The sequence below is a fragment of the Pedobacter nototheniae genome (assembly GCF_004335085.1).
Taxonomy (GTDB): domain Bacteria; phylum Bacteroidota; class Bacteroidia; order Sphingobacteriales; family Sphingobacteriaceae; genus Pedobacter; species Pedobacter nototheniae.
On the sequence record NZ_RQRS01000029.1, the window covers coordinates 1 to 57,671 of the forward strand.

Annotated in this window: 49 protein-coding genes and 1 tRNA gene (1 of these 50 running past the window's edge); 26 read left to right on the forward strand and 24 right to left on the reverse strand. The window is 35.7% G+C overall.

Annotated elements, in window-relative coordinates; translation table 11 throughout:
• Positions 1-111: 111 nt before the first annotated feature.
• The 7 genes from EHC72_RS20060 to metG all read right to left on the reverse strand — a co-directional run bounded on the left by EHC72_RS20060 (position 112) and on the right by metG (position 9,033).
• On the reverse strand, positions 112-1,578 hold the full coding sequence (locus EHC72_RS20060) for an ATP-dependent nuclease (protein WP_131539507.1): 1,467 nt from the start codon (positions 1,576-1,578) through the stop codon (positions 112-114).
• 120 nt (positions 1,579-1,698) lie between these two features.
• Positions 1,699-2,463, reverse strand: coding sequence for a metallophosphoesterase (locus EHC72_RS20065; protein WP_246029470.1), 765 nt, complete (start codon positions 2,461-2,463; stop codon positions 1,699-1,701).
• Between the two features lie 335 nt (positions 2,464-2,798).
• Positions 2,799-3,800 (reverse strand): nucleotidyl transferase AbiEii/AbiGii toxin family protein, encoded by a 1,002-nt coding sequence (locus EHC72_RS20070; protein WP_131539508.1) that lies wholly within the window; start codon positions 3,798-3,800, stop codon positions 2,799-2,801.
• Positions 3,784-4,407, reverse strand: a complete 624-nt coding sequence (locus EHC72_RS20075) for a DUF6088 family protein (protein WP_131539509.1) — start codon at positions 4,405-4,407, stop codon at positions 3,784-3,786. Before EHC72_RS20075 ends, EHC72_RS20070 begins: the two co-directional genes overlap by 17 nt.
• A gap of 811 nt (positions 4,408-5,218) precedes the next feature.
• Positions 5,219-6,490 carry a site-specific integrase gene (locus EHC72_RS20080; RefSeq protein WP_131539510.1) on the reverse strand — a complete coding sequence of 424 codons (1,272 nt, stop codon included), beginning with the start codon at positions 6,488-6,490 and terminating at the stop codon, positions 5,219-5,221.
• Positions 6,491-6,802: 312 nt separating this feature from the next.
• Positions 6,803-6,874 (reverse strand) — tRNA-Arg (locus EHC72_RS20085).
• Between the two features lie 8 nt (positions 6,875-6,882).
• Positions 6,883-9,033, reverse strand: coding sequence for a methionine--tRNA ligase (gene metG, locus EHC72_RS20090; protein ID WP_131539511.1), 2,151 nt, complete (start codon positions 9,031-9,033; stop codon positions 6,883-6,885).
• Between metG and EHC72_RS20095 the strand changes: the two genes are divergently transcribed.
• Together EHC72_RS20095 and EHC72_RS20100 are read left to right on the forward strand one after the other, a co-directional pair.
• A complete protein-coding gene (locus tag EHC72_RS20095; protein WP_131539512.1) occupies positions 9,032-9,931 on the forward strand; it encodes a S66 peptidase family protein in 900 nt (299 codons plus the stop codon). The two genes, metG and EHC72_RS20095, sit on opposite strands and share 2 nt — an antisense overlap.
• Positions 9,932-9,933: 2 nt before the next feature.
• A complete protein-coding gene (locus EHC72_RS20100) occupies positions 9,934-10,341 on the forward strand; it encodes a DoxX family protein (protein WP_131539513.1) in 408 nt (135 codons plus the stop codon).
• 102 nt (positions 10,342-10,443) lie between these two features.
• Here EHC72_RS20100 and EHC72_RS20105 read toward each other — a convergent pair whose 3' ends face one another.
• The 5 genes from EHC72_RS20105 to EHC72_RS20125 all read right to left on the reverse strand — a co-directional run bounded on the left by EHC72_RS20105 (position 10,444) and on the right by EHC72_RS20125 (position 19,917).
• On the reverse strand, positions 10,444-11,130 hold the full coding sequence (locus EHC72_RS20105; RefSeq protein ID WP_131539514.1) for a hypothetical protein: 687 nt from the start codon (positions 11,128-11,130) through the stop codon (positions 10,444-10,446).
• Positions 11,131-11,308: 178 nt separating this feature from the next.
• A complete protein-coding gene (locus tag EHC72_RS20110; protein WP_131539515.1) occupies positions 11,309-12,256 on the reverse strand; it encodes a DUF1735 domain-containing protein in 948 nt (315 codons plus the stop codon).
• Between the two features lie 26 nt (positions 12,257-12,282).
• The gene (locus EHC72_RS20115) at positions 12,283-13,977 is read right to left on the reverse strand and encodes a SusD/RagB family nutrient-binding outer membrane lipoprotein (protein ID WP_131539516.1); all 1,695 of its coding nucleotides are present in this window, start codon (positions 13,975-13,977) and stop codon (positions 12,283-12,285) included.
• An 11-nt stretch (positions 13,978-13,988) separates the two neighbouring features.
• Positions 13,989-17,099, reverse strand: coding sequence for a SusC/RagA family TonB-linked outer membrane protein (locus EHC72_RS20120; RefSeq protein ID WP_165585892.1), 3,111 nt, complete (start codon positions 17,097-17,099; stop codon positions 13,989-13,991).
• 325 nt (positions 17,100-17,424) lie between these two features.
• A complete protein-coding gene (locus EHC72_RS20125; RefSeq protein ID WP_131539517.1) occupies positions 17,425-19,917 on the reverse strand; it encodes a M14 family metallopeptidase in 2,493 nt (830 codons plus the stop codon).
• Between the two features lie 142 nt (positions 19,918-20,059).
• Between EHC72_RS20125 and EHC72_RS20130 the strand changes: the two genes are divergently transcribed.
• A complete protein-coding gene (locus EHC72_RS20130; protein ID WP_131539518.1) occupies positions 20,060-21,361 on the forward strand; it encodes a UDP-N-acetylmuramoyl-tripeptide--D-alanyl-D-alanine ligase in 1,302 nt (433 codons plus the stop codon).
• Position 21,362: 1 nt separating this feature from the next.
• On the opposite strand, the gene EHC72_RS20135 is transcribed toward EHC72_RS20130, so the two are convergent.
• From EHC72_RS20135 to EHC72_RS20150, 4 genes are read right to left on the reverse strand one after another with little or no spacing between them, the layout of a single operon-like run.
• The gene (locus tag EHC72_RS20135; protein WP_131539519.1) at positions 21,363-21,836 is read right to left on the reverse strand and encodes a hypothetical protein; all 474 of its coding nucleotides are present in this window, start codon (positions 21,834-21,836) and stop codon (positions 21,363-21,365) included.
• Positions 21,837-21,843: 7 nt separating this feature from the next.
• Complete coding sequence (locus EHC72_RS20140; protein WP_131539520.1) at positions 21,844-22,344, reverse strand: gliding motility lipoprotein GldH; 501 nt, start codon at positions 22,342-22,344, stop codon at positions 21,844-21,846.
• A complete protein-coding gene (locus EHC72_RS20145) occupies positions 22,313-23,836 on the reverse strand; it encodes a PSP1 domain-containing protein (RefSeq protein ID WP_131539521.1) in 1,524 nt (507 codons plus the stop codon). Before EHC72_RS20145 ends, EHC72_RS20140 begins: the two co-directional genes overlap by 32 nt.
• A 1-nt stretch (position 23,837) precedes the next feature.
• Complete coding sequence (locus EHC72_RS20150; protein WP_131539522.1) at positions 23,838-24,986, reverse strand: DNA polymerase III subunit; 1,149 nt, start codon at positions 24,984-24,986, stop codon at positions 23,838-23,840.
• A 206-nt stretch (positions 24,987-25,192) separates the two neighbouring features.
• On the opposite strand from EHC72_RS20150, the gene ruvX reads away from it, so the two are divergent.
• The 7 genes from ruvX to EHC72_RS20185 all read left to right on the forward strand — a co-directional run bounded on the left by ruvX (position 25,193) and on the right by EHC72_RS20185 (position 30,105).
• On the forward strand, positions 25,193-25,609 hold the full coding sequence (gene ruvX, locus EHC72_RS20155) for a Holliday junction resolvase RuvX (RefSeq protein WP_131539523.1): 417 nt from the start codon (positions 25,193-25,195) through the stop codon (positions 25,607-25,609).
• Positions 25,610-25,616: 7 nt separating this feature from the next.
• The gene (locus EHC72_RS20160; protein ID WP_131539524.1) at positions 25,617-26,255 is read left to right on the forward strand and encodes an O-methyltransferase; all 639 of its coding nucleotides are present in this window, start codon (positions 25,617-25,619) and stop codon (positions 26,253-26,255) included.
• Positions 26,256-26,317: 62 nt separating this feature from the next.
• Positions 26,318-27,001, forward strand: coding sequence for a glucosaminidase domain and LysM peptidoglycan-binding domain-containing protein (locus EHC72_RS20165; protein WP_165585893.1), 684 nt, complete (start codon positions 26,318-26,320; stop codon positions 26,999-27,001).
• A 69-nt stretch (positions 27,002-27,070) separates the two neighbouring features.
• Positions 27,071-27,907 (forward strand): glucosaminidase domain-containing protein, encoded by an 837-nt coding sequence (locus tag EHC72_RS20170; protein WP_131539525.1) that lies wholly within the window; start codon positions 27,071-27,073, stop codon positions 27,905-27,907.
• Positions 27,908-27,955: 48 nt separating this feature from the next.
• Positions 27,956-28,708, forward strand: a complete 753-nt coding sequence (locus EHC72_RS20175; protein ID WP_131539526.1) for a peptidase associated/transthyretin-like domain-containing protein — start codon at positions 27,956-27,958, stop codon at positions 28,706-28,708.
• Positions 28,705-29,034 carry a hypothetical protein gene (locus tag EHC72_RS20180; RefSeq protein ID WP_131539527.1) on the forward strand — a complete coding sequence of 110 codons (330 nt, stop codon included), beginning with the start codon at positions 28,705-28,707 and terminating at the stop codon, positions 29,032-29,034. The genes EHC72_RS20175 and EHC72_RS20180 overlap by 4 nt, the downstream gene beginning before the upstream one ends.
• A 72-nt stretch (positions 29,035-29,106) precedes the next feature.
• A complete protein-coding gene (locus EHC72_RS20185) occupies positions 29,107-30,105 on the forward strand; it encodes a DUF3078 domain-containing protein (RefSeq protein WP_131539528.1) in 999 nt (332 codons plus the stop codon).
• Between the two features lie 2 nt (positions 30,106-30,107).
• Here the strand turns inward: EHC72_RS20185 and EHC72_RS20190 are convergent, their stop codons facing one another.
• Positions 30,108-30,836 (reverse strand): siderophore-interacting protein, encoded by a 729-nt coding sequence (locus EHC72_RS20190; RefSeq protein WP_131539529.1) that lies wholly within the window; start codon positions 30,834-30,836, stop codon positions 30,108-30,110.
• A 96-nt stretch (positions 30,837-30,932) separates the two neighbouring features.
• Here EHC72_RS20190 and EHC72_RS20195 point away from each other — a divergent pair, with 96 nt between their 5' ends.
• Complete coding sequence (locus tag EHC72_RS20195; RefSeq protein WP_131539530.1) at positions 30,933-31,925, forward strand: helix-turn-helix transcriptional regulator; 993 nt, start codon at positions 30,933-30,935, stop codon at positions 31,923-31,925.
• A gap of 32 nt (positions 31,926-31,957) precedes the next feature.
• Here EHC72_RS20195 and EHC72_RS20200 read toward each other — a convergent pair whose 3' ends face one another.
• The 3 genes from EHC72_RS20200 to EHC72_RS20210 form a co-directional block, all read right to left on the reverse strand.
• Complete coding sequence (locus EHC72_RS20200; protein ID WP_131539531.1) at positions 31,958-34,384, reverse strand: DUF5916 domain-containing protein; 2,427 nt, start codon at positions 34,382-34,384, stop codon at positions 31,958-31,960.
• A 298-nt stretch (positions 34,385-34,682) separates the two neighbouring features.
• Entirely contained in the window at positions 34,683-36,758 is a 2,076-nt protein-coding gene (locus EHC72_RS20205; RefSeq protein WP_131539532.1) for a M56 family metallopeptidase, read from the reverse strand.
• Entirely contained in the window at positions 36,755-37,117 is a 363-nt protein-coding gene (locus EHC72_RS20210; protein ID WP_131539533.1) for a BlaI/MecI/CopY family transcriptional regulator, read from the reverse strand. Before EHC72_RS20210 ends, EHC72_RS20205 begins: the two co-directional genes overlap by 4 nt.
• Positions 37,118-37,325: 208 nt before the next feature.
• Here EHC72_RS20210 and ffh point away from each other — a divergent pair, with 208 nt between their 5' ends.
• From ffh to EHC72_RS20230, 4 genes are all read left to right on the forward strand, one after another.
• Complete coding sequence (ffh, locus tag EHC72_RS20215) at positions 37,326-38,666, forward strand: signal recognition particle protein (protein WP_131539534.1); 1,341 nt, start codon at positions 37,326-37,328, stop codon at positions 38,664-38,666.
• Positions 38,667-38,858: 192 nt separating this feature from the next.
• On the forward strand, positions 38,859-40,397 hold the full coding sequence (locus EHC72_RS20220) for a YifB family Mg chelatase-like AAA ATPase (RefSeq protein ID WP_131539535.1): 1,539 nt from the start codon (positions 38,859-38,861) through the stop codon (positions 40,395-40,397).
• A gap of 123 nt (positions 40,398-40,520) precedes the next feature.
• On the forward strand, positions 40,521-41,510 hold the full coding sequence (locus tag EHC72_RS20225) for a hypothetical protein (RefSeq protein ID WP_131539536.1): 990 nt from the start codon (positions 40,521-40,523) through the stop codon (positions 41,508-41,510).
• A gap of 7 nt (positions 41,511-41,517) precedes the next feature.
• Positions 41,518-42,156, forward strand: coding sequence for an XAC2610-related protein (locus tag EHC72_RS20230; protein WP_131539537.1), 639 nt, complete (start codon positions 41,518-41,520; stop codon positions 42,154-42,156).
• Positions 42,157-42,180: 24 nt separating this feature from the next.
• On the opposite strand, the gene EHC72_RS20235 is transcribed toward EHC72_RS20230, so the two are convergent.
• Positions 42,181-42,684, reverse strand: coding sequence for a hypothetical protein (locus EHC72_RS20235; protein ID WP_131539538.1), 504 nt, complete (start codon positions 42,682-42,684; stop codon positions 42,181-42,183).
• A 96-nt stretch (positions 42,685-42,780) separates the two neighbouring features.
• Between EHC72_RS20235 and EHC72_RS20240 the strand changes: the two genes are divergently transcribed.
• Genes EHC72_RS20240 through EHC72_RS20260 form a run of 5 tightly spaced genes read left to right on the forward strand, consistent with a single transcriptional unit; the run spans position 42,781 to position 46,676 of the window.
• Positions 42,781-43,722, forward strand: coding sequence for a phytanoyl-CoA dioxygenase family protein (locus tag EHC72_RS20240; RefSeq protein ID WP_131539539.1), 942 nt, complete (start codon positions 42,781-42,783; stop codon positions 43,720-43,722).
• Between the two features lie 54 nt (positions 43,723-43,776).
• On the forward strand, positions 43,777-44,589 hold the full coding sequence (locus EHC72_RS20245; protein ID WP_131539540.1) for an XAC2610-related protein: 813 nt from the start codon (positions 43,777-43,779) through the stop codon (positions 44,587-44,589).
• A 4-nt stretch (positions 44,590-44,593) separates the two neighbouring features.
• Positions 44,594-45,271: a hypothetical protein gene (locus tag EHC72_RS20250; protein ID WP_131539541.1), complete on the forward strand. Its 678-nt coding sequence runs from the start codon at positions 44,594-44,596 to the stop codon at positions 45,269-45,271.
• A gap of 18 nt (positions 45,272-45,289) precedes the next feature.
• Positions 45,290-45,949 (forward strand): SanA/YdcF family protein, encoded by a 660-nt coding sequence (locus EHC72_RS20255; RefSeq protein WP_211660338.1) that lies wholly within the window; start codon positions 45,290-45,292, stop codon positions 45,947-45,949.
• Entirely contained in the window at positions 45,942-46,676 is a 735-nt protein-coding gene (locus EHC72_RS20260) for a hypothetical protein (RefSeq protein ID WP_131539542.1), read from the forward strand. Before EHC72_RS20255 ends, EHC72_RS20260 begins: the two co-directional genes overlap by 8 nt.
• A 10-nt stretch (positions 46,677-46,686) precedes the next feature.
• Here EHC72_RS20260 and EHC72_RS20265 read toward each other — a convergent pair whose 3' ends face one another.
• Positions 46,687-46,932, reverse strand: coding sequence for a hypothetical protein (locus EHC72_RS20265; protein ID WP_131539543.1), 246 nt, complete (start codon positions 46,930-46,932; stop codon positions 46,687-46,689).
• Between the two features lie 136 nt (positions 46,933-47,068).
• Here EHC72_RS20265 and EHC72_RS20270 point away from each other — a divergent pair, with 136 nt between their 5' ends.
• Positions 47,069-48,451 carry an MBL fold metallo-hydrolase RNA specificity domain-containing protein gene (locus tag EHC72_RS20270; protein WP_131539544.1) on the forward strand — a complete coding sequence of 461 codons (1,383 nt, stop codon included), beginning with the start codon at positions 47,069-47,071 and terminating at the stop codon, positions 48,449-48,451.
• A gap of 89 nt (positions 48,452-48,540) precedes the next feature.
• Here EHC72_RS20270 and EHC72_RS20275 read toward each other — a convergent pair whose 3' ends face one another.
• Both EHC72_RS20275 and proB read right to left on the reverse strand, forming a co-directional pair.
• The gene (locus EHC72_RS20275) at positions 48,541-49,788 is read right to left on the reverse strand and encodes a glutamate-5-semialdehyde dehydrogenase (protein WP_131539545.1); all 1,248 of its coding nucleotides are present in this window, start codon (positions 49,786-49,788) and stop codon (positions 48,541-48,543) included.
• Between the two features lie 17 nt (positions 49,789-49,805).
• The gene (gene proB / locus EHC72_RS20280; RefSeq protein ID WP_131539546.1) at positions 49,806-50,885 is read right to left on the reverse strand and encodes a glutamate 5-kinase; all 1,080 of its coding nucleotides are present in this window, start codon (positions 50,883-50,885) and stop codon (positions 49,806-49,808) included.
• Between the two features lie 118 nt (positions 50,886-51,003).
• On the opposite strand from proB, the gene EHC72_RS20285 reads away from it, so the two are divergent.
• The 5 genes from EHC72_RS20285 to EHC72_RS20305 form a co-directional block, all read left to right on the forward strand.
• On the forward strand, positions 51,004-53,151 hold the full coding sequence (locus EHC72_RS20285; protein ID WP_131539547.1) for a S9 family peptidase: 2,148 nt from the start codon (positions 51,004-51,006) through the stop codon (positions 53,149-53,151).
• Positions 53,152-53,246: 95 nt separating this feature from the next.
• Positions 53,247-54,479 (forward strand): M16 family metallopeptidase, encoded by a 1,233-nt coding sequence (locus EHC72_RS20290; protein ID WP_131539548.1) that lies wholly within the window; start codon positions 53,247-53,249, stop codon positions 54,477-54,479.
• Between the two features lie 137 nt (positions 54,480-54,616).
• A complete protein-coding gene (def, locus tag EHC72_RS20295; protein WP_131539549.1) occupies positions 54,617-55,177 on the forward strand; it encodes a peptide deformylase in 561 nt (186 codons plus the stop codon).
• Between the two features lie 369 nt (positions 55,178-55,546).
• Entirely contained in the window at positions 55,547-56,089 is a 543-nt protein-coding gene (locus EHC72_RS20300) for a hypothetical protein (protein ID WP_131539550.1), read from the forward strand.
• A protein-coding gene (locus EHC72_RS20305) for a hypothetical protein (RefSeq protein ID WP_131539551.1) crosses the window boundary here: on the forward strand, positions 56,005-57,671 show its beginning. It continues 1,873 nt past the right edge of the window; only the first 1,667 of its 3,540 coding nucleotides appear in the window; it begins with the start codon at positions 56,005-56,007; its stop codon lies off the right edge, out of view. The genes EHC72_RS20300 and EHC72_RS20305 overlap by 85 nt, the downstream gene beginning before the upstream one ends.

Consider the following 57,671-nt stretch of genomic DNA (forward strand, 5'->3'; position numbering starts at 1 on the left):
TATGGTACAATAGGAAAAGAAGACATTCGGCACTTGATTACAGAACCCCAGTTCAGGTTGAAAGAGCAATGCTGAAAAATAAAACAGAAGCGGCATAAAATGTCTCCACTTTTATATTGCAATTCCACTATCGTGCAAAACAGAATAGCTCGCCCCAAAATGGTTGAGGATTTTGACTAGAGAAACGATAGTAGCTTTTCCCCTTGCTCTAATGATATGTAAGCCTTTGTATTCCTCAGGAAGTTTGGATTTGATATAATTGAAAGCAGTATATTCGGTGTCACCTTCAACCACAAGCACCTTTCCGCCAAAAAGAAATTCCGCCACATATGGATCACAGATATTCAATAATTTCAGATTTTCTTTGTCGCCATCATCGAGTTTTGCTTTATCCGGACGAAAGATTGTCGTTCCTTCCACATCGCCTTCCGCATTACGCTCTACACGTATAATAGTGGTATTGTCCCTTGAAAAATCAATAAAAATTGGAGAATGAGTGGTTACCATCACCTGCCAATTCCCAAACCCCGGCAAATCGTACAGAACCTTGCAAGCTTCTCTAATTGCGTTTGGATGTAAGCATATCTCAGGTTCGTCAATAAGTAATATATGTGGTCGAGTTGGCACATCATCAGCCATTTTCGGCCTTGTCGTTTCCGAGATATATTTAAGAGCTGTCCAAAGAAGAGTTCTTCTTGCTCCACTCCCTTGTTTGTCTATCGTACTCATATATCCATCCATAGGACCCATCAAAAGATCAGCGGTCCACTTGAAAAGGACAGACTCAGACTTACTATCTGGCTGCGCGTCAAAATTTATTTTATAATTGGGAAATACCTTATCTATTAACTTGCTCAGCTCGTCATTTGCAGAATCAATCTGGCCACGAGTATCCTTGATCACTTTATTCTGAACTACTTCTATGGCATCAAGCATCTTGTGATACTCATTTTTCTGCTCTTCGGTTTTCAACTGGTTTACCTTTTCCAAAATGCCGGCCATCAGGAGTTTTTTTATTGCCTCAGCCTGATCTTCAGGTTTACTGAACGCATCAACCTTGTGCGGCTCAGGCCTTCGTGTATTTGCTACCCCTGCCGGACCAAAGGGCGCCTTTGTTGTATGCCAGTCTCCTGCCGTGACATCCCAGCCACGTCTTATCGGAGCGCCGACATTAGCCCAGGTCCATTTCTCCTTTACCAAAAGCTCACCATTCTCGGTTACATCCACCCACTGTTTTCCAACACGCTCTTCATAGACGATAGTATGTAGTTCGATTTCGGGAAGGTTTTCCGGATTAATAAAGTTATTGGGGAAATCATCCTGTTTAATCTTTGCCTCATTAGAGCCTTCTGACATAACCAGTTCGTAGGCTCGAAGAAGGGAACTTTTGCCGGCATTATTTGACCCCACCAATACGACAATATCATTGAGATCTATGTGCACTGCTTTAGGCCCAATACACCTGAAATTCTTCACGATCAATTTTACTAACCGTGGATTTTGCATATTTGCTATAATCTCATTTTCTTCGTCACTTACACTAGTCTTAACAACTTTGGTCTCTTTAGATTTTGCCATGGTTTAATTTTTATTGGCAAATTAGGTATTAGAAATTCTCATATTGTACGGGAAACCGTAAATACACAATGTTGAGTAACTGAATACTTGGCTACTCGTTCCGCATAGCCGCATTCTAAACTAAATATTAATGATCAAATCTTTTTCATAGCCATTATACTCCTCATTCAAATAGCCATGTGGATTACAGATAATTTCAGTGTTACCAATAGTATATCTAGTAGGCGTGTGGATATGGCCATGAATCCAATACAAAGGCTGATGCTCCAAAATCACATCTTCAAGGTTTGAAGCATAGGCAGATGACAAGATATCATCTCTATAAAGCTCGGGTATTGATTGCAGGCTAGGTGCATGATGGGTAATTACCACATTCTTATAACCGCGTGATTCTTTAAGACTTTTTTGTAGCCAAGATTTTGATTTCTGGTGAATCTGATAGGTATCTATTGTTCTTAACTTTGAATAAGCTGGATCTATGCGTATCTGCACATAATCGTTCATTTTGGCTTGACAAATAATGCCAGACTCCACAGGATTTCCATATAAGGAAAAATCCGTCCACATAGTTGCACCGTGGAACCTTATGCCCTCAAACTCAACCATATTATTTTCAAGGACATTTACATTTGAGTTTTTGGATGCTTCAAGTATTTTGTTGAGTGTCTTCGGGTATGATCCCTTGTAATATTCGTGATTACCCAATAAATATATTACCGGTTTATCAGGGATGTTTCGCTTTACCCATTCTATTCCTTTTGTCCCCAGGTTTGTATCTCCAGCCAGGATAATGAGATCAGCATTGCTAAAATCCAAATCTGAGATTCCAAATTCTTGATGTAGGTCGCTAATTATCTTTATTTTCATTTCTTTAGTTGATAACATTCGAATATATTATGGTTTTTCAGACAGAAATTGTTCCTAACGTTTTTACAAAAAAGGATGACTGCATTCGATGTATGATGATTGTTATTTCAAACTTAATCAACATAAATGATTGAAATAACAATCATTTAGCTAATCACTGTTTATCTAAAAAATCAATTGGCTTATAAGTAATTAGGTATAATAGGTGCATTGACACGCAAATTCGGTTTACCGAAACGGAGAATTGCGGCGATCATCGCCGAAAACTCCCATTTTCGTAAACCAAAATCCAGCTGGTATGAATAAACCTTAAAACAAAAAAGCAGGCAATTTATCCTCCTGAAATAAAGAAGTTATTTTACATCTCGGAACCTTTTGGTCAGTTCCTCCATACGTCCGACCAACTTTTTAAACGTTTTCGAGTCACCATAGATCATACTTTCCTGCATGGCCTTATAATCATTTTCCCAAGCTCCCAATACCTCAACCGGTGGAATAAAGCTGATATCCTGATACCCATGTTTTTCGTAACCAATTCCTCGGATCACATTGAATTTTGCCCGATGTTCCACTATTCCCTTGTATAAATCCTTATCTTGCAGCGCCTGGTTACCATGCTCAGTATCCATAATCCTATCCAGATCATATAGATGCCGCGACATTCTTTCTGTTCTTATCTTTTCAGCAGGCTTACAAAATTCCTCATGTAGGAGAAAAACCTTTTCCAAAAATGTACGCGCTGGCAGAACAGTAAGCACGCTGAACTGTTCCCCAGCTATGTTAAAATCGCCCAAAGCCTGCGAAATAATCGGGCTAATTTCCCTTTGCTCTGAAGGCTCTTTTAGCGACCTGGCACCAATCTCGATGAGTACAGCCTCTTTTAAATAACCGCCTTTTTCTAGTACAGACTCGTAATACAGCTCCAGTACCTGAGGATCCCGGTCAGATTCTGTCGTTTCAGCCACTTTTAAAGAAAACAGATCTGCAGGGATGCCCAAATCGAGCAACTCCTTTTCCAACCCGTCCCTAAATTCCCCTGAAATAAAGGCACAGGAAGCCTTGCGCAATTCTTTAATCTTGGAGTTACTCAACTCTTCCCCAAAACCCAGTACCGACCGGTCAATAACCAGATCGATATCTTCGGAAAAACGCTCGATCAGGTCCCAGGATTTACTTAAAGAAGTACCGCCTTTGAACACCAAATGATCCGACCAGGGAGTCCGGAATATCGCATACAGCGCCAAAGTTACCCACCAATCCTTTTCTATCGCATAAGCGGGAAGACCAGTCTTGTTACTGGCCAGTCCCAATAATTCTTTCTGACGTTCAGCCGTTGATTTAAGCCAGTTTATCATTTTCTATCGATTTAGAGAGTTCATTCAATATCACCGCAATCCATGCCGGTGCTAATTTAGCGTCATGTTCAATGTTCCTGTTATCTTCATCCTTCAGTACCAACTTCAAACGGTCTAGCATTTGGCTATCCACATTCTTCTGACCCAGTTCTGAAAGCGCCTGTATCACCAGCGTACTGATCTTTCCTTTAGTAGCCAGCTTCTTTGCCGTTGTAGGCTTAAAAGTAATCCGCTGCTTTCCGATCTTGATTTTCCTGGGCGCACCATCAGTCAGATAAGTAACATTCATCGGCACCTGTGTAGTCAGCCTCAGTTTATGTAAAGCAGCAGATCCTGTAGGAATAATCCTCGCATGATCACGCCTAGCAATACTTTCCGCTATCTCCTCAGTAGAAGGGTAGAGGCTACCAAAAACAGGATCTATCTTCGGATACAAATAAATTCCATGCGCAAGCCGTTCCAGTACATGATCCCTTTCAAGCCTGTACAGGCTGCTCCTGATCGCATCAGCACTACCAATATCCGAAAAGTCGGTTGGGAAAAACAGCTTTCCGCGCTTATTCTTTATTATCTTGTTAACTATCTGATTATGTGCTGAATATTTCATATTAAAATGAATTATTTTGCCACAAATTTATGAAATATTTGTGACACTTTATACTAGCTTTTTTTGGCTCATAAGAAGAATGATTGACGTATAGGAATAAGTCATGGCCCATCAAAGATGGGCCATGACTATACAGCAAGTGCCTTTTATACTGTTTACCGAATGGCAACTTTGTTGCCATTCGGTAAACAGTAAGCGAATAAAGGGCACAGAGATCCCTTTAAAAAGGCCTATTTTTTAAAATTTTTGGATTTTCTTCGAAGATTATCAAAGATAAAAACAAAATATAAATAATCAAAAAACTTGTTTATAATCAGTCACTTAAGTCTACTTACTACTCGCACTTCCTAAATCTGTTGTAAATTTGATTGGGCCCGTTTTTTCTCTTAAGTTGCCTTGCTACCATAATACCTCAAAACACTATAATTATAAAAACTCACAGTTGCCATAAAAATGTTCCCTAAAAAGATTACACCATGAACTATATTTTAATGATTTTACTCAACTAAGAAGAATCTAAATTAACATTGCTTCAATATTCAAAGCCTATAACAGCTACATAGCTAAAAAGCTTCATAACCTTCACATCACCATCATCCTCCTCTTTATCCTTCTAGAAGTTTCTTCTGTAATGCAGACATCTTAATACCAGTTTAAAAAACCATAAAAAGTAATACTATTAGTATAATAATTATTTATTTTTTAAACCCTTGTGTTAAAATTATCTGCCTAGTGTTGATACAAATACTGGCAATTACATTAAGATTGACAAGACAAATTACAACCGATTTCCGTTTACATTGAAAGCAATTTATCTAAATAGCTTCATAACTTTCATATCACCTGTATCTTCTTCCTTCTTATCTCGGTCTAACAGCTTCTCCTGTAATGCAGACATCTCAGTACCAACTTTCGTATCAATCACCTTCGCATAATGCTGGGTGGTTTTCAAGCTATTATGTCCAAGCATTTGGGATACTGTTTCAATCGGCACACCATTGGAAAGCGTAATAGTGGTTGCAAAAGTGTGCCTGGCAAGATGATAGGTAAGCACCTTAGTGATGGTACAAAGATCGGCGATCTCTTTCAGATACCCATTCACCCTCTGGTTGGTGAGCACCGGCAACGCCACTTTTCTCCATCGGCATATCCTGTGGTTTTTATATCGATCAAGAATTATTTTTGCCTCATCCAACAAGGGGATGTGACAGGGTGTTTCCGTTTTCTGCCGTTTAATGAATATCCATAAATTACCGTCATCACCCTTTGTAATCTGATCCAGGCGAAGCTGCTTCACATCTATATAAGAAAGGCCTGTGTAGCAACTGAAAATAAAAATGTCACGAACGATGTTTAAGCGCTCAAGTGGAAATTCCCTGTTTTTAATTCTATCCAACTCTTCCATATTTAGAAAAGTCCTTGCCTTAGCTTTAGCAGTATTGCGATAATTTAAAAATGGATTACCAACAATCCACCCGGCACCCAGGCAATACAGCATGATTTTTTTCAGGTGAACAATATATTTCCGGGCAGACATTGCATTATTTCCTCGATCTATTCTAAGAAATATCTCATAATCGGTGATAAATTTAAAATCCACCTTTTTAACGTTAATGTCCTGAACCTCATATTTGAGCTGAAGAAATTGTTTAACATGTCTGATGGAACTTTGATAGGTTTGAAACGTGCTATAACTGTATCCTTTACCAATCAGTTTTTCCATATTGTCATTATGCTTCTGATAAACTCTCAGCAGGCTATGGTTAGACGTATTCTTACCGGTAAGATGATCCCGTAAAATCACCGCTGTCACCTCATCTTCCTTCTCAACAAGAGAGGTATGAAACCTTCGAACTTTTGAGGCCAGCGTGTCCAGATAATCATTAAGTTCCCGGATCTCCTCGCGCAGGCCGGTACCTTTTCCTTTAAGCGCCGACCAGAAGCTGGGAATAATTTCTCTGCCGACAGAATATTCCGAATGTTTTCCCTTCACGGTAATCCGTAAATAGATGGGCATCATCTCGCCCTTGATAAAATTTTTTGGTCTTTTCAGATAGAATAAAAGATGAAAATTGTAACTCATAATGATACATTTAAAATTAAACAAATGTACATTTGAGCCAGTGAGTCATCAAGATGTTCGTCAGTCGAACGAGCTGTAAATCAATATCTTACAAAATAATCCAGCACCCGAACATTTCGGAATAATTCTGGCTTTGATGTTTCGATCAATCCACTGACCTACAGTATCTTACAAAAAATCGTCAGTTTTCGACTCACTAAAATTAACCATTCAGAATGGTCGAAAACGAGTCTTAATGTGTCATAAAAACCAAAACAAAGCCTTGAAAATCAACGATTTGTGCGGCAATGTTCTGGTTTGAATCTAAGGAAGTGGTCCCGACGAGAATCGAACTCATATCTAAAGTTTAGGAAACTTCTATTCTATCCGTTGAACTACGGGACCATGTGCAATTATCTGATTACACTACCTTCTTCAAATTTTTGAGTAGGTGCCACAAAAGTAAGTTTTCCTTCCGAATTTTCGGCCATTAAAATCATTCCTTGTGATAAAATTCCTTTGATTTCTCTAGGAGCCAAATTAATAATTATACTTACCTGAGTTCCAATAATATCCTCGGGTTTATAATGCTCAGCTATACCAGACACAACGGTGCGCTCATCAATACCAGTATTAACGGTTAACTTTAGCAATTTTTTAGTTTTTTCCACCTTTTCTGCAGCTATAATAGTTGCTACACGGATGTCCATTGCAGAGAAATCGTCAAATTGAATATTTTCTTTGGCCGGAATAGCCTCAACAGCAGCAGCACTATTACTAACTTTACTTTGGTTTAATTTCTCGATTTGGAAATCGATAGCTGAATCCTCTATTTTTTCAAACAGTAATTCTCCTTCACCAATTTCATGTCCTCTTTTTAATAGATTAACAGAACCAGCATCTTCCCATATCTGCCCACCATTTTTAAGCATTTTCATTAATTTTTCTGCTGTAAAAGGTAAAAAAGGTTCTATTAAAATCTGGATGTTAGCCGCAATTTGCAGTGCGATGTTTAAAATAGTACGAACACGATCTTCGTCTGTTTTAATGATTTTCCAAGGCTCGGTTTCCGCTAGATATTTATTACCTAAACGAGCAACATTCATAACTTCAGAAAGTGCTTCTCTAAAACGATAATTTTCAATTGAGGCTGCAATTTTAGCTGGATAAGTAGCTAAATCATCAATTACAGTCTGATCTTCTGGAGTAATGCCCATCATTGTAGGTACAACACCGTTAAAGTATTTATGAGTAAGTACCACTACACGATTTACAAAATTTCCTAAAATTGCAACCAGTTCATTGTTATTTCTTGCCTGAAAATCTTTCCAAGTGAAATCATTATCCTTAGTTTCGGGCGCAGTAGCCGTTAACACATAACGTAAAACATCTTGTTTACCTTCAAATTCTCTCAGATATTCATTAAGCCATACAGCCCAATTTTTTGAGGTTGAAATTTTCTGTCCTTCAAGGTTTAAAAATTCATTTGCCGGAACGTTATCAGCCAGAATATAATCACCATGCGCCATTAACATCGCTGGAAAAATAATGCAGTGGAAAACAATATTATCTTTTCCAATGAAATGCACCAGTTTAGTATCTTCATCTTTCCAATACTCTTCCCAACCACATTTATCGGTTTCTACATTACTGATGTAATATTCTTCAGCTTTTGGGTTCCACACATCTAATTTTGCATAATTACAAAGCTCTTTTGTTGCCGAAATATAACCGATAGGCGCATCAAACCAAACGTAAAGCACTTTGCCTTCAGCTCCACGTACAGGTACTCTAATTCCCCAGTCTAAATCGCGAGTCATTGCTCTTGGCTGCAAACCTGCATTTAACCAACTTTGGCACTGACCATAAACATTTGGTCGCCATTCTTTGTGACTCTCTATATATTCTCTTAAACGACCTTCGTACTTATCTAATGGTAAAAACCAGTTCTTAGTTTCTTTTAATACGGGTTTATTTCCTGATAAGGTGGATTTTGGATTAATTAGATCTGTAGCATTTAATGTAGAACCACAATTTTCACACTGATCGCCATAAGCATTTTCATTACCACATTTTGGGCAAGTACCTGTAATGTAACGGTCTGCAAGAAACTGTTTAGCACTTTCATCATAATACTGCTCGGTAACTTCTTCAGTAAAAACACCTTTTTTGTATAATGTTTCAAAGAAATCTGCTGCGGTATGGTGATGAGTTAAAGAAGATGTACGGTGATAAATATCGAACGAAACCCCAAATTCCTTGAAAGAATCGCCAATAATTTTATGATATTTATCTACAATTTGCTGTGGTGTAACGCCTTCTCTTTTGGCTTTTAAGGTAATGGGTACTCCATTTTCATCAGAACCGCAAATAAATTTCACATCTCTTTTGTTGGAGCGTAAATAGCGGGCATAAATATCAGCAGGAATATAAACCCCAGCTAAATGGCCAATGTGTACCGGTCCATTGGTATATGGAAGCGCCGCGGTTACTGTATATCTTTTTATTTTACTATTATCCAAAACATTTTTTATTAATTTGGCAAAGATAAGTGTTTTGAACATGATAAAGCAGCCCCAGTATTTAAAAAAAGGAGATAAAATCGCTATTGTTTGTCCAGCGAAGAAATTACCCAAGTCTATTGATTTTGGAATTAAGGTTTTAACAGACTGGGGTTTAGAAGTCATCCTAGGTAAAAGTGTTTATGCAAGTCATCATCAGTTTGCTGGAAGCGATAAACTTCGTACCGCAGATTTACAAGATTTTTTAGATGATCCATCAATTAAAGCCATTATTTGTGGAAGAGGTGGTTATGGAGCCATTCGGATTATTGATGATTTAGATTTCACCAAATTTGCTGAAAACCCCAAATGGTTTGTTGGTTTTAGTGATATTACGGTAATCCTTTCCCATATTTTTGCAACACAAAACGTTAAATCCATTCATGGTCAAATGCCTTACACATTTGAAGAAGCTACAAAACTATCTCTATTATCACTAAAGAAGGCTTTATTCGGCGAAACACAAGAATACCATTACATTAGTTCACTTAAAAATAAAGAAGGACACTGTGAGGGTATTTTAATAGGAGGCAACCTCACATTGCTAACCATGATTCAAGGGTCAGTGTCAGAAATGGATTTCAACAATAAAATTTTATTTCTGGAAGATGTTGGCGAACATGAATACTCAATAGATAGAATGTTAAGAATGCTGAAGAGAGCTGGCAAACTTAAAAACCTAAATGGACTAATTATTGGTGCCTTTAATGAAATTGAGGAAGAAAAAATTTCTTTCGGACAAACAGCCGAACAGGTAATTTGGGAAATAGTAAAGGAATACGATTATCCTATTTGCTTCAACTTCCCAACCGGGCATATTGATAATAACCTAAGTATGATTTTGGGCGCAAATATTAAATTAGAAATAGAAACAAACAACGTTAGATTTAAATATTTATAAAAATGGCAATTTTCGACTCTTTAGGCAAATATCGCAACACAGGTTTACTATTAATCCGTTTGGGTTTGGGCGTAATGTTTATTATCCATGGCTTTCCAAAAATTGCAGGTGGTATTCCAGGTTGGGAAGGACTGGGTGGCAGCATGAAATTAATAGGTATTAATTTTTTCCCTGTTTTTTGGGGATTTATGGCAGCAGCAACAGAAACTTTCGGTGGTTTTTTATTAATCGTAGGTTTATTTTTCAGACCTGCTTGCTTGTTATTATTGTTTACAATGGTTATCGCGGCTTTAGTACATTTCTCTAAAGGAGATGGAATAGGAGGGGCATCTCACGCAATAGAACTAGGAATTGTATTTATCGGTTTAACCTTTATAGGGCCAGGAAAATACAGTGTAGATAAAAGATAGGGTACTTTAATAGTGAAAAGGCAAGAATATTTTTTCACCTTTTCACTAGTGAGTTCATTCAAAATGAGATTTAATGTTCATCTCTAAAGTTTACAGAAATTTCTATAACCAGTTAAATCTTCTATGGTTACCATCCGCTGGTTTATTATTAATTTTAACTTTGATAATAAATTCAGATGGATAGGCCTTTCCTTCATAAGAAGCCGGTATCCAGTCAATTTTAAAAGGAAATTTATCCAATTCTAATCTCTGGTTTATCTTCTCATTTTTAATAAGGTAGTTTACAGTATACTTAGCTGCGCCAACTTCATCAATTGCAGCTGTTATAGTAATTGAATTGGGATCTAATGTATTTTTATCCTTATCAGGAATGGCATCCGTTGCAAGTGTACTAGCAATAGGAAAATATTGTTCTATAGATAGAATTGGCAAGCTTACTGATGCTTTAGTGTCTATTTCTGTATTTCCCGAATTTATTTTAATTGTTGCTAAAGCAAGCATTTTACTATCTACAAATAATAATTTCTTTGCATCATAATTATATCTTGCAAACAAGCTTTTATCCTTATTAAATAAATACCAGTTCCCAACACGCTTCTCATTAACATAGTTTCCTCTTAGAAGAACTAAAGATCCATCCTTAATTTCATATAAGCCATTAAGGGCATTATTAATCGTTTGATAAATCAGTTTTGATCCATCAGGAAGATCAAATTTTTTCTCTTGAAGATTTTGCGCATGCAAAAAACAAGAGTAAAATAAAATTAATAACGTTAATAGTTTTTTCATATCAAAAAAAATTTAGTAATACTAATAATATAGATGATTCAAACTGCAATTGCTTGAATGATAAATTAATTTTTAATTACGAATAGTTGTTAACTGTTTCACACAGAAAATAAATTATAACAATAAAAAAGAGAGCATTATGCTCTCTTTTTCTTATAAATATACAAAATCTTTAATTCTATCTTGATCCTTTATATTTAACTACTAACGATACTTCTCTTGGAGCAGTAGTTTGATTCCAGTCAAAGTTTAAAGTAAACGTCTTAGTTGTAGGGTCGTATTTATTATCTTTACCCGGAATGTTCTTAAGTGTGGCATTCCCTAAAGACTTCATAGTTACCAAATTAGTTGCTGGGTCAATAACAGCCTGAAGGTTATCAATACCTGCAATACCTGAAGCACCACCTTGCCATCTTAAATTAGCAATCTCTACGGTAGTACCGTTAATAGAGGTTAAGGTAATATCTGGGTTTCCAGCCATGCTACCATTTAAGGCATCACCCACCGTTGGAACACCAGGTGCACTATATCTCTGTACTGCACTACCTGCTTGCATTGAATATATACCATCCCAAGCATTTTTTGCGGCTACATTTAACAAAATGGTTCCGAAATTTTTACTTATACCTGCATAGTTAGTACTTGTAATACTTAGAGGAAGTGCATATTTGGCAGCAAAGTTAAATGAGCTTGTTTTATATACAACCTTAACCGTTGCCGTATTTTGCCCCGCAGGAATGGTTACCGTTGGATTAGAAATTGTGTACAATGAGCTTGGTAATTCTACATAAGGTACATAAGAAGCAACATTCGATTTTGATGCATTAAATTCTGTAACGGCAGAGCCTTTTGTCCCGATATTAACAGTTACATCTTGAGGAGCAGCAGCTGGTCCTGTTAATTGAACAGTGTAAGTTGCTTCAAAAGTTGCACCAGAAGCATAAGCAACTGGAAATACAGTATAAATAGCACCCTCAGGAGATTCTGAAGAGGGGGCACCAGGGTTTTTAAACTCAACTACAGGCACACTTCCAGAAGGATTAATGTAGTCAAATTTATTCTTTAAGCAAGATGACAAAATAGTTGTCATGATTGCTCCTGTGATGAATAATTTATATATTTTCATTTTTTTGAAATTTAATATTGTGGTTACTATTTCGCATAAAATATTTTAGTGGTATAAGCACTAACACCTTTAGGAACGTTTTCAGAGTTAACCTGAAATTCAATAGCTGGGTAAAGAACTCTAGTTGGTAATTTATCTACCGCTGGCGCACCCGATTTTAATGATGCAAAAGTAGCTGTAGCTGTAGTAGAGCCAGCAGAAATTGTAGGGTAGCCCGTTCTTTTGTACTCGTTAAAGCCTTCCTCGCTATTAATCATATTTACAGCAATATATTTTTGCGTAATTATAGCCTCTAATTTCTGTGCATCGCTTGCTGCTAAGGTCCAGTTTACTAAAGGGCTAGTTGCGTTTGCTGTTATATAGTTGTTTTTTAAAGTAGTTGCAGGATTTGTATTGAAATATACGTTAGCCGCATTCTTATACAGATATGTATAGGAAGCAGTTATACCATTTTCAAATAAAGCCTGTGTAGATCCTGATAAAGCAGGAAGAATACCTACGCTACCCAAAGATGCTTCAGCCTGTAAAAAATAAGATTCAGAAGCTAACATTAATACAGTACCCATTGTTGCACCTTTTAAAACACCACCTACATCCGCTGCAGAGTTAGCAGTTGTACTAGTTGGTCTTGCAGATCTACCAATACCACTGTACCACCATGAACCATTCTGTCCACGTCTAACAGGTTCTACATCATAACCTAATTGATTTGTTGCAGGCGCCGTAAATGTGATCGTATTACCATTAATGGTTTGCGAAACATTAGTTCCAAATGATGCGTAAATTGCAGCACCACGAACAGCATCTGTTAATTTTGTACCATTATAGAAAGTAAGAATCCATGGGGTAGGTATATTAGATAAACCACTTGTTGCTGCAGTACCATTAATATCCCAACCATAAGTTGTCCATCTTGGATTAAACTGACTAGCAGTAGAAGCAGAATATCCAGGTTGTACAATTGCATCGTCATTTAAATACTCTGCAGAAGTAGTTGGTAAAGAAGAAATAGAGGTAGTTACCCAAGCAGAAAGGTCTGAAACATTTTTTGTACGAACCAGCATTTTTAACTTTATAGTGTTCGCAAATTGTTTCCATTTTACCAAATTAGCAGTAGCACTACCACCAAATAGTGGATCCTGTCCAGCTGTAACAGCAGTAGTTACATTGGTAATTGGTGCTGTATTCATAATTGCAATTGCAGCATTCAATTCTGTAAAACATGCTTTATATACATCAGTATACTTATCATACTTCGGACTCAAGTTATCCAATCCTTTTCCTGCGTCAGAATAAGGAACATCTCCATATTGATCTACAAGTTTTGTATATAGAAAACTTTTCATGATACGAGCCATTGCATTATAATATTTCAATGGTCCATCAGCAGTAGTATTATTAATTACAAAGTTTAACTGGTTAATACCAGAAAAGGTATTGGTATACATCGCAGCATAATCTGCGGTTGTAAAGTTATAGGTCCAAACGGTACCCCATCCACCATAACCGCCTGCATTAGCTTTATAGCCACCTGTCCATGCTCCAAAGTTATCATAACTTGACATTGCTGTAGCAGATGTTACAATTGCTTGCGGCAATACGATATTGGGAACAGATGATGTTGGATTATTTGTATTTGTGTTTACATCAAGGAACTTTTTACAAGATGTGCCTGATAAAATCAAGGTTCCTACAATGAATATATTAAATAATTTTCTCATGTTTTTTTCAATTAGAATGTTACTGAAACTGAACCTCCAAAGAAGCGGGTTGGAGGCGTTTGTGCTAAAGTGGTAATACCGATAGCATTATTTCCTAAAATATAATCCGGATCTGTGTAAAGGTTTTCTTTTGGTACGAATAAGAATAAGTTTCTACCTTGAGCAGCAATATTTATTCCTTTTACTACTTTCATGTTGCCTAACCATTTTTTAGGAAGATCCCACGAAAGACTTATCTCACGAATTTTCCAATAAGCACCGCTATAAACATAGTTAGAAGCAATACCAGTATTATAAGCTGAAGAAGGCCAGAAACCCGCACCACCATCTCTAACGGTAATGTTATTGTTGGCAACGTATTGGTTTGTAACTGGATCTAAATAAGATGAATTAGGAAAAACAAAACGCTCTCTGTTATAAGTTACAGTTCTTTCTCCAGAACCAGAGAATTCAAAACTTGTTCCTGCATCAGGAGATTGAATAACATATCCACCTCTGTACTCAGCAACAGCCGCTAATCTTAAGGTTTTATATTTAACTGAAAGGTTAAGACCCATAATATATTTTGGACTTGTATTACCTAAAAGAACACCAGATTCTGTAGCTGAAGGATAACCAGTGTTTATATCAACAATAACACGACCAAGCGCATCACGTTTGAAATCTGTTCCTCTTAACATTGGATAAGTTTGACCAGCTTCCGCAACAACTTGTGCATTACCACCTGTAGAAAGATTTAATCTAGATACTTTATCACTAATAGATTTTACTTTGTTTTCATAGTATGTAAACGTTCCACCAACGGCAAACTCCCAGTCAGTATTACGGTAAGCAATAACATTTAAGCTGTTTTCTGAACCGAAGTTGGTTACATCTCCAGTATTTGTTAAATAAGTAGAGAAACCAGAAGCAGATGAAATGTTTACTGGCACAATCTGGTCAGTAGTACTTGTGTAATAAAGTGTACTGCTCAAACTAATTCTGTTATCCCAAAATTCTGCATCCACACCACCTTCAAAACCTTTAGTTCTCTCAGGTTTTAAATTTGGATTAACAGCCTGGTTACCAATAGCATAACCTGGGTTATTATTATAAGGATAACCTCCAGTTTGACTAAAAGTAGTTAGCAATTGGTAAGCACCTAAGTTTACGTTACCCACAGTTGTATAACTTGCTCTAAGTTTTAACACGTTAAGGAACTTGTTATCTTTCAAAGCATCAATTGCGTTAGTAGCAATGAATGAAGCATCAACAGAAGGATAGAATAAAGATCTGTTAGCTGTAGGTAATGTAGAGAACCAGTCATTACGTGCAGTTGCGTGTAAGTACAAATAATCTTTAAAACTTAACCTCATATCACCGTAAATTGCTTGCTGATGTACAGTAGAGTTACTTTCATTACCAGTAATATTTGCTGCCGTACGTGCAGCTATATTAAATAAACCTTGGAAAGTTAAACCAGAAGCAGCAACACCAATACTTTTTGCAGTATTATTTCTTAAACTTGCGCCAAGAGTTAAATCCAATTTTAAGTCTTTAGTAATTTTCTTGTTTATGTTAGCTTGAAACTCAGTTAGTAATTGATTTGAAAACGATTCGCCATCAGAAACACTACCAGCAATATCATTATTTTTTAATGATGATAAGCCTAGTCCCTTTGTATAAGCTGATCTTACAAATTTATCAACCCAGTTTTTATTTGATGCATTTTGTGAAGTAATGTTCACACGGTATGTAAATCTTAACCAATCTAATGGTTTATATCTTAAATCGATATTACCTGTCAAATAGTCATTTCTAACGGCTTGGCGTTGATTGTCTAATGTATAGTAAGGATTTTGATAGTATGCGTTATAATAACCATCTGGATTAGCAAATGGGTTATTTCTCCAATCTTTATAATCAGTTACTGGAATATTACTCGGAGTTTGCATAAGCTGATCATACATAGATGATGTTGCAGTGGTAACATTAGATCTATTTTGAACATAGTTAGCATTGAATGACATGCTTACTCCCTTTCCAAAGTCCCTATCGCCATTTAAACGTAAAGTAAAGCGGTTATAAGCATCTTTTGGTGTAGTACCAGTTGCATCTAAATACTGAGCTGATAAAAACGTTAATGATTTATCATCACCTGTAGACATAGAGAAATCAGTCATGTTTGTAACACCAGTATCCCAGAATTTATACTTAGAATCATTATATGCGTAAGGAACCATCTGGATTGCTCCGTTTTCAAGCGCATCACCAATTGGTCGAACTACGCCGTCAAAAGCTGGTCCATACTGTTGGTTTTCATGAGGATTATAAGTCTGTACATCAGGCTCTGTACCAGAACCAAATCTTTTTTGCAATTTAGGATAGAAACTTACCCACTCTGCATTTGTTGTTTGGCCAATTTTGTAGTTTGTTGAACCTCTTTTACCTTTTTTAGTGGTAATAACTAATGCACCATTAGATGCCTCAGAACCATAAAGTGCTGCTGCACCACCACCGTTTAATACCTGAAGATCTTCAATATCATCAGGATTAAGGTTTCCAAGAATAGAGCTTGGAACAATAACATTATCAACAACAACTAACGCAGTGTTGTTACCTAATAATGAACGGTTACCTCTTAAAACTAAACGATAAGATGGGTTTACACCGCTTCCTACAACATTTAATTGTAAACCAGCTACTTTACCACTTAAAGCCGCTGCAACGTTTGTTGGTTTAGCTTGAGTAAGTAATTCCGCTTTAATAGTTGTAGAAGCTGTACCTAATTGAGCTTTAGTAGCAGATAGACCTCCAGCTGTTACAACAACCTCGTTTAATGATTTTGTATCAGACACTAAAGAAACTGATACATTTCCTGAAGTGATAGCAACTTCTTTAGTTGCATACCCTAAGTAAGAAAAAATTAGTGTTTTTCCATTTGATGGTACTTTTAGCGAGAACTTTCCGTCGCCACTGGTTTGCGTACCGAGGTTTGATACCTCTTTAACTTTAACAGAAACGCCAGGGATTGGTAGTCCGTCTTCCTGTGCTGTAACCGTACCAGTTACAGTTCTTTCTTGAGCAAAGGCAGAAAATGCACAAAGCACAAGAATGAACAAACTTTGTAGAAGTTTTTTCATAATTTGAAAATAGGTTAGTTAATGATTAATAATGATTTGCTAAAATATACTTAGTTGACTATAGAACCAAATTTATTTTAACATATTTTAACATGTTTTAACACAATATTCTCAAAAAATGCTAAAAAACATATACAACGGCATTTTTTTGCGGAAAATCGAGAAATTTATGCCCCAAAATTTATGCCCCAAATTTGATTTTAGCATCAAAAATTGGGGCATAATCGTAATTGAATTTGCTATTTACCTGCCAACTAACATGTTCCGACAGCGTAATTATAATAGGAATAGTGTTTTTTTAACAAAAAGTTAACAAAATGTAGGTTTAATAATTACAAAAAATAATGTTTCCGAAAAGTGTTTTCCCACTTTCCCAAAAATTTCTGAAAAGAGGATCATTGGCTAAATAAACTACTTGGCCTCTCCCAAACTCCTGAACTCCAATCACTAATCCAGACTTTAATTCATCTCTAACTTTCTTCCCTACAATACCTGCCATTAAGCTTTTATCACTAAACTGACCAACATTCCAGCCTTTTACAAAAGGTTCGTAAATTTTATTGTCTGTTTTTAATGTATAATAAGTTTTCCCAATGCCGTAAGCAAATGGATGTGAAGCATCTAAATTAATTTTATAAATAGCACCAGGAATACTATTTTCATAATTATCCTTGTCTTTATCCTTAAAAAGAAGTTTACTTACCTCAGGTTTCTCGTCCTTTTTAGTTACTAATTCTTTCTTTTTAATATCAAACCCTTTTTTCTCAATTACACTTCCAATAGCATCTTCCATTAAAATTAACTTTCCACCCTTATTAATCCATGCGGTTAAACCATCGCCAATGAAATTAGAATAGCTTCCATCTGGTAGAATAAGCGTATTAATTTTACTGATATCCAAATTGTTAATGTCTTTTGCATTAATAATATTTGCCTGCAATTTTAAATCGTGTTCCAGGTAAAACCAAACTTCTCCAAAAGCAAGGGAAGATACCTCTGCACCAGAAACAACTGCTATTTTAGGTTGCTTCAGCAATGGATAAACTGAAGATCCAAAATCTTTTCCTTTTTCCACAAAACCACTGCTAATTGCTTGCAACGGCATATCCAAATTTGTTGCTATCTGTGTTACTTTTGCTTTGATATCCTTTATTAGTTTTTCGTTTTCTGCCCGCAAAACAATCAAAGTACCAGCAGAATAGCTTTTTCCATTTACTGAAAAAGGTAGATCCGCCTGCCTAACTTTAATTTTTTCATCTTGTAGTGCTGTTAATAAACGTACATCCTCGGCAGCGCCCCAATTAAATAACCAAGCTAAAGGTTTATCCATATTTGTGGATGAAATTTTGTACTCTTCAAGCGCATTAAATTTACCCTTAATACTTTCTTTACTCGCGTAAGCTTTTAATCCATACACATATGGCAGAGCCCAAGCCGTAATATCATAAGTATTAGAATCTGTTACGACAGTTTGTGGTTCTAACAGAACATTAGCAAGTACTGCTCTTGATTGCTGGACATTAACAATCAAATCGTTACGATTGATGTTAAAACTTTCTTCCTTTTGCGTGTCATAATCATAACCTCTACCTGCCCGATCACCTCCATAAGCAAACTCTATCTTGTTTTTGGTAAGTAAAACAGCTAATTTTTTTAATCTTGAAATGTTGTCGGCTTTAATAATATAACTCTTATAAACTCCTGGGGAACTGACTAGTGCATTCTGAAAATACTTTTTAAACTCATCCATTAACTTATTATGGTTTTGAGCTGTAACCTCTAGAGTCGACATGCCCGTTGTAAAGTGATGCGCTATCCTATCTTTCAGGGTAAGTGTATCACCATCATTCGTTACCACAGATAAACCTGCTCTTATTCCTCCTTGTTCGTAAGTCATACCGATTGATCCATTATACAAAGGATAAGTATCTCCATATGAGGGGTATAGTAAATCGAAACGTTCTTTTGTAAAATATTGCCAGCCTTGCTCATCGAAGTACCTCGCATTATTTTTGCCTACTACAATCTGAAAACTTTTTTGCCAAGGCGTAATATCCTGATGAACAGGTTCGGCTGCCGGTGCAAAATAATAAGGCTCGTTATATCCTTGTTCGTGAAAATCAACATGCACTTGTGGCATCCATTGATTATAAAGCGCTAAACGCTGCTGACTTTCTACCTGCGTTTGCCACGCCCAATCTCTATTCAAATCGAAATAATAATGATTCGGTCTACCGCCTGGCCATGGTTCGATATGCTCTCTTGATGAAGGATCAGAATTTGGTGTTTGCCCAACTACACTATTAAAATAATTTACGTAGCGATCTCTGCCATCAGGATTTAAACAAGGATCTATCACAACAACTGTATTTTTTAACCATTCATTTACTTGCTTATCTTGTCCGGCAGATAAAGTATACAACATTTTCATAGCTGTTTCAGTAGAATTTGCCTCGTTTCCATGTACGTTATAACTTAACCACAGCAAGGTTGGCTGATTATTAATATCAACATTATTTGCCGTTCCTTTTGCCAACTGCAAATTATTCACCCTAATTTGTTCAAGCTTATTAATATTCTCTACAGATGAAACAAAAGCCACCATTAACGGCCTGCCTTCGTTAGTTTTACCATATTCTACGAGCTTAACATTTTTCGCAGACGCAGCAGTCTGTCTAAAATAATCAGCCACTTTAAAATGTGGAGTAAAGTGAGCGCCAAGCGCATAACCTAAAAATTCATCAGGAGATTTAACCTGTGCCTGTGCAAAAGAAATTAATGCAAATGCGACCAAACAGAGCGTAAATATTTTTTTCATATAGAAAGTTGGTGATTGGTTAGTGGTTCAAATTAGTTTAATCGGACAATCAATATTTTGAACTAATATTTTATCTAATGTACTAATTTTGTTTTTTTTTGCTACGAAAGCTTAATTTTACTGCATACTTTTTACACAAAGCATGGTTACTACAGAAATTTTATACGCCCATTACCTTAAAAACCTTCAAATATCTACGGATACTCGTAATATTATAAAAGGCAGTTTATTTTTTGCTCTTAAAGGCGATCATTTTAATGCCAATGAATTTGCTGCTCAAGCGCTTGAAAATGGTGCATCTTTTGCCATTATTGATGAAGAAAAGTATAAAATCAATGATCAATGCCTTTTAGTTGATGATGTTTTAACCGCCCTACAGGATTTAGCTCGTTATCATCGGAAACAATTAAATATTCCGGTTATAGGTTTAACAGGGAGCAATGGAAAAACAACAAGTAAAGAATTGGTAAATGCTGTTTTGGCTGAACGGTATAAAACATTTGCCACTTTTGGTAATCTGAATAATCATATTGGTGTGCCGCTTTCTATACTTTCTATTCGTAATGATGTAGAAATTGCAATTATAGAAATGGGCGCAAACCATCAAAAAGAAATAGAATTACTTTGCACCATTGCACAGCCCACACACGGCATTATCACCAATGTTGGCATGGCCCATTTAGAAGGTTTTGGTGGTTTTGAAGGCGTAAAAAAAGGAAAGGCAGAACTTTATGCTTATTTAAAGGAAACAAAGGGGTACACATTTATTAATCGTGATAATCCATTTTTAATGGAAATGAGCGCAACATCCAAGCTAAATAAACTTATTTTTTATGGTACGGAAACGGGGAATACAATTAAAGGTAAATTGAAAAGTAGCGATCCGTTTATTGAAGTTGCCTGGACAAACCATGAGAAAGAATCAGTTGTTAAAACACAACTAACTGGAAGTTATAACTTCGAAAACATTTTAGCTGCAATTTGCATTGGCGATTTTTTTGATATGACTCCAGAATCTATTAACAATGGATTAGCTAATTATCAGCCTAAAAATAATCGTTCGCAATTGACCAAAACAGAGAATAATACTGTTATCTGCGATTTTTACAATGCTAATCCAAGCAGCATGTCTGCGGCATTAAATAACATTTCCGTTTTAACAGCTAATCAAAAAACAGCAATTTTAGGTGATATGTTTGAACTTGGTTCTGAATCAGCAAAACAACACCAGTTAATTACTCAACAAGCTCTTGAAAGCGGTCTAAATGAGGTAATTTTTATTGGTAAGGATTTTTACGCTTACCAAGACGAAAATAAAGGTAAGTTTTTTAAAACCCCCGATGAAGCAGCCAATTACCTACAGGAAAACCCCATTAAAAACAACATGATTTTACTTAAAGGATCAAGAGGAATGAAACTAGAAAGTTTGTTAAAATACTTATAAACTACTTCGAAAATTGAATTTCATACCTTTCACCAGCAACTTCTAAAAGTTCAGGCTTCATTTTATCAGGATAGTTAATTAGCAATATTCTTTTTAAACTTTTTTGAGGACCTAAAGTTGTTTTATTTTTTGCTGGTATTGCAACTACTGTAGCTTGGTACACAAAAGAAACAGGATATTTCACCATATTTACAACATCCAATAGGGCAACATCTGAGAAATCTAAATCAATGGTTTCATTTGTTTTATTAGTCACTTTCATTTTTACACTAACAAAAGTATAGCCCTTTTTAGCAACAATTCTACTGTTTCCCGTGGCTTGCTGACTTGCAGAACTCATTCCATAAACTTCATATTCTACATTATTTTTGTAGTTGAAATTGTTCTTAGCTGGGCTAAGCTGATATACTGTGATGCATGATGAAAGTGTTAAGATTAAACCAAAAAAGATTAATCTAAAGAGAGACGTTTTCATGTATTATTTAATTATTTGGTGATTCATTCACGGTTAAACCAACATCGCTAATTTCCACTAATGGATTATCACGCATATTTTGTTCTATTTCTATTTTAAATTTACCATTTTTAGGAAAACGATATTGTGTACGTAACGGCAAAGTATAATTAAATATACTACCAGAGCCACTTCCTAGCCATTCTCCATCATTTTTAGCCAATTTATATTGATAGCGCTTTGTTACTTTATCTTTCCCATCAAAAAAATGCACTAAAATATAAATGTTAGAATACCGATATTCTGCAGTATGCCTTAGTTTAAAATAAATATTATAGGCTTTGGTATTATCCTTAATTTCGAAAGAAGTTGCAATATGGTTTCTGTAAGTCCATTTACGATCTGGTATTTGCACATTCGTATCAACAATACTATTGGTTGTGCATCCCGAAAGGAATGCAACAAAGAATAAAAATCCTAAAAATAGGGCCGCTTTTTTATTCCGCAGCTGGTTTATTTTCTGAGCCATTGTTATCTTTCCGGCGATTATTGTTTTTCCTGCGATTATTTCTGTTTTTATTTTTCCCTGGCTCAGCTTTCACTCCATCTACAGGTACATTTCCTTCAGCTTTTACAACAGGTTTTGCATTTTGCTGTGGCTTTGGTGCATTTTGAGGTTTCGGTCCATTAACATGCTGTGGTTTTGGTACCGCCTGCTGCTGAGGTTTTTGCGCAGTATTTTGTTGAGGTTTAGGACCATTTTGTTGAGGCTTTCCTCCGCCTTTCTGTGGTCCTTGTCCTTGATTTTGTTGCGGTTTAGGGGTTTGAACTGCCGCATCGCTACTTTGAACTCTTTCTCTTTTGTTGCGATTGTTTTTCTGATTGTTGTTTTTGTTTTGGTTGTTATTTCTATTTTTAGAACGTTCATCTAAACGGGTTAAACTATCCTGACCAACAACATTTTCGTAATCAAAAGATTTTTCTACAACAACAGGAGCAGCAATTTTAACGGCTTCCTCTTTCAAATTAGGCACCTTTTTACCTGCTTTGTTCATTGCCATGATTTCTTTTACGCGAGCCGCCGCAACCGGAATCCAGTTTTCGTCGTTCGGGTAACTAAACCACATTATTTTTTTGAAAATATCTGTTTTTTGATGGCGGGCATAACCAGCTTCGGTATCAAGATTTTCAATTCTATCAGGAATATCTTTTAAAGCATCCAAATAGGTATCTAACTCATAATTTAAGCAACATTTAAGTTTACCACATTGGCCGGCAAGTTTCAATGTATTTAAAGATAAGTTTTGATAACGAGCCGCCGCTGTAGAAACTGTTTTAAAGTTTGTAAGCCAGGTTGAGCAACATAATTCACGTCCGCAAGAGCCAATTCCACCTAAACGACCAGCTTCCTGGCGCATTCCAATTTGGCGCATTTCAATCCTGATCCTAAAGCTTTCGGCCATTTTTTTAATGAGCTCACGAAAATCAACACGTCCATCAGCAGTGTAAAAGAAAGTGGCTTTGGTTTTATCAGCCTGATAATCTACGTCACTAATTTTCATTGATAAACGTAAATCTAATGCCAGTTTTCGGGCTTTATGCATGGTTTCCCATTCCATTTCTTTAGCGGCATTCCATTTTTCTACATCAGCTTCGGTCGCTTTACGATAAATCTTTTTCACCACCTGATCCATTGTTGTTTTGCGGCGTTTCATTTGAATCCGAACTAATTCGCCGGTAAGCGAAACGTGACCGACATCAAAACCACCCGTTGGGCCTTCAACAGCTACCAACTCACCAATTTCCAGATAAATGTTATCGCTATTTAGAAAAAACTCTTTACGTGAACCTTTAAATTTTATTTCTGTAACCTGAAACGGTTTATAATTAGAGGGCATATCCAGGTTGGATAGCCAATCGTGAACTTCCATTGTTTGGCACCCACCGGTGCCGCATGAGCCATTACTTTTGCATCCATTAGGGGTGCAACCACCACCTGTTGAACAACTTCCACATCCCATATTAATTGTATATATATTGAGTCCCCGCGGGGAGCGTTTTAAACTTGATAATTTTTACCAGTTGTAAAGATACATCTAAAAACAGAATTTTCGGGTTTGCATTCCGTTCTATATGATAGTGTGCCTTCTCCAGTTCGCCAATTATTGCTTCTGCCATTGGTAATGTAAGTACATGTGTACTTAGTTTTTTTGCCGTTTCGAAGGTTAATGGTGGCAATTTCACCAATTCTTCGGCACCACTTAAAATTAAACAGCACTCGCGTAAATAATTTACACCATACTTTAAAAAATTCTTTTGATTCTCTCGTCCCCACTTAGCCGCTTCATCAGTAAATTCGATTAAATCGGGAACTTTGTTTCCAAAACCCATCCTTAACCATGCCGTAAAAGTGCCAGAACTATCGCTTTGCGTATCCGCTGCCAATGCTTTAGCTTCAATTAAATTTCCATCAGCTAAAAAGGCGTAGTCAACGGTTTGGTGTTCTGTTAAGCCGCTACTTTCTAATAAATAACCAGAAACTTCTTCACTACTTAATTTTGGTATTTTAACTATTTGTGTTCGCGATAAAATTGTAGTTAAAATTTGATCCTGACTTTGAGCAATTAAAATAAATAAAGTATTGGCGGGTGGTTCTTCAATCAATTTTAGCAAAGCATTTCCTGCTTTATCCAAATATTCGGGTAACCACATAATTAAAACTTTTGTTTCGGCTTCAAAGGCTTTGTAGCTCAGTTTCTTTATAATATCGTGGCACTCGGCAATGTTAATGTTGGCTTGTTTATTGGCGGCATCTAATTTTGAGCGCCAAATATCCATGTCAAAATAAGGGTCTTGCAAAACCATATTTCTCCATTCATCGAGCACATCAACAGCGGTTTTTATACTTGCCGAAGCAAAAAATGGATAGGAGAAATGTAAATCCGGATGAATTAATCTTTCATACTTTCTACAGCTCGAACAGGTACCGCAGCTATCATTTTCACCTTTTTCAAGGCAATTAATGTACTGTGCATATGCAATTGCCAAAGGCACTGCTCCTGAACCAGCTGGCGATAAAAAGAGTTGCGCATGGCTAATTCGGTTTTCTTTAACCGTTTGCACCAATTGTTGCTTAATTCTTTCTTGTCCTATGATTTCTTTAAACTGCATTTGGTGCAAAATAAGAAATAGATGTGATATTTAAAGACTCGTTTAGCCGAACTTCTTTCATAGCCATAATTTTTTAAGGGTTAAAGACATTTATTAATTACAAAATTTGCATCTGTAACTACTGATTTTAAACTCAATATATCTGCAAACTAAAGCTCGCCATAACGGAAATATAAAAAACCTTACCTTTGGAACTTTTAATTTGTATGGCTCGGATTTTAGCTTTTGATTATGGAACTAAGCGCATTGGTATTGCGGTAACTGATCCTTTGCAAATTATTGCAACGGGTTTGGATACTGTGCATCCTAAAGATGTGATTGAGTTTATTAAAAAATATATGCTTACTGAGCAGGTTGAAGCTTTTGTTTTGGGAGATCCTAAGCAAATGGATGGTTCTCCATCAGAATCTGCCCAACACGTAAAAGGTTTCGCAACGTTGCTAAAAAAATCATTCCCTGATGTACCTAGGCATTGGGTTGATGAACGTTTTACTTCTAAAATAGCGCATCAAACCATTATGCAAAGTGGTTTAAAAAAATCAGATAGGAGAGATAAGGAGCGGGTTGATACCATTGCTGCAACTCTAATTTTACAATATTTTATGGAAAGCAACCGTTTATAAACAAATAATGAGCCTGATAAACGACGATTTACAACAATTACTTCTCAATTACTGCGAGCCTGAAAGCGAATTGCTTCAAAAAATAGATCGCGAAACTAATCTTAAAGTTTTAATGCCCCGCATGCTATCTGGCCATTACCAGGGTAGGGTTTTAAGTATGTTAAGCAAAATGGTTTCGCCAAAAAGAGTTTTAGAAATAGGCACTTTTACCGGATATGCTACACTTTGCCTTGCGGAAGGTTTATCAACCGAAGGAATTATCTACACTTTAGATATTAATGCTGAGTTGGAGGATATGGTGAGAGCCAATTTTGCACAATCTGAATACAATAACCAAATTAAATACATTTTAGGTAATGCCATTGAAACGGTTAATGATTTGAACGAAACTTTTGACTTGGTTTTTATAGATGCCGATAAAAAAAATAATGGCACATATTACGATTTAGTCTTTGACCGGATTCGCCCTGGCGGAATCATCATTGTGGATAATGTACTATGGAGTGGAAAAGTACTTCAGGATAAGCAAGATAAAGACACCAGAAATATTACTACTTTTAATGATAAAATAGCTAATGATGAGCGTGTTGAGAAATTAATTCTGCCTGTTAGGGATGGATTATTTGTGATTAGGAAGAAAGGCTAACATACCATGATTAATCGGTTAATTTTTATAATTAGCCATTTAAACAATTTATACAGTTAACCATGATAAAGAAATTATTTACCTTTTGCCTTTTACTTTTAAGCATTCTTTTTGCTAAAGCACAAGATACTGAGGATTATATTGCGGAGCATGTTGATTTTGCGCAGGGCTTAATGCGGGATCACAAAATCCCGGCAAGCATTATTTTAGCCGTTGCTGTACACGAATCTGCCGCAGGAAACAGTAGAATTGCCCAACATTTAAACAATCATTTTGGCGTTAAAGGCCCAAATAATAATGCAGAAATTCGTTCGTCTTACCGCGATTATTTAAATGCAGACGAATCTTATAGTCACTTTGTGGAGATTATGGAAACGCGATCTCCTTTTAATAATCTTTTCGAAAAGTACGATCAATATGATTATAAAGGATGGGCCAGAGGGATACAGCGTTGTGGTTATGCGCACAGCAGATCATGGTCTAGCCAGGTTATTGCGCTAATTAAAAAATACGAGCTTTACCAGTATGATGAGCGCCCTGATGGTTACGAAGAGCCTGTTTATGCTACGCCGATTTATCATCATAAAAGAAGCAGAAATCGTTCTTCGGCTCCAAAATACACGGTTAAAACAGGGGATAACTTAAGCATTATTGCGAAAAAGAAAGGTACAACTGTTAAAAAGTTGATGCAGAAAAACGGTCTTAAAAAGGCTAATTTAAAACCCGGACAAAAGATCAAAGTTTAGTTAGAATACGCAAAGAGCAAATCTTTTATCCTACTTATTTATCAATCAAGAATATACATCATCCTTAAAATGAAATTAAAATACCTCTATTTAGCTTTACTTGTTGTTTTATTTAGCGCATGTAAAACCCGCCAATACAGTAGAAACAATAAGCAAATAGAAAAAGCCGCAAACAAAGCCAATAATAATAACTATAAAAGTTATAATACCATAAGTTATATTGATGAATTTAAGGCGGTGGCAATAGAGGAAATGAATGCTTACGGAATTCCGGCGAGTATTACCCTTGCTCAAGGAATTTTAGAATCGGGTAGTGGAAATAGCGATTTAGCTAAATATGCCAATAACCACTTCGGGATTAAATGTACTTCGGATTGGAAAGGGAAAAACTATTTCCGTGATGATGATAAAAAAGACGATTGCTTTAGGGTTTATAAGGATGCCCGCGAATCTTTTAAAGACCATTCTGAATTTTTAAAGCGTAAGCGTTATAGCTTTTTATTCCAGCTGGATAAAAATGATTATAAAAGCTGGGCTCAGGGTTTAAAAACTGCTGGTTATGCTACCAACCCAAAATACCCAGATTTGTTGATTACAACCATAGAAAAATATCAGCTCTACCAATACGACCAATCGGAAACCGAAAAGCAGAAAATAGCTCGCGAGGATCGTGTTTTTACAGAGATAAATGAAAATATCCCTCAGGAAAAGAAGAAATTTACTCCGGTTGAAACGCCTCCTCCTGGCGCAAAACCAATTACTGCCGATGGAACTTACACCGTTGTTAAGGGTGATACACTTTATAACATCTCTAAAAGATTTAATTTAAGCGTTGATGAATTGAAAATGCTCAACAACATTACAACAGATGGAATAAAATTAGGCCAGGTGCTTAAGGTTAAATAATGTTAATCGTAAACATTGACTGTTGCTTATTTGTAGTTTTGTAGACTAATGAAATTTATTTTTGCTTTTATTTCCTTTTTAAGCATCTCGGTGATGCTTTATGCCCAACAAAAACCGGTACAAGGAATTGTTATAGATAAGGAAACCAAACAGCGTTTGGCTAAAGTTTATATTTACAATACTCGCACTGGAGATGGTATGTACAACAACACCAAGGGCGAATTTAGCACCTACGCCGTGCCTGGAGATACTTTGGTAGCCGCGTTATCTGGTTATGGTGTGGATACTTTAGTTTTTAAAGGTCAGCCGGCAGCCTATTTCCAGCTAAAATCCTTAGGGATTAGATTGAGAGATGTTTTAATTCAGCAAAAGCGATTAACGCCCCAGCAACAGTACGAAAAAACAATTAAAGAATATCGCTACCAAACGATGAAAGGTAGCAGTAAAGATTTATTAAATTTAGGCAACGGTGGAGTTGGTTTAGGCATTGATGCCATATATAATCTGTTGAGCAGACAAGGCAGAAATGCTCGTCATTTGCAACAAATACTGGAAAAAGATTATCGAGAGGATTTGATTGATTATCGTTTTAACGCAACTCTTGTACAACAAGTTTTAGGAATAAAAGATCCTGAACTTACCAGTTTTATGCAACAATACAGGCCAACGTATCAATTTGTGTTAGATGCTAGCGATTATTCTTTTAACTTGTTTATTAGAAATGCATACAAAAGTTACAGGCTAAACCCCAGGGCATTACAGCTACCCGCTTTGCCCAAGTTAAGTATTGATAAACTGTGAAAGCCCCAATATTAATTGTAAAAAAATTACCAGCAGCAGGCATGGCTATATTTCCATTTATCCTGGTAAAATCTGCCCGATTAAAAAAAGATCCTGAAATTATCAATCACGAAAAAATTCACCTTCGGCAGCAAATGGAGCTATTAATTTTTCCGTTTTATACGCTTTACTTCTTCAATTATTTAATCAATCTGGTTAAATACCAAAACCATGATTTAGCTTACCGCAATATTATTTTTGAGCGAGAAGCTTACAAACATGAAGCAAATTTTGGTTATTTGAAGAAAGGTAACTGGTTTGGTTGGTTAAGAAATTGGAAGCATTAAATATAAATCTAACTGCGTAATCATTTCGTTAAACCTTTTATCTATAAGTAATTTTCTTTTTCTTTGTAACCAATGAAGAATTATTTAGCCGTACTATTAGTTATTCTAAGCATCTGCTCCACAAAATTATATGCACAGGAAATTGATACAATTCCAATCAATACAAAAGACCTGAACATAAAATTAAAGCGTAATCCGTTGCCAAGCAGGCAGGGGCCGTTAAATTTTGAACCTGTAAAACTTAAGCCTTTTATAGTAAATGCTAAGGTAAACTACTGGAAAACCAAAACTTCGGTAGGCATAAATATTAATCAGGCATCTTTTAGTGATAACTGGAAAGGTGGCGGTGTAAACTCTTTTGCGGTTGGTGGTTTGCTTAATTATAAGGCAGAGTACAACAAAAACAGTTATAGTTATGTGAGCGAAGTTATTTTACAATATGGAAAAGTAAAAAACAAAGCCCAGTTACAGAAAAAAACAACCGACCGTATTTACTGGGATAACAAGGCTTCATTTTTATTATCTAAAAACTGGTCGTTCTTTGGTTCCATAAACTTTGAATCACAGTTTGATAACGGTTATTCTTATAGTACGGTAAATGGTGCAGAAACGGCAACACTGATCTCTAAATTTATGGGGCCGGGTTATTTAACAGAATCTGTCGGTTTTGAATATAAGCCAAATAAATATTTCTCTACACGAATTGGTACAGGTACTGCCCGCCAAACTTTTGTTTTGGATACAAATTTATATAAAACAAACTCTAAAAACTTTGGGGTAGATCCTGGAAAAAGGTTCAGAAATGAATTGGCTTTTCAGGTGGTTGCTGCTTTTGATAAGGATATTTTCACTAACACCAATTTAAAGGCTCGTTATGCTATGTTTATCCCTTATGAGGATATTGCCGTTAAAAATGTAGATCACCGTTTGGACGTTGCTTTAACAGCAAAAATTAACCGGTTTATGAATACAAGCTTAACCGGAGTTGTACTTTACGATAGAGATACCGATACAAAGGTACAGGCCAGCCAAACACTGGCCCTTGGTTTTACCTTTATATTTCCGAGATAGGTTTACAAGCCTAAAACACCAATTTCCCAATAAGGAATGCTGCTTATTTGTTTAGTAGCTACTCCTTTTTGGCGCAAGTATTTTTTAAATTTTTGCACAGATCTTGATCTTCCCGAAAGGTAGAATTTAGCATCCTTCCACATCTCCCAACACTTTGGATGCATATTTTCCATCCAGTTGATAGCGTTTAATGCAGGCTCTTGCGGGCTAGCGGGTACCGCATCAAGCAAAAGCTTTATTCTTTTTAATGATTCTTCATTCTCTTCCTGCATTTCTAAAATTCCGAAATACTCGTGATCTAAGTTTAATGATACGTTTTTAAACCATTCATATAAACCTATGGATGTTTCATCGCCAAAGAAAAAGTGCTGGTTTGCATCATAATCATATTTGATTTTCCCTTTATCTGCTATTAACTTTAAGCTTTCGCCAACTTGCAGGTTTTTAGCCCAGGCACTTCCTTCTCCTTTTCCATTTAAGTAGAATAAAATTTCGCAAGTTCCATTTTCCTTATCAAAGGATGAAAGTGTATAATGACGGTATTCGTGCTCATTAATACGGAAAAGTGCTTCCTGACCGGGAGCAAAATCTGCTGTAAAAAAGTCGCCCTTAAACGTTATCTGTTTTATATCCTGACTAATCATCTCTGTTTTAACAATTTCTACGAGATGAATTTTGTCGCTAATGAATTTCTCAACGGCATTAGCTAACCATGTGGGTATTTTTGGCATCGTATTAATTTGTTTAGTAACTTTACGCAAAGTTAATCGTCCAATGCAACACTTATTTTACACAATAAGGATTAAAATTTATATGAAAGGGATTTCATGGCTTTAAGCATTTACGATGATTTTGACCAGCATTATATTGTTGGCAACCACCTTACAAACTTCGAATTAAACCAAGCTTTGGTAACCGAAAGAAAGGATGTTTACAGTTTTCCTTTTGGGGATGCAGAACTGGTTCAAATTGCTTTTTCGGGTATTTACATTGTTTATGGCGATATGATGGTAAAGCATGGCCGCTTAAGGGTTAAATCTTTCGAGGAGCCTGAACTGGTAGAGATGCATTTTTCTATCAATGGTGGTGGCATAATGGAAAACTACTTAACCAACAGAAGGCTTAACATTAAACCGAACCAGCACAACATTATTTATACACCTGATTTTGATGGAATTGCAGAATTTCCGACAGATCAAAAGTTTAAATTTTTTGAAGTTCATTTCAGTAAAGATCGTTTTGTGGGGCTTACAAAAGATAGTAGCCCCTTGTTGATGAAATTTGCCGAAAACATTATGAACAACAAATCGGTAGAAATATCCAAAGAAAACTTACCAATCAGTCTCGCTATGCACAGTTGCATTAACGACATTATTAACTGCCATGTTACCGGTGGTTTAAAATTGTTGTTTTTGCAATCTAAATGTGTCGAATTATTAGCCCTGCAAGCTCAAGCCTTTGAGTTAGCATTAAAGGAAACCAATAATACCGTTGTAAAAAGCACCTACGATAAAGAGCGCATTTACTATGCCCGTGAATATTTGTTGGAGCATTCAAATCAACCGCCATCGTTAAGCGAACTGGCAAAAATTGCTGGCATTAATGAGTTTAAATTAAAGCATGGCTTCAGAGAAACCTTCCAAAACACTGTTTTTGGCTATTTAAGCGATCATAAAATGGCACAAGCAAAAGATATGTTATCATCTGGTGCTTGTACTATTAAACAAATTGCTGATGATTTAGGTTATTCATCTGTGCAGCATTTTAGCCATGCTTTTAAGAAAAAGTTTGGTGTTACACCTGGCAAAAATAAAGGATAAAGATCTTCCTTAAAAATTTAAAGAAATCTATTCTATGCTTTCTTTTTCTTCTTTAAATTTAAATAATCAATGTAATACAACACCTTAATGGATGCACTATTATTCTGTGGAGCGGATAAAATTCCATCCAGGTTTTTGGTATAGCGCTTAGTATAATAAACATCATTCGTTTCTGCAGCATCTTTATACGATAATGAAAGCTCACTGCCGGGAGCAAACTGCCACGTATAAATCAGATCGATATTGAACACATTATAATTACGATCTGTTCCTGTCAATGGTGCGCCCTCATAATCGGCTAGGTTTCCATCGTTTTTAAGCAAATAGAAAGATTTATTTCTTCTATCGCTCCAATAATGCCTCAATACCACGGTTAAACCCATTTTATTAGTAAAAGTATATTTAGCATCAAACGAATTTTCTACAGTATTTCTATCATATCTTGAAAAAATAGCTTGGTTTCCAATGGCCTTTACCCAGTTTACATAATTGTAATTTGGATTAAAGTTTAAATCCAGGCCGAGGGCAATTTTATCGCTCAACCTTAAGTTTTGAAACAGGTAGAAATTATATTCCTTTCCCTTAAAAAGCTCTTGCTCCCTGTACCTTATGTTTCCACCAAAATTATAAGCTTTCGCACGATTTGGATTTATATAAAGCACTACGCTAAACTGTTCTGGTGTTTTATAAACCTGCCCATTTCTAGCTTCGTAAAAATCATTTCTTGATGCCCCGTAACTCAAATTTACCTCTGCCGACCAAAAGTTTTTAAATTCAATGTATGGACCACCTTCTATGCTAAAACTTTGGTAATCGCCAGGATTAACTCTTCTTGAATAACTAATTCTGCTATAGTTTAACCATTTATTATACCATGAATGTGGCTTAAAAATATCGTAGTGAGTTGTTATACTTTGATCCAGAAAATTGTTGTTGGTAAAAAATCCCATATCAGATGGATCGAATTTATCATCTGCATAGCTTTGCAAATATTCCCACCTAAAATTTCCACTTTGCTTACCACCCTTAAACTCATAACTATAACCCGTGTTGCTTTCTTTGCCTTTCAAATAGCTTAATTTACCATTTCCGCTTATAAAATATTCGTTCTTCTTATCATTTAAGTTAAAAAGTAATGCGCTCACATTGGCATCATACGCATTTCCCTGCCTTAAAACATTGGTATTAATAAAAGTTGCCGAGCTATTATTTTTTAAAGATTGATCGAAAACTAAAATATTGTAATTGGTTAGTGGCTGGGTTTCTACTTGTCTTATATTGCCGTTTGCATCCTCAACCTCGGTCTGCATTGAGTTGGTTATGGCATTAAAAATCCCAATCCCTAAGCCTTTTGATGTTCTTCCAGAAACCTTTGTTGCATTTAATACTTTTGCTTCTGTTTGATCTTTGATAACTTTATCTGTTGAACTTATTCCGCTGCGATCATAATACGATGGGATAGAACCAATTCTTTTAGAATAAAATAAATCTCCTTTGTTAAAAAGCTCCGTTCCTTCTGTAAAAAACTGACGGTTTTCGTTAAATTTCACCTCAAACGGTGTGAGGTTTAAAATTCTGTTATCAGATTGCACCTGACCAAAATCGGGTACCAAAGTCATATCTAATGTAAAACTATTGCTAATGCCATATTTAACATCCATACCGCCATTAAAACGTGATGTTGTATTTTTTACGCCTGGTAAGTTTGCTGGATAATGGTTTATATATGCAGATACATAGGGAGAAAATGAAAGCCTTAATGGCGCTTTAATATCCTTTAAACCTTCTAAAGTACCACTTTGATTCATTAGTCCACTTACCTTAGGATCGACAAAATTCCAAAACGTTTGCTGATTGGCTACTTGTCTTTTCCTAATAAAATTTATACCCCAGTTTTGCACATCCTTGCTAGAAAAACGCAAGGCAGAATAGGGAATTTTCATTTCGCAAGTCCATCCTTTATCGTCAATTTTAACGGCACTTTCCCAAACTGCATTCCAATTAGCATCTTCATCAATATCTGGAGCATATTTGGCATCGAACTGTACGCCAGCAGCAGTAACAAAAAAGCCATTTCCATTTCTTCTATCCAAAAATGTATCAAAAACAACCCCAATAAAATCGGCATTACCAATATTATCTCTGGTTACAAGCTCGTGCACAACACTATCAGGCTTATCAAACATTCGTGCATATAAGTAAATGGCGCCATCATCATATAAAACTTTTATTTCGGTACGCTTTTCATTGCTTTCTATTCTTCCTGGTACCGGCCGATTTTCAACAAAACCTGTTGCAATAGGCACATCAATCCAGCATGCATCATCTAAAACACCATCAATTTTTGGGCTTATTGTAGTTCTCTTAGCCTCTAGTTTTTTCACGGCAGCTAATCCGTTTTGGGCAAAGCCATAGTTGGTGCACAGTATTAATATTAGGCAGGTAAAGAGTAGTCTCATTAGGTTTGGTTTGCTAATAAGACATAAATAAGTAATGAGTCGTTGCATGTAGAAAATTTATTTAATTAAATTAATAGGGGCATAAATTAAAAACAGTTCATAACTTACCTATAACCCATAAGACTCCCTGCCAAAACAAATGTTGCATTGTTCAGTCTATAAAGAGTTTTTAAAGATTTTAAGTGTAGTATTACAAGAAACTGCCTGGTATACTTTGAAAAGCTTCTGCCCTTAAAACTATTTCCAGCACTTAATAAGCCCTGGAAATAGTTTGTTTGGTTTATGTGGAGGTTTAGGGTTAGTTTGCAGTAAGTACTTTCATTTGTACGTACTTATCTATGTTTTTATAGCTGTAGCCTTTCTTTATCATTGAAGCTATAAAAGTTGGAGAGGTGCCTGTAGACTTTGCCGAGATTAAATCATCAATCGTTAGGCTGTTAAATCCAAATTTTTTGTATTCGTTATAATCATTAGCAGTGGCACCAATCGCCTTTAAAGCGATGGCATTATCAACACTAAGGCTTGGCATACCTGCTGATTGGAAACTTTTGAAAAATTCGGGAGTGATACCAAGTGATTTCATGGCGATAATGTCATCATCAGAAGCTTTAATACCATTATCGGTAAAACCTTTCACATAAGTAGCAGTAATGTTTAATGCTTTTTTTGCAATTAGATTTCCAAACGCTTCGTCATCATCGTCATCTTCTTGGTCTTTAGGTTTGATTTTAGCTTTTGTAGTTTTTTTGCTATTATCATCCGTAGAAGACAGCATTTCTCTACTAGCAGCTTTGGCATTTTTTGTATCCTTTAAAAATTGGCCAGTCATCCCTTGAGATTTAAAGGTAATCAATTTGCTTGCTGTAACATCTTTATAACCCGCATCTCTTATTTCCTTTACATAGTTGCCATCCACACCCAGTGCTTTAAGTGGTATAAGATCTTGTATGCTTAGCTTGTTTAGCCCAGCATCTTTAAGCGAACGGATAAACTTTTGATCAACACGTAAAGCTGCCAAAGGGATTAATTCCTCTTTAGTAAGGCTTGTATAACCTTCTGATTTAAGCACACTTACAAAACTTCTGTCCATGTTTATCATGTAATAAACCAATGCATCTTTTTCTTGGGCATTTTTAACCCCTTCTTTAGCTAGAAAATCTATAAAACTAGGATCGGAGGTGAATTTATAAGTTCCCATGCCAGTATTACCTTCCATTTTTCCAACAAAGTTCATTGTACCAGGATCGCGAGTTAAAGAAAAAGTTCCAGAAGCATTTTTAGGCAAATTTTTCAACTCACTTAATAAAAAAGTACTGCTGCTGCCATTGTTTCTGTTTTCTTCATCATCGGCTACAAAGCGAATGGTTATTTTATCATCTTTAATTACAGCAAACCATGATCCATCAGTGGCGATATCTTTTGGCGTGCTTTTACTTTCGGTTAAAGTATTTTCCTTTCCGTATACTTTTGGTTCATTAAACAATGAAACAAACAGCAATAAAAGTGGCAGGATAAATAAATATTTCCATGTAGAATTTACATTTGATTTTTTTGCGTTCATCATAATTAATCTTTTTTTAAGAATGGATTGATTGTAGTTTGTCGTGAGACTTACCGGAAAATGTGGCGCCGACACTTTCACTAAGCTCATTTGGTAGCTCGAGCGTTCTACATCCGAATGCTGCAGCAATTCGTGGTCTGTTAAAAACTCGAGATTATCTTCCATCGCCTTGCGGTATAACCATGCAAAGGGATTGAACCATTGAAAAACAAGAGCAAGCTCGGCTATTAAAATATCATAGCTATGGCCTTGTTGTATATGGATTTTTTCGTGAAGGATGATTTGATTGTAGGTATCCCAATCGTATTTTTCGGGATTGATAAAAATATTATTTCCAAAAGAGCAAGGCGCCTGATCTCCAGAAAGTTCAACAATTCTAAAACGCCCATCTTTAATTACCGGCCTTGAATAAGCACGATATAACAAAACAAAAAGCTGAAACAAGAAATTGATACCAAAAATAATTACGCCAAGCCAATACGCCCAGATTAGTACTTTCAGGATAGAAATCTCTTTAAAGATAGATTCCTTTTCAATTTTATTATAGTTTGTAACCGTACTTGGTTTTGCATTTTTTTGTTGTTGTGTTTTTACGCTTTCCGGCACAGTTTGATTAATAGCTATGGGAACATCTGCCTTTCTGAATGCCCATTGCTGAGGAACTGGCACAAATGGCAAACTAAATGCCAATACCAAACAGCTTAGCAGAATAAAGCGGTTTAAGGGGAAAAAGGTTTCCTTTTGAAGTAATAATTTATAAAAAATCAAACATCCCGCCAGTATAAGGGCAACATTTAACAAATAATATATCATGACTTTTTGGTTTTAATAAGATCAACTATTTCTTTAAGTTCTTCTTCACTAAGGTTTTGCTCTTTAGCAAAAAAGGCCAGCATTCTTGGGTATGAATTATCGAAATATTGGCTAACTACATCCTTTAAAGCATGTTTTTGATACTCTTCTCTGCTCACCAAAGGAAAATAGCAAAACATATTTCCAACTACATCATGTCCTAAAAATCCTTTTTCTTCAAGAATTTTTACCATAGTAGCCACGCTATTGTAATGCGGCTTAGGATCAGGCAGTAACGGTATAATATCTCGGATAAATGCTTTTTCTACATCCCAAAATGCCTGCATAATTTGCTCTTCTCTTTTTGCCAGTTTAATCATCGTATCAAAATTATTAAACGAATGTACTACTAATTAATTAAGACACAAACTAATCCATTAGTAGGCAAGTAACTTTAACGTTACAAATAAAATAATTGGTTTAATAATTCAAAAAGAAATGACTTGAAAATAGCTGTACAAAAGGGAGTAAAAGTAGTTTTTAGTCAAAAAATGAATATATTTGCGGTTAAAGAAATTTGAACCAATTATGTTTGATAATTTACAGGACAAGCTAGACAGGGCGTTTAAGGTACTAAAAGGACAAGGCAGCATTACGGAAATTAACGTGGCAGAAACCATGAAAGAAATCCGTAAAGCTTTATTGGATGCCGATGTAAATTACAAAACAGCAAAAACTTTTACTGATGATGTTAGGCAAAAAGCTTTAGGTCAAAACGTATTAACATCGGTTTCTCCTGGGCAGTTGCTTACTAAAATAATGAATGATGAGCTCGCAGCTTTAATGGGCGGTGAGGTTACTGAGTTGGAAACAAAAGCTAATCCAACCATCATTTTAATTGCTGGTTTAAATGGTGCAGGTAAAACCACTTTTGCAGGTAAATTAGCTTTACACCTAAAAGGAAAAGGTAAAAAACCTTTATTAGTAGCTGGCGATATGTACCGCCCAGCAGCTGTAGATCAGTTGGAGGTTTTAGGTACATCTGTGGGTGTATCTGTTTATGCAAACCGAGATTCTAAAGATCCTGTTGCCATTGCATTAGAAGGTATTGCACACGGTAAACAAAATGGAAATAACGTAATCATTATCGATACCGCCGGTCGTTTAGCGATCGATGAATCGTTAATGAACGAAATATCAGAAGTTAAGGCCAAAACTCAACCGCACGAAATTTTATTCGTAGTGGATTCAATGACGGGTCAGGATGCTGTTAATACTGCAAAAGTATTTAACGACAGATTAGACTTTACTGGGGTTGTATTAACCAAGTTAGATGGTGATACCCGTGGTGGTGCAGCCCTTTCGATTAAATCTGTAGTAAACAAACCAATTAAATTTATTGGTACAGGTGAGAAAATGGAAGCGCTTGATGTTTTCTATCCAGATAGAATGGCATCGCGTATTTTGGGTATGGGTGATGTGGTTTCACTTGTTGAGCGTGCGCAAATGCAGTTTGATGAGAAAGAAGCTGCTGAATTACAGAAGAAAATCCGCAAAAATAAATTCGATTTCAACGATTTCTATAACCAGATTCAACAAATTAAGAAAATGGGTAACATGAAAGATTTGATGGGAATGATACCTGGTGTGGGCAAAATGATGAAAAATGTAGAAATTGAAGACGATGCATTTAAGTCAATCGAATCGATTATCCAATCAATGACTCCCTTTGAAAAGGAAAATCCAGATAGCATTCAACAAAGCCGCCGTTTGCGCATTGCAAAAGGTAGCGGAAATAAAGTTGAAGAAGTTACCAAGCTGATTAAACAGTTTGAAGATATGCGCAAAATGATGAAGCAGTTTTCAAACCCTGCTGCCGCAGCGGCTATGATGAAAGGTATGCCAAAAATGCCTTTTGGAAAAAGATAATTTCAAGTAAAAATCAAAATATTAAAATCCCAATCAGTCATGGTTGGGATTTTTTGTTTAAGGGTTTTTCACAAGAAAAGTTCTTTAATCAAATCCATGTAAGCTAAAATGCACTAAACAATTACTATATTCGGAAAAAGCCCAAATCTCCCGCAGCATTTACATCCCGTTCTTATCGTAAAAAACGAATTAATGCTTGTAAAAACCTATGGAAGTGCCGTTTTCGGCGTAAATGCTTTAACCATTACTGTTGAAGTAAGTATAAGTGCAGGCAATAAATACTTTATGGTAGGCCTGCCAGATAATGCCGTAAAAGAAAGCTTGCAACGTGTGGAAAGTGCCATTCATCTTGCAGGTTTTAGAATGCCACGCCAAAAAATTGTAGTTAATCTTGCCCCCGCAGATATTAGAAAAGAAGGCTCTGCGTATGATTTACCAATAGCTATTGGCATTTTAGCTGCTTCAGGACAAATACTGGCTGATGAATTAGAAAATTATTTTATCATGGGCGAACTGTCATTAGATGGGAATATCCAGCCCATAAAAGGTGCGTTGCCAATTGCTATACAAGCTAGAAATGAAAACTTTAAAGGTTTCATTTTACCCAAACAAAACGTACGAGAAGCCGCAATAGTTGATGGTATAAATGCTTATGGTGTAGAAACCTTAGCAGAAGTGATTTCTATTTTCAATAAAAGCAGTGATTTATTACCGACAAAAATCAATACCCGAGAGGAGTTTCTAAAAAATATAGGTAATTACGAACATGATTTTGCTGATGTAAAAGGGCAGGAAAATATTAAACGTGCTTTAGAAATAGCCGCGGCAGGCGGTCATAATGTAATTTTAATTGGACCACCGGGAGCGGGTAAAACCATGCTAGCTAAGCGTTTACCTACTATTTTACCTCCATTAAACTTACACGAAGCTTTAGAAACTACAAAAATCCATTCTGTTGCGGGCAAACTCTCTGCAGCTGATGCTTTAATGACGGTTAGGCCGTACAGATCTCCGCATCACACCATTTCTGATGTAGCTTTAGTGGGTGGAGGCATGAATCCACAGCCTGGAGAAATTTCTTTAGCGCATAATGGTGTATTATTTTTAGATGAACTCCCTGAATTTAAAAGAACCGTTTTGGAAGTGATGCGTCAACCACTTGAAGATCGGAAAGTAGCTATTTCAAGGGCAAGATTTTCTGTAGAATATCCTGCTAGCTTTATGTTGGTGGCATCTATGAACCCATGTCCATGTGGTTTTTACAATCATCCAGAAAAAGAATGTGTTTGTGCACCTGGTGTTGTTCAAAAATATTTAAGTAAAATATCCGGTCCCTTGTTAGATCGTATTGACTTACATGTAGAAGTAACGCCAGTTAGTTTTTCCGAATTGGCATCAACTAGAGATACAGAGAAAAGTGAATCAATCAGAGCTCGCGTTATTAAAGCAAGAGAAATTCAGGATATTAGGTTTGCAAACCATGAGAGTTTGCACAGTAATGCCCAAATGAGTCCTAAAATGGTTCGTAAGGTTTGCCAAATTAGTGAAGCTGGCCAAACACTTTTAAAAACCGCAATGGAACGGCTCGGTTTATCTGCAAGAGCATATGATAGGATTTTGAAAGTAGCACGCACCATTGCAGATTTAGCAAACAGCGAAAATGTAGAATTAGAGCACTTAGCAGAATCTATAAATTACCGAAGCTTAGATAGGGATGGCTGGGCAGGATAATTACGAATAATCATATAAAACTGGCAAATAGCTGAAAAAGGACGGCAAATAGCAAATATTACTTTTTATTAAAGTTTTCAATTGTAGCTTTAATAAAAATAATATTCAGTTATCATCCTACCTATGAAAATTAAACACCTTATCCTTGGCTTGCTTTTGTTAAAGGCAAGCCTCTCTTTCGCTCAAGAAAAAGAATTTACTGTATCCAAAAATTTTAACACAACAATAGATTTGGTTAGTAAATTTCAAAGCCAATTGGCCAACCAGGAATTTGATGCTGTAAAAAGTGACAATATGTTTGCTACGGATATTGCCATAAATAAGGAGCAGTATGGATTAACGCAAAAAGATAATTTTTTACTAATCAAGTATAAAAGTAAGCCCACAAAAGCAACCGTATCATCAACCTGGAATATAACCCTTAAAAAAATAAGCGCCAATAAAACCGTTGTTAAAGTAAGGTTAGCAAAAATTGATGCAGATAAGATTTCAAAGTCTCAAATTGATGCGACTAAAACCACATCAAGCGGAAAACTTGAGAAAATGCTAAAAAACTTTATCGAGCGCAATACCGATAAAGAAGAATATATTATTGGCACCACTAGTACTGAAGAAGCTGTAGATGTTGCCGAAGCCGCAGCGACCAATCAAAGCACTAACGCTGATTTAGGTAAATTACTGGATAAAAATAAAATGATTCCTTTACCAGTAACCGTAGATTACTTTACAAAAAAATTAGGTTTTGAACCTCGAACTGCCGAAAACGAGCTTTGCGAAAAGGGCATTTACTATATATGGGATTTAGAAAATGAAGTTAACCTTATTTATTCGCGTTTAAAAGACAAGAATCAGTACGCGAGTATTGCTTATTTTGGTGATGAAAAAATTTCTGGATTGCCTTTAGGATTAATATTTAATGAATCTACTTTTGATCAATGCAAATCTAAGTTTGCAAAATACAAACCTACCTGGCACCAGGAAACTACAGAAGTAAGCGCAACGGAATCAAAAGCTTTTTTAATTTTAGAATTTAAGGTAAATCAATATTATGTACAGCTTGGTTTTTACAACAATAAATATGTAACAAGCGTACAGGTTTCTACCAAAAAATAGCAATTATATGTTGATTAGAATAGTAATCCTTTCAATATTGACATTATGTGGTTTTCAAAATTTGGCTTTTGCTCAATCAGGAAAGAAAGTTTTCCATCAGCCTAAAGCAAAAGGCAATTGGTACTATTATCATCCCTTTACGGATAAGCGCTATGTTTTGGCTATTCAAAATATTGAAGATGAATTAGGTGAAGAAATTACAGGTATTAAAGGTGAAAACACTAATATCTATTTTGGAAAAAACAATGGATCTTCGGATCAGATTTTCTGGAAAACACACTTATTTATGCGCCTAATTAAGGATAACATTGAATATATAGATTATAACGGAGATGGCATAAAAGACATGGTAATTTATATGAATAGTGGCGGCAGAGGTGGCAATTCATTTTTCATGCTACTCCTAAAAAATCCTAAGGAACATAAGCTAACCCGAATAAAAGATTTCGAAAATATTGTAAATCCGACTTACGATAAAAAGCATAAAATTATATTATCGTATGCGCTAGCGGGCACAAATCATTATAGTATTTATAAGCTCAAAAATAATATGATTAATCAAATTGGTAGCTCTTTTGAAGATACGGATGACTTGGATTTAGACAAGAAGATTAATCAGATTTTAAAAGCTAACAAAATTAAATAGTTAAAGGGTTATAAGAATTCGTAATTATGCAGGCCTCTCGGTACACAACCACATCTGCATGGTAGGATAGGGCTTAACGCCTTTTACAATGGCTTGCTTTTCATCATAAGCCATTCCGAGCCATTGCAAAAGAGACATACCAATTCCATTTGAACCCTTAAAGTTTTCGATAAGATTTTTGGATTCATTTTTATAACCATTTTCATGAAAAACTATTTCAGGATCTATTTTTAAATAAACACAGGCCGCGTAAGACCATGCAATTGCCATCATTTCACCACCATTATGCAAATCGCCACTTTCCAAATTATCACTCATCGTTTGCCTTATAGCAGGGGGCATACACGCTAAATGTCCAGCCTCGTGCAAAATATCGCCTGGGTAAAGTAACTTCTCCATATCTATAATTAGTATTCCTGTTCTTAATTTCAGTCCAGGTAAAAAAGTTTCTGTATAAATGGGTTCTAAGCTATATTTTAAACCAATCTCATTTAGAAATGAGAGGATAAGACTGGTGTTTTTTTCCATGCTAATTTAATTTTTTAATACTAATTTAGTTTTTACCTTACTTATATCTTCAATTTATAATTAAATTCTAATAATTTATCTCTACCAACGTTCTCCATGTTAAATAAGTTTACCAATTCTATTTTCCAATACCATAGCGATTTAAAAACCGGTTTGAGAAAGATTTTAGATCCTGATTTTGACCGCAAACAAGAAATTTGGCTGAGTATTTTTGGCTTGGGTAAGTTGGAAACGTTTCAGTTTATTTATGGAGCGTGTAAAGATGCTGAACATTTTAATCAATGGGTTACATCACTTAAAGGAGTAGATTTTGTAGAACAGGCCACCTTAAAATTTAATCATTGGACGCAAAACAATATAAGTACCAACCACCAAATCCCGAGAGGTTTAAGTATAGAGCAACTCCAATTTTGGAAAGTTAATGGTTATTTAAAAATAGGCAATCTTTTTCCTGATTCGCATTGCGACGATGTAAAACAACTCATTTGCAATTATCTAAATATTGATCTTTCTAAACCCGAAACCTGGTATTTTAACCACGAAAACTGGCATGGGTTAATGGTACAACTTTATCAAGATGAGGCCATTAATAAGATTAGATACAATACAAATCTTTTCAATCTATTTGCCGAACTTTATAACAATACAGATATTATAGCCAATGTAGATAAATTGAGTTATAATCCACCAGAAACAGACAAATGGCGGTTTTCTCATGATAAATTACATTGGGATATTGACTTTAACCGCTTAGACGAAGATTATATTCAGGGCTTAGTCTACCTTGATGATGTACCCGAAAACGGAGGTGCTTTTAAAGCAGTTCCTGGCTTTCATAATCAATTTAAAAACTGGATAAAATCATTCGAAAACCTGCAGCAAGCGCACAATAAAATGCGTGAAGAGCAAATTGGAGAATTTATACCAGGCAAAAAAGGCGATGTAATTCTTTGGCGTAATACACTTCCACATGCGGCAAGTAAAAATAAATCAACGCACCCTCGTTTTGTACAATACGTGAGTTTTTCAAAGCTTTAAATGTTAATTCACATGGTTCTCATTATTACTGCAATTTTACAAAAATAGACTAACATGCGATACTCAATCCTAATTTTTAATCTATTCTTTTTCTGCTTGATACAAGCCAATGCGCAACCCTTTAAATTTAATTCCATAGGAGAAAAAAAACCGTTTTCCTTCCATTTTGGGTGGCACAATAAAAAAGGTGCCTACGTTTGGTACGATGGACAGAAATCACCAATTGCCTTAAAATTAAAGCATTACGAAAGAGACACCAGCCAAAGAGAAGATCATCAGCCTGATGTTGAATATTATAAATGGACTGAACTTGTTAACGGAAAAGCCACAGGCGAATATAAACTTACCTCGATGCTCAGAACCATTTCTGATGTGGAATATTTACGCTATAAAGATCAAAGAACGTTTAAATTTGAAATTGATGAAAACGAGAAATATGAAGGTAAAAACATGGCATTATTGCACGGCATTCAAATCCATTTTTATACCTTTTTTAAAGATGATTTAATTATAAAATATCCCGATTTAAAGGAGGAAAAATTTAAGCTTTATGAAGTAAACGAGGGGAAACCCCGCTATGTTTACATTGATGATTATAATTTCGATGGAATTGATGATATAGCCTTTTCTGTTACCGATGGCGAAGGCTTAAATGTTGTTTACAATGTGTTTATTTATAATCCGACGACGAAAAGATTTTCGCCATTAAAAGAACCTGAAGATATTGGTTGTGGATATTTTAATAATTTAAAAGTTGATAAAAAGGCAAAGAAACTTGCCGTTACCTGCAAAGATAATGCAAGGTGGAAAACCTACATTTATAAAATAGATAAAACCGGAAAATTAGTATTACAGAAGCCTGAATAAAACCATGAAAATAAAATTATTCAACTTTCTAATGATGACCTTATGTTTTTTAGCTGCCATAAATACAAATGCACAGCAGAAAAAGAATGAATTAATTTATAATGCACAAGCAAAAATTGCTTTTGAAAACGCATTCAGTAAGCTTCCGCAGCCTTATAAAGAGAAGCTAATCCAGCTGGAAAACAAGGAGGATAGTTTAATTAAAAAGAGACAATCAACAGGTTTATTCAATGGAAATGCAAAAGTTGGATGGAGTATTTTTACCAAGTTTGATGAAATTATAATCAATAATAACAAAGAAGAACTAAACCCTGGTACGTCAGAAAATTTGTATCAGCCAGATCATAGCGGGGCAATATTGCAAGGCGATACACTTACCATTTTTACAGGAGTGTTTTTCCCGAGATTTAAAATAATGGTTGTAAAAAACAAAGTGAAAATTATTTATGAGGACTGGCGAAAATACGATCCTATTTTTCAGGTAAAATCAACAGATAGCCTTAATGAAAACCTAAATCTAATTTGTAACATTGAAGAGTTTATCCTCAACAAAAAAGAAATTGGCATTAACGATCTACTTTACGGCAAAGCTACCTTTAGCACTCCGGAATTTTACGAAAATAAAATTCTTAAAAAATTTAAATTCAGTTATGTTTTTAAAGTTAATGTAGGTAAACCATAAGACAGAAAAATTGTAATTGTGAAAATAAAAAAACTACTCAAACCTATAATTTATCTTGCTATTGCAGGAATTGCCTTTATTTTTGGCATTAATTATTACGTAAAATCTAAAACAAATCCTTCTATTTTTAGCAACCAAAATGGATTGCCAAAAAGCAATGTGGCAATTATTTTTGGCGCAGGCATAAACAATAATAAACCAAGCAAATACCTAAAGGATAGGCTGGATGCCGGCATTAAGCTTTACAAAGAAAATAAGGTTCAAAAACTTTTATTATCTGGAGATAATGGCAATGATGCGCACGATGAATTAACGGTAATGAAAATTTATTGTTATGAACATGGTGTTGATACCACAAAAATTTACATCGATTATGCTGGTTTCGATAGCTATTACACTATGTATAGGGCAAAAAATCTTTTCAAAGTGGATACCGCCATTTTGGTTTCACAAAAATATCACCTAAACAGAGCCATTTATATTGGCAATAAATTGGGTATAAAATCCTATGGCTTCGTGGCAAACCAAGGCACTTATCCAGGTTACAACTATGTACGTTTTAGAGAAAGTTTTGCTATCGTGAAATCAGTATTGGACGTTGCCAGAAATAGAAACCCACACTTTATGGGCGAAACCATCAACATTAACGGTCCTTCAAATTATACCAAAAATGATTAATAAAAATATACTTTGCCTTCTATTAGTTACGCTTATTTGTAACAGCTTATTTGCGCAAAGCGATAACCCGGTTATCAAAAAATCAGCCGCTACAGTAAATGCATTTGTACCAAAAGGATGGAAAATAATTTATACAGCCAAAGGCGATTTAAATAAAGATTTTTTGCCTGATGAAGCTATAATAATCGAAAATACAAACCCTGAAAATATTGTTAAAAACGATGGAATGGGTGGAGAACTTCTAAATATCAATCCCAGAAAATTATTGATTTTATTGAAAAACAAAACTGGTTACGATCTTGTTGCAGAAAACACCAAGTTTATTCCTACTAAAAATTCTATGCAAAATAGCTGTCTGGAAGACCCTTTAAGCGAAACAGGTGCAGTATTTATTAAAAAAGGATTGCTGAACTTATCATTTCAATATTTCCTTTCTTGTGGCTCTTGGGAAGTAACTACCCAAGATTATACTTTTCGCTATCAAAATAATCGCTTCGAATTAATTGGTGCTGACGATAGGAGTTACCATCGTTCATCAGGAGAAATGTACGAAACCAGCAGCAACTTTTCTACCTTTAAGCAAAGCAATACCACCGGTGGAAACATGTTTGATGATAAAGTAAATAAGCCAAAAACAAAGTGGACACCGTTAAAGCGTCGCAAACTATTGGATTTACAAAGCATCACAGAGGATGCTTTTGAAAGTTTTATGAATCAGGATAAATGATAGCCAAAAACTACTCTTCCTCGTCTTCCTCCTCTGGAGTGTAATTTGAAATGGCGGTACCGATTGCATTTACTTCTTCATCCTCCTCAAAAATTGGAAGTTCAGTTTTATAATCCAACTTTAACCAGATAGACGAAGTATCCTTTAAAATCTGAATGTATTCTTTGCCATTTTTAAAAATGGTATAAGTATCATTCCCTTCCGGAAATACCGCATATGTAATTGGTCCAACTTCTACATCAAAAGGTTCTTGCATAACTTTTTTTCTTGCAAAGATAAGCTATACTTTTTAACGCCATAAAATTTAGTCCATTAAAAAAATTACCCCAATTTGCTTAAAAATTGAACCAATTATACTACTTTACACCTGGATAACCCTATAGAAAAGAAAGATGAAGTTAACGTTTTGGGGCGCAGCACAACAAGTAACAGGAAGTATGCACCTGCTTGAAGTTGGACAATATAAAATACTAATCGATTGCGGCCTTGATTATGAGAAAGATACCTATCAGGAAGAAAATCAACATTTCCCCTTTGATCCATCAAGTATAAGCTTAGTTATTTTAACACATGCCCATATTGATCACTCGGGCAATTTACCTACATTGGTAAGAATGGGTTTTGATGGGCAAGTTTTATGTACCGCACCAACAGCAGATTTAACTGCAATTTTATTGTTTGATTCTGTTAATATTTTTCTAAGTAAAGAAAAACGTAAGCCTCGTACAAAACGAGGTAATTTTAGCGGTCCGAAACCGCTGTATTTGCAAAAACACGTAATGGATACCATCGATAGATTTGTAACCATTGCTTTTAATAAACCTTTTCGCATTAACGGAGATATCAGCTTAACTTTTATACCAGTTGGGCACTTGCTTGGAGCCGCCGCAGCTGTATTAACTATAAATGAGCATGGCGAAGAAAAGAAAATTGCCTTTACCGGCGATATTGGCAGAGAAAATTATCCTGTATTAACTAATCCAGAAGCTTTACCTGAAGTGGATTACCTCGTGAGTGAATCTACTTATGGCGGTCGTTTCCACACCAAAGATCAAACCCTTGAAGAGCGTTTAATAAAAGAAATTACAGAAGCTTGCATAAAAAGCCCAGGCAGATTAATTATTCCTGCGTTTAGTATCGGAAGAACGCAATCTCTGGTTTTTGCTTTAAACCAAATTTTTACCAAAAAATTATTGCCACCAATTCAAATTTTTGTAGATAGCCCAATGGCTGTGCAGGCGACAGAAATTTATCGTAAACACCATAATCTTGTTAATCAAGAAGCGAAAGATTTTTACCAAACCATGGGTGATGAATTTGAATTTGAGCATCTTGCCTACGTTCAAACCATGAAAGAAAGTAAGGATGTTTCCAATTATTTTGATCCCTGCATTATCATTTCTTCAGCTGGAATGCTGGAAGGTGGCCGCATTCAGGATCATCTTTATTACAATATCCAAAATTATTATTGTACCATTCTTTTTATCGGCTACTGCGCTAAAGGAACCTTAGGAAATAAGTTATTACGTGGCGATCCTATTGTGAAAATTAAAGATCGAGAAATGATGGTTTATGCAACTATTCGTCAAACCGATTTATTAAGCGGTCATGGCGATCATAACGATTTGATTAAAACCGTAAAGCAAACTGGGCATCCAAAAAAAGTGTTTCTGGTGCATGGTGAAGACAGTAGCTTAAAGAGTTTATCTACAGCTTTACAAGAAGAAGGATTTACAGTTTCTATCCCCGAAAGAGGAGAGGTTTTTGAATTGTAGCATCAGCAAGTTATAAACCCCACAGTTTTTAAAAGTATGTGGGGTTTATAAAACTAATTTGGTAGACTCAAAATCAGAAGCTTAAAGTTTTACTTTCTTACTTGTCCATCACCACGAACTACCCATTTATAGCTGGTTAATTCATCAAGTCCCATTGGTCCACGGGCATGGAGTTTTTGAGTACTAATACCTATTTCAGCGCCCAAACCAAACTGTGCTCCATCGGTAAAACCTGTGGATGCATTTGCATAAACCGCGGCAGCATCAACCTCATTTAAAAAACGGGTAATTGTTTCGGCATCCTCGGCAATAATGGCTTCACTATGTTTCGAACTATATTCAACAATATGATCCAACGCATCATTTAAACCATTAACCACTTTAACCGCCATTTTAAGCGATAAAAACTCTGTACCGAAACTTTCTGCTGTAGCGTTGTTTAAAAGTGCTTCAGGGTAAGATTGCTTTAATATTTTGTAACTCTCTGCATCTGCAAAAAGTTCAACATTTGCATTAGCCAAAGGTGTGAGCAATGCAGGTAAATCATTTAATCTATTATGATGGATTAAAACACAATCTAAAGCATTGCAAACGCTAACTCTACGAGTTTTAGCATTTAAAATAATGGCCTTGCCTTTTTCCAAATCTCCTGTTTCATCAAAATAAGTATGTACAATGCCTGCTCCAGTTTCTATTACTGGAATTTTGCTGTTCGCTCTAACGTAGTTAATTAAAGATTGACTTCCTCTAGGAATTAAAACATCAACAAAACCTACGGCATTTAATAACGCTTCGGTTGCGGGTCTTTCAATAGGTAATAACACCAATACATTTTTGTTAATATGATGTTTTTCTAATACTTCATGAATAATTTTAGTGATGGCGAGATTTGAAAATTCAGCATCGCTACCACCTTTTAAAACAGCAACATTTCCAGTTTTAAAACATAAAGAAAATACATCGGCGGTAACATTCGGACGGGCTTCATAAATTACGCCAACAACACCAAGCGGAACCCGAACCTTTTTTAAATTCAATCCATTATCCAGCACTTTTTCTGAAAGAATTTCATCCAACGGGCTTACTAAACCAGTTACATTTTCTACATCGGCAGCAATTGCTCTAATCCGATCTTCGGTAAGCTTTAAACGGTCGTATTTTGGATCTTCAACAGGCATTTTAGCAAGGTCTTTTTCATTCTCCTGTAAAATAGTTTTCGCTTCACTAACCAGCATGGAAGCTAAATCTAAAAGCACATGATTTACTTTTTCCTTAGATAATGCTGCCATCCCACGACTTGCTTTCCTAGCATTTTCAAAATATTGTTGGTACTCCATTTTTTAGTATATGTATATTAAATCGCTGAATAAAAATAATCGTAATGAACTAAAGCCTTTTGCTTCTTTTGTCCAATTCTTTCTCTGGCCTTGTCTGATCCATATTCTGCAATTCCCAGCCCAATTAGCTTATTTTTTTCATCTACAATTTTGATAATATCGCCCTTTAAAAAGTCCGATTGTATCTCAATAATTCCAACAGGAAGCAAACTTGTTGCCTTGCCTGAGGTTAAAACCGCTTTTGCACCATCATTTAGTTTAACAATACCTGTAGCTGCGGTTTCAGAGTGCGCAATCCATTTCTTTTTACCAGATTTTATTTTTTCAGGCACAAAACGTGTATGAATCACATTTCCATTTAATAAATCTATTAAAATATTATCCTTAGTTCCATTTGCAATATGTACAGAGATGCCCAGTTTAGCCACTTTTTGCGCCATGGTAGATTTAGTAATCATGCCACCACGTCCAAATTGTGATTTTCCTGTGCTTATAAATGAACTCAAATAAGCCACATCGCCCTTAATTTCTTCAATAACAGTCGATCCTTCCACCTTAGGATCGCCATTATAAATCCCATTTACGTTCGATAAAATAATCAGTGCATCAGCGTTAAGCATGGAAGCTATCAACCCTGCAAGCTCATCATTATCGGTAAACATTAGTTCAGTTACCGAAACTACGTCGTTTTCGTTTACTACCGGAATCACATCGTGCTGCAACATAATTTGCATACAGTTTTTCATGTTCAGGTAATGTGCTCTATCTCTAAAATCTTCTTTGGTAACCAAAACCTGGGCGCATTTTATTTGATGCTTTTCGAAAAAAGACGAATAGGTATTAATCAGTTTTACCTGGCCAATTGCAGCTAGTAATTGTCTCGAAGCAACGGCATCTTGCTTTTCAGAAATAGAAATTAAACTCCTCCCGGAAGCAACCGCCCCTGAGGAAACCAGAATAACTTCAATTCCAAGCTTTTTAATCATTGCAAGCTGATCCACAAGGTGTTTTATTCTGTTTTCATCGGGCAATCCATTTGCCTGAGTAATAACATTTGATCCAATTTTAACGATGATTTTCTTGTAGCTTAACTTCATTTTCTGCTTGGTACGATGATAAAAAAGGCAATTTAATATTTGTTTTTTAATTGCGTAACGTGAATGCTATTTATTCATTGTTTTTTATAAATTGCATTAACCATAAAATCAACCTCTTATGAAGTTATATATCCCTTGCTTACTTTTGTTAAGCACAATAACTGCCTGCAAAAATCAAAAAGAAAAAATGAATCCATACAAATGGCCCGATGCTAAAGCCCCAGTGGCAGAAATTATTAAGAAAGACAGAGTTATACATGGCGATACCGTAGTAGATAACTATTATTGGATGATCGATTACTTCAAAAAAGGCCCTGATAGTACAAAAGTTGTAGATTACCTGAAAGCAGAAAATGCTTATTTGGATGCCATGATGAAGGGCACGGAAAAATTTCAGGGTGATTTATTTAAGGAAATGAAAGCCCGAATAAAGGAAAAAGACGAATCTGTACCGGTATTTAGGAATGGCTATTTTTATTATACCCGAACCGAAGATGGAAAGCAATACTTTAAATACTGCCGTAAAAAGGGAAGTTTAACAGCAAAAGAAGAGGTACTTTTAGATGTAGATGAACTTGCAAAAGGGCATTCTTTCTACAGTGCAACGGGTTTTAGTGTTAGCCCAGATAATAAGCTATTGGCTTATGGAGTAGATCAGGTTTCTCGCCGACAGTACACAATTAATATTAAAAACTTAGAAACAGGAGAAGTTTACAAAGATGCCATTACCAATACAGATGGAGCCAGTGTATGGGCAAATGACAACAAAACCATTTTTTACACGGCAAACAATCCAGTTACCCTCCTTAGTGAAAATATAAAAAAACATACTCTGGGCACTGATGCGAAAAAAGATGTGGTTGTGTATAATGAAAAAGATAACAGCAATTATATCGGCATAGGAAAATCTAAAAATGGAAAATGGATATATATCGTTTCAGAAGCAACCCTAACTTCTGAATGGCAATTAATTAATGCCGACCAGCCTGAAAGTTCATTTAAGGTTTTTCAACCAAGAACTAAAGATGTGTTATATAATGTTACGCCACTTGATGATAAATTTTTGATTTTAACCAACTGGAATGCTAAAAACTTCCGCTTGATGGAATGTCCATTAGATAAAACTTCAAAAGAAAACTGGAAGGAAGTTATTCCACACCGCAAAGATGTTTTAATAGAAAATGTAGAAGAATTTAAGGATTATATTGTACTATCCGAACGTAAAAATGGCTTAACAGATCTTCGTGTTCAAAAAAGAGATGGTAGTGATTATTACATCAAATTTGACGAACCAGCTTATGATGCCAGTGTAGGCTCAAACCCTGAATACAGCAGTAAAACGATTCGGTATTACTATACCTCTTTAACTACACCAAGCTCTGTTTACGATTATGATTTGGAGAAAAAAGATCAGAAATTAATGAAACAACAGCAAGTTATTGGTGGCTACAATCCTAAAGATTATATAACTGAGCGTGTTTTTGCCACTGCAAAAGATGGAACAAAAATTCCGATTGCTTTGGTTTACAAAAAAGGTACAGAAAAGGATGGAACATCGCCGTTATTGCTTGAAGGCTATGGCTCATATGGATCAAACTCTGATGTTTATTTCTCTTCGGTAAGGTTAAGCTTGTTAAACCGTGGCTTTGTATATGCAATTGCCAATATAAGGGGAGGGCAGGAGCTAGGCCGCCAATGGTATGAAGATGGCAAACTGATGAAAAAGAAAAACACTTTTACAGATTTTATTGCCTGTGGTGAATATTTAATTGAGCAGAAATACACTTCAAAAGGGCATTTATATGCAACTGGAGGTAGTGCTGGTGGTTTATTAATGGGTGCAGTGGCAAATATGGCACCTAATTTATGGAACGGTATTGTAGCCGATGTTCCTTTTGTTGATGTAATTAATACCATGCTGGATGAAAGTATTCCACTAACCACCAATGAGTTTGATGAGTGGGGAAATCCTAAGCAAAAAGCAGCTTATGAGTACATGAAAAGCTATTCTCCGTATGAAAATGTGGAGAAAAAAGCATACCCAAATATGCTCGTTACAACAGGATTGCACGATAGTCAGGTGCAATATTTTGAGCCTGCGAAATGGGTAGCAAAGCTTAGAGCCAACAAAACCGATAAAAATGTTTTGCTGCTTAAAACCAATATGGAATTTGGGCACGGCGGGGCATCTGGTCGTTTTGATTACCTGAAAGATGAAGCCTTAACTTATGCGTTCTTTTTCGCCCTGGAAGGGATAAACAAATAAAAATCTGCCCAATCAGAATTTATAACAGTATGCTGACGGATGGCATTTGCACTTTGCGCTTTAGGTAGGGTGCAAATGCTTATCTTTGCAAATCAATGGAATACAACGTTCATACGCTGCCTAACGGCATCCGCTTATTACATGTGCCCTCGGCTTCAACTATATCTCATGCCTGTATTATCGTAAATACGGGTTCTCGCGATGAGTCTGACCAAAAAGCAGGACTTGCGCATTTTATAGAACATTTAATCTTTAAACGTACCGAAAAGCGCAGTACCAATCAGATTTTAAACCGGTTAGAAAGTGTTGGTGCAGATTTAAATGCCTACACCACCAAAGAATATACCTGTGTTCATGCCTCGTTTCTAAATCCTTATCTCGGTCGTACTTTAGATCTTTTTAATGATATAATTTTTCATTCTACCTTTCCTGAAGATGAAATGGATAAAGAAAAGGGCGTAATTTTAGATGAAATTTCTTCGTATATCGATCAGCCCGAAGAAGCAATTAATGATGATTTCGAAGATTTGCTTTTTGCAGGTCACCCGCTTGGTCATAACATTTTAGGTACAACAGAAACTGTTGAGAATTTTACACGTGAAGACATTATCAATTTCAGAAAGGAAAATTATAAAACCAGTGAAATTGTTGTTGCCGTTTTAGGAAATTACAGCTTTAAAACGGTTGTAAATAATGGTTCAAAGCATTTTGCCGATGTTCCAGAAAACTCACCGTTAAAAGAACGTGTAAAGCCTATCCTTCATCAAGCCGAAAATAAAACGATATACAAGCCTATTACCCAAGCGCATTGCTTATTGGGCGCACAAACTTATTCAACTCATCATCCATATAAAGCCGGATTATTGCTTTTAAACAATTATTTCGGTGGCAACGGCATGAGCTCCGTTCTTAATTTACAGATTAGAGAAAAGTATGGAATCGCGTATACCATAGAATCAGGGTTTTCTCCCCTTAGCGATACTGGAATATTTACCATTTATTTTGGCACCGATCGTGAAAAGCAACAAAAAGCACTTTCACTTATCTTTAAGGAAATTAAAAAATTAAGAGATAATCCGCTGAATAATTTACAGCTACAAAAAGCTAAAAATAAATTTATTGGTCAAATTGCACTTGGAGAAGAAAACAGAATTGGTTTAATCATTGCTATGGCAAAAAGCCTGATCGATCATGATAAAATTGATAGTTTAGAAACTGTATTTGCCAAAATTAATGCGGTTACAACCGATGAAATTGCAGAAATAAGTGCGGAAGTATTAGATAAAGACAAGCTTAACATTTTTACATTCTGTCCAATAGGGGAATAATTCTTATTTTTGTAGAATCAAATCTTTATAACATCATCAGCAAAAGCTTTTTGAAATCACTTAAAGCCTAAATAATTACTGATTGACAAGTAAAAAATTAATAACTCAGACTTACGATCTGAAAAAATATTACCAAAATGAAATTACCAATAGTAGCCTACGGAGATCCGGTTTTAAAGAAAGTAGGAACTGATATAGAAAAAGATTACCCTGAATTAAAGGAACTAATTGCCAACATGTTTGATACCATGTATTATGCAAATGGTGTTGGTTTAGCTGCTCCACAAATTGGTTTGCCAATCAGGCTGTTTATTGTTGATACAGGTGTAGATGATGACGGAAATCCAGGCTATAAAAGAGTTTTTATCAATGCGCAGATTTTAGAGGAAACTGGCGAACCCTGGTTTTTTAATGAAGGCTGTTTAAGTATTCCTGATATTCGCGAAAATATTTCACGTAAGCCAAACATTAAAGTACACTATCTGGATGAAAACTGGGTGGAACATACCGAAGATGTAGATGGATTAGCAGCCCGCGTAATTCAACATGAATACGATCATATTGAAGGTAAATTATTTACCGATAAAGTAAGTGTTTTACGTAAAACGATGCTTAAAAGCAAGCTAGATGCCATCTCAAAAGGAAACATCAAAACGGATTACAAAATGAAATTTCCGAACAAGAGCAAAAAAAGATAAATAAAAAAGGAGCAACGAAAATTTGCTCCTTTTTTGTTGAGGCTAATTTTAATTCCGTGCTACTTGAAATACTCATATATCCACTAATGAAAGTATTTATTCAATGAATATCTTTTTCATATAATATTTTTGAGATACATTTTTTATTGGCATATTGGGATGAATTTCTAAATTATGCGTATTCTACTTAGACTCTTCCCATCTTAATTAACTTATGTTGACCTTTATAAATCTATCTTTTTGCCTCTTTCAAAAATCTGAAACCTAATTAAGTTTAGATTTCGCATCCCAACTTCCTATCGATTACATATACTATAGAAAATGTGGGATTACTTCAATAATTAACATTAAACCATCATCTCGCTCTCAATGAAAAAGAAGATTTACACCTTTTTTCTGATTTTACAAGCCGCCATTTCTCTAAAAGCGCAAGATCCTGCTAATAAATTTCGCATGGATATCATTCAACCCTCACCTACCGCTGCAAACTTGGCAAAATATGGTGATATACCTGTAACAATGTATCTGGGACAGGCTAATATTTCTTTACCAATATTTAATATTGATGGCGGTGATATTAACCTCCCAATAAGCCTAAGTTATAACTATACCGGGCTAAGACCTAATGACCAAATAGGTTGGGTAGGAATGGGCTGGTCTCTTCTGGCTGGTGGTGTGATAACGGTTAATGTAAGAGGAATTCCTGACGGTAGCGCCTCTGCTGGGAAAAATTATGAACAGATCGTGGATTCACTTACAAAAGCTACTCCAGTAAACCAAACTATCCTTTCAGAAACCGCAAAAAGTGCTACTTATGAGAGCCTGATATGTATAGTTTTAATTTTGCAGGATACTCAGGAAAATTTATCAAATTTAAGGGTAAGTTTTACTGTTTTCCGGCAAGCAAACTAAAAATAGAGGGCACTGCAGATAATGGGTTTATCATTACCGCAGAAAATGGGAATAGGTATGAGTTTTACGCACCTGAGTTGACCCGTCAAAAGACTGTCCCTGAAGTACCTTCGTTTGGAAGTTTTGTTTCTTCATGGTATCTCACCCGCATAACCAATGCAGCTCAAACTGAAGAAATCAGATTAAATTACATACAAGAAGGAAAGCTTGCCCAGTTTGGTGGATTTTCACAATCCTACCTTAAATATGAAGAAATAGGAAATCCAGCTGGAGATGGGCCTGCTCCCAGAGATCAACTTTATCCGATAACTGCAGACATGGCTACAACAGTAGAATGTCTAAGGCTTTCTAGTATCATTTCGGAAAAATATAAAATCACCTTTGACCCAGAAAGCACCCCAAGAGAAGATATAAGCGCTAGCCCTGCTCCATCTAATCTGTTATTTTATGCGCTAAAAAGCATCAGAATTGAGAATAGGATAGGAGATTTAGTAAAAAAAATTAAACTTGATCATGGTTACTTTGGAGCTGGACTTTCGAAATACCTTAACCTCCTAGCACTCAAGGAATATAATGTAAGGTCATTGGGCGCTTCAACGGTAGTGACTGATTCTCTAGTTCATACTTTTGATTACGAAGACGGTCCTTTACCGATTAAAGGGCATCCGACAGGGATTGATCATTACGGATATTATAATGGTGTGATATCTTCAAATCTTATTCCTGAAAAAGTAATTCAGGGTGGTGTAACAATTCCAATGATGCCAGGCGGAGCAAACCGTGAACCCTCATTCATTCCTGCCAAAAGTTGCGCATTAAAGAAGATTCACTACCCAACTGGTGGGTATTCTGAATTTATATATGAAAGCAATCAGATTGAGACTGGCAATTTTCTTTCCACTGAACAAAGTATGTCATTATCGGTTTACCGTAGTATCCCAGATGATTTTTCTGAAATAGATTCATTAAAGCCCTTTCATCTAGATGGTGATCAAAAAGTAAATATATGGTACGCAAGAACTGGTAAAGCACCTATTTCAATGGATAGTGTGGCTAGAGAAAATAAGAAAGCTGAGGTATTTGTTTATAAGCTTGAAAATGGCATTCAAACTCTTGTTTATACTGTCGGTCCGTATAGGTCGGCAATCAATTCTGGACAAAGCGTAAATGTTGATCTTTCAGCTGGTGATTATATATTCAGGGTACATTGTGATGAAACTGAGGATAAAATAGATTTACAGGTTACCTACAACAATCAAACTAATATTCCCAATTTAATGGATGCACATGGGATAAGGGTACAAAAGATCATAAACCATCCAGTTTCTGGTTCAACAATTGAAAAAAGCTATAAATACCTCCATGGAAAAGGGCTGCTACCCACTTATAATAATACTTCTCTAGCTGTATACTTCCCAATCATAGCAGCCGCAGGGTTCTATAGATGGCTGAAACATACATTGATGACTTCTTCAATTGCTGAAGGACAGGGGATGGGTACTCCTTATTTTTATTCTACAGTAATTGAAGAAACTTCTTCTTCGTCAGGAACCAAGTTGAGATCAATATATGATTATAGAAA

Excerpts from the sequence above, each read along its gene's own strand:
- EHC72_RS20060 (WP_131539507.1), bottom strand. The coding sequence starts at position 1,578 with ATGGCAAAATCTAAAGAGACCAAAGTTGTTAAGACTAGTGTAAGTGAC.
- EHC72_RS20065 (WP_246029470.1), bottom strand. The coding sequence starts at position 2,463 with ATGTTATCAACTAAAGAAATGAAAATAAAGATAATTAGCGACCTACAT.
- EHC72_RS20070 (WP_131539508.1), bottom strand. The coding sequence starts at position 3,800 with ATGATAAACTGGCTTAAATCAACGGCTGAACGTCAGAAAGAATTATTG.
- EHC72_RS20075 (WP_131539509.1), bottom strand. The coding sequence starts at position 4,407 with ATGAAATATTCAGCACATAATCAGATAGTTAACAAGATAATAAAGAAT.
- EHC72_RS20080 (WP_131539510.1), bottom strand. The coding sequence starts at position 6,490 with ATGAGTTACAATTTTCATCTTTTATTCTATCTGAAAAGACCAAAAAAT.
- EHC72_RS20095 (WP_131539512.1), top strand. The coding sequence starts at position 9,032 with ATGATAAAGCAGCCCCAGTATTTAAAAAAAGGAGATAAAATCGCTATT.
- metG (WP_131539511.1), bottom strand. The coding sequence starts at position 9,033 with ATGTTCAAAACACTTATCTTTGCCAAATTAATAAAAAATGTTTTGGAT.
- EHC72_RS20100 (WP_131539513.1), top strand. The coding sequence starts at position 9,934 with ATGGCAATTTTCGACTCTTTAGGCAAATATCGCAACACAGGTTTACTA.
- EHC72_RS20105 (WP_131539514.1), bottom strand. The coding sequence starts at position 11,130 with ATGAAAAAACTATTAACGTTATTAATTTTATTTTACTCTTGTTTTTTG.
- EHC72_RS20110 (WP_131539515.1), bottom strand. The coding sequence starts at position 12,256 with ATGAAAATATATAAATTATTCATCACAGGAGCAATCATGACAACTATT.
- EHC72_RS20115 (WP_131539516.1), bottom strand. The coding sequence starts at position 13,977 with ATGAGAAAATTATTTAATATATTCATTGTAGGAACCTTGATTTTATCA.
- EHC72_RS20120 (WP_165585892.1), bottom strand. The coding sequence starts at position 17,099 with ATGAAAAAACTTCTACAAAGTTTGTTCATTCTTGTGCTTTGTGCATTT.
- EHC72_RS20125 (WP_131539517.1), bottom strand. The coding sequence starts at position 19,917 with ATGAAAAAAATATTTACGCTCTGTTTGGTCGCATTTGCATTAATTTCT.
- EHC72_RS20130 (WP_131539518.1), top strand. The coding sequence starts at position 20,060 with ATGGTTACTACAGAAATTTTATACGCCCATTACCTTAAAAACCTTCAA.
- EHC72_RS20135 (WP_131539519.1), bottom strand. The coding sequence starts at position 21,836 with ATGAAAACGTCTCTCTTTAGATTAATCTTTTTTGGTTTAATCTTAACA.
- EHC72_RS20140 (WP_131539520.1), bottom strand. The coding sequence starts at position 22,344 with ATGGCTCAGAAAATAAACCAGCTGCGGAATAAAAAAGCGGCCCTATTT.
- EHC72_RS20145 (WP_131539521.1), bottom strand. The coding sequence starts at position 23,836 with ATGGGATGTGGAAGTTGTTCAACAGGTGGTGGTTGCACCCCTAATGGA.
- EHC72_RS20150 (WP_131539522.1), bottom strand. The coding sequence starts at position 24,986 with ATGCAGTTTAAAGAAATCATAGGACAAGAAAGAATTAAGCAACAATTG.
- ruvX (WP_131539523.1), top strand. The coding sequence starts at position 25,193 with ATGGCTCGGATTTTAGCTTTTGATTATGGAACTAAGCGCATTGGTATT.
- EHC72_RS20160 (WP_131539524.1), top strand. The coding sequence starts at position 25,617 with ATGAGCCTGATAAACGACGATTTACAACAATTACTTCTCAATTACTGC.
- EHC72_RS20165 (WP_165585893.1), top strand. The coding sequence starts at position 26,318 with ATGATAAAGAAATTATTTACCTTTTGCCTTTTACTTTTAAGCATTCTT.
- EHC72_RS20170 (WP_131539525.1), top strand. The coding sequence starts at position 27,071 with ATGAAATTAAAATACCTCTATTTAGCTTTACTTGTTGTTTTATTTAGC.
- EHC72_RS20175 (WP_131539526.1), top strand. The coding sequence starts at position 27,956 with ATGAAATTTATTTTTGCTTTTATTTCCTTTTTAAGCATCTCGGTGATG.
- EHC72_RS20185 (WP_131539528.1), top strand. The coding sequence starts at position 29,107 with ATGAAGAATTATTTAGCCGTACTATTAGTTATTCTAAGCATCTGCTCC.
- EHC72_RS20190 (WP_131539529.1), bottom strand. The coding sequence starts at position 30,836 with ATGCCAAAAATACCCACATGGTTAGCTAATGCCGTTGAGAAATTCATT.
- EHC72_RS20195 (WP_131539530.1), top strand. The coding sequence starts at position 30,933 with ATGGCTTTAAGCATTTACGATGATTTTGACCAGCATTATATTGTTGGC.
- EHC72_RS20200 (WP_131539531.1), bottom strand. The coding sequence starts at position 34,384 with ATGAGACTACTCTTTACCTGCCTAATATTAATACTGTGCACCAACTAT.
- EHC72_RS20205 (WP_131539532.1), bottom strand. The coding sequence starts at position 36,758 with ATGATATATTATTTGTTAAATGTTGCCCTTATACTGGCGGGATGTTTG.
- EHC72_RS20210 (WP_131539533.1), bottom strand. The coding sequence starts at position 37,117 with ATGATTAAACTGGCAAAAAGAGAAGAGCAAATTATGCAGGCATTTTGG.
- ffh (WP_131539534.1), top strand. The coding sequence starts at position 37,326 with ATGTTTGATAATTTACAGGACAAGCTAGACAGGGCGTTTAAGGTACTA.
- EHC72_RS20220 (WP_131539535.1), top strand. The coding sequence starts at position 38,859 with ATGCTTGTAAAAACCTATGGAAGTGCCGTTTTCGGCGTAAATGCTTTA.
- EHC72_RS20225 (WP_131539536.1), top strand. The coding sequence starts at position 40,521 with ATGAAAATTAAACACCTTATCCTTGGCTTGCTTTTGTTAAAGGCAAGC.
- EHC72_RS20230 (WP_131539537.1), top strand. The coding sequence starts at position 41,518 with ATGTTGATTAGAATAGTAATCCTTTCAATATTGACATTATGTGGTTTT.
- EHC72_RS20235 (WP_131539538.1), bottom strand. The coding sequence starts at position 42,684 with ATGGAAAAAAACACCAGTCTTATCCTCTCATTTCTAAATGAGATTGGT.
- EHC72_RS20240 (WP_131539539.1), top strand. The coding sequence starts at position 42,781 with ATGTTAAATAAGTTTACCAATTCTATTTTCCAATACCATAGCGATTTA.
- EHC72_RS20245 (WP_131539540.1), top strand. The coding sequence starts at position 43,777 with ATGCGATACTCAATCCTAATTTTTAATCTATTCTTTTTCTGCTTGATA.
- EHC72_RS20250 (WP_131539541.1), top strand. The coding sequence starts at position 44,594 with ATGAAAATAAAATTATTCAACTTTCTAATGATGACCTTATGTTTTTTA.
- EHC72_RS20260 (WP_131539542.1), top strand. The coding sequence starts at position 45,942 with ATGATTAATAAAAATATACTTTGCCTTCTATTAGTTACGCTTATTTGT.
- EHC72_RS20265 (WP_131539543.1), bottom strand. The coding sequence starts at position 46,932 with ATGCAAGAACCTTTTGATGTAGAAGTTGGACCAATTACATATGCGGTA.
- EHC72_RS20270 (WP_131539544.1), top strand. The coding sequence starts at position 47,069 with ATGAAGTTAACGTTTTGGGGCGCAGCACAACAAGTAACAGGAAGTATG.
- EHC72_RS20275 (WP_131539545.1), bottom strand. The coding sequence starts at position 49,788 with ATGGAGTACCAACAATATTTTGAAAATGCTAGGAAAGCAAGTCGTGGG.
- proB (WP_131539546.1), bottom strand. The coding sequence starts at position 50,885 with ATGAAGTTAAGCTACAAGAAAATCATCGTTAAAATTGGATCAAATGTT.
- EHC72_RS20285 (WP_131539547.1), top strand. The coding sequence starts at position 51,004 with ATGAAGTTATATATCCCTTGCTTACTTTTGTTAAGCACAATAACTGCC.
- EHC72_RS20290 (WP_131539548.1), top strand. The coding sequence starts at position 53,247 with ATGGAATACAACGTTCATACGCTGCCTAACGGCATCCGCTTATTACAT.
- def (WP_131539549.1), top strand. The coding sequence starts at position 54,617 with ATGAAATTACCAATAGTAGCCTACGGAGATCCGGTTTTAAAGAAAGTA.
- EHC72_RS20300 (WP_131539550.1), top strand. The coding sequence starts at position 55,547 with ATGAAAAAGAAGATTTACACCTTTTTTCTGATTTTACAAGCCGCCATT.